Raw genomic sequence first — 56,433 nt, 5'->3', positions numbered from 1 at the left:
TCGAGCCGTCGCGGGTGAACGCCAGGCTCGCCAGTTCCGGCTGCGGATTGATCCCGGGGCCGTGCTTGACGAACTTGTCCCACGACGCGAACGAGGTGTCCCATGGATTCCAGTGGTCCATGTCCTCGTCCTGGAAGCCCGCGATGACATTGCCCCGGAGATAGTCGAGACGGTGCTCGAGCACCGGTGTGAACTTCCCGCCGTCGTAGGTGTAGACCACGGCTTTCAGATCCTCGCGCCGCTTCGTGCTTTCCGCCGAGCAGACGCCGCCGACGTACAGTTTCGCGTCGTGCGCGGCGACCGCGAACGGCCGCCAGTCGTCGGGCACGGCACAGTCCGGATCCGGGATCGGGACGGTCTTGCCCGGTTCCGCGGTGGCTCCGGTAGCGTCGAAACTGAGCAGGTTCCGGGTCGCCAGGCTTACCGCGTACAGCGTTTTGCCGTCCTCGGCGAGGGCGATCCCGCCGAGGCTTTCCTTTCCGGGGACGTCCACGAAATGCTCGTCCTTGCGCATGTCCACCGCGCCGTGTGCGGTGACCGCCGCGTCCGGGACTTTCGCGAACAGCTTGGGCGCGCCGCCGCCGAGCGGCGTGGCGTAAATCGCGCCGCCGCCTTCGGGGCCGTAGGTGGTGAAGCGTTTCGCGAAGGCCGACTGGAAAATGCGGTCGCGGTATTTGTCGTACGCCAATCCCCACGTGGTGCCGACCTGCGCCTGGGTGTTCAGCACCGTCGGGCAGGCCGAGTCGGCCGGGCAGGTGCCGCGGAGAGCGCGGTCGAAAGCGACCAGCGCGCGGCTGTTCGGATCGGGGGCGCTGCCGTCGCTGTTCACCGCCGGGTTTTGCACCGGAACGTAATAGCGCGCGTCGGGCGGGGTGTGGTCGGCCGGGTTCCACACGCCGGTGACGACCGCAACGTCTTTGCCCTCCCGCAGATCCACGAACGTCGTGAAACTGTCGAAGTGGTTTTTCTCCGTCGACGCGGGCGCGGCGCGCAAGTACGCGCGATACGGATCCGGAACGGAGACGTCGACGCGGTAGCGGCCGCCGGCGAGCGGGGCGGCCGGGTTCGCCACGACCTTGCCCGCCGCGTCGGTGCGGCCGCGCACCTGATGTCCGGCGGGGTCGGTGACCAGCACGGACATGCCCGGCTGCGGGGTGTCCATGGCGGCGTTGACGATGCCGGTGCCGAAGAAATCGCGGAGCACCTGGACGGTCAGCGTGCCGTCCCCGGCGGCAGCGGCGGCGCCAGTGGTCACCGTCATCGAACTGCCGCCCAGCACTAAGGCAGCGGCGGCTGTTCGAGCCAGCCGGAATCTGCCACTCGTTCTTCTGCCACCTCGGTTCATGACTGCGGGATCTCCGTTCTCTGCGCGGAATACTCGCGCGGCGTGCCGCAAAGCTGTAACAGTGAACCAGAAAACGGTCTATCCGGGTACGGCACCGGGATAAACGGACCGGGTGAATCGAAAACCCTGCTACGGTCACTCGCTGTGCTGGGAAAACGGATAGCGCGCCGATGGATCGTCGTCGCCGCGGCAGTGACAGTCGCGCTCGGCGCAGGAATATTCTGGTATGCCGCCGCGGGTTCGAAGAATTCCGGACCGCGCGCGGTCACCGCGGACGAGGCGAGCAGGCTCGCGATCGCGCGATTCCGCAATTACCGGAAACAGGCTCGCGCGGTGACGATCAGTGTCCCCGGCGCGGCGGGCGAACTCGTGATCACCGGTTCGGCCGATTATCGTGCCAAGGCCGGTTACGGAGTGCTGAAAGGCAACGGCCGCAACGACTCCGGCAATGGTCTGATCCGGTGGACGGCCACCCGGATCGAACTCCGGCCGCTGCCCGTCGTCCCGGATGCGCCTCCGGAGAAACCGCCTTCGGACGGCTGGTTCGCCCGCCCGCTCAATCCGTCCGCGGGCGCGCTGGACCGCGCATTGGCCATTCTTCTCGGCCTCGGCAGCGACCGTCCGGACAACGCGCAATTGCTTCCGCAGAACGGCGCCGAATGGGTAGCGGCCGATCAGGTGAACGGACACCCGGTCGACGTCTTCACCGGCCCGGATTCCCGGGACCGCCCCGGCAGCGCGGGAAAAGTCCGGTACTGGCTCGACGCGGACGGCCTCATGTACCGGGTGCAGGCGGCGATCCCGGGGGAGACGAATCCGGTCGTTATTTCTTTCGACGCACACGAAATCATTGCGGTGCCGTCTGCGCGGTGAGTTTTCCTTGGGGGTCACGAGAACGAGGCTTCTCGCCGGCGCGGAGCACGGGCTGACAAGGCTGGTCGCGGGGGTCGGCTCCGCATCGCGCGTCGGGCCGGCTGGCAAGGGGCGAAACCCCTGCGGGCGCAGTGGCGGGCGGTGCGCGAAGCTGTTCCCGCTCGATGGGTGCGGGCCCGTGGGCAGGTGCGTGAGGGGAATCCTCGGGGAAGCAGATTCCTCAGGGTTCCCCTGGCGTACGTCAGCGGGAGCCGGGGAGGCCACGCAGCCCGGCTGGCGCCGCGCATCGCCGTAGCGAGGCCGCGCACAATAGCTGCCGAGAAGCCCCATGCGGTGCACGCCTGGGTTCGCCCCGCCGCGACCTGCGAGGTCGCAGTCCTATTCGGCGGTCACCGAGGCGCGGTCCGCCAGCAACGACGCCGCCGGCGCCTGGATCTGCGCGACGTCCGGAAACTCCGGCATGGCCGGGACGACCGTAGGTCCGGCCGTGCGCGCGTCCGGAAACTGCGGCTGTGACGGCGGTGCCGCGACCTCGGTGAACGGAATTCCCGCAGGCGGTTTCGCCCTGGTCCACATTCCCGAGGGCGAGGCGGCAGTCGCGGGACAAGCCGCGTTCGTCGGCAGTCCTTCCGGAATCGTGTGCAGTGCTCCGGAATCAAGGCAGTTTCCGCTGCCCTTGGTCGCGCCGGGGAAGGTCCAGCCGACGTCGATGCCGTTCGCCGCGAAGACGTCGCCGGCGATCCGGTTGTCCTTCGGCGGCACGTCCTGGGTCGCGGTGAGGACGAGCCCGGCGTTCGGGTTCCCGGCGATCCGGTTGCGCAGCACCTGGTTGCCGCTGCCGCCGTCGATGCCGATCCCGATGCCCCAGCCGCCGTCGGCCTGCTCCGGTGTGGCCGCCTGCCCGTTGGCCGCGACCAGATTTCCGGCGAGCACGGAGTTCTGCTGCGGCAACAGCTTCTCCTGGTGATCGGAGTTGGCGGTCGCCCCGACCCGGTTGCCGCTGAACCGGTTCCCGACGACGTACATCTCGCCGCTGGCGTTCGTGCCCTCGAACCCGACCGCGTTGAGCTCCGCGACGTTGCCCCGCACCACCGTCCGGCAGGGTTGGCATTGGCCGACATAGATTCCGGAATCAGCGCCGCCAGAGGTGTAAGACTGCTCGATCACTCCGTTCTGTGCGGAAAACGCATAGATTCCGTAGAGACCGTTGCGGGTGGCGGTGACGTGCGAGACCAGGAACGCACTGAGGAACCGGATCGGCTCGTCGCCGGTGTCGTACCCGCCGCCGTGCCCCGGCAGCCCGTCGGCCGCTTTGACCGAACCGGTGACGAGCACGCCGTTCTGCGTGTGATTCCGGACTGTCAGGTTCTCGACGGCAACGCCCGGCGCGGACACGACGACGCCGTTGTCGCGCTTCAACTGACCGTCGACGACAACTTTCTCCCGCACTTCGCCGCGCAGCGTGACCCGCGGCGTCGTGATCTTCACCGTTTCGTGGTACTCGCCTGGCGCGACGAGCACGAGATCTCCCGCCCGCGCCAGGGAAACAGCGGCGGAAATGGTCGGCGCGTCGGCGGGAACGCGGATCGTCACGCCCGTCCCGTCCGGACGGTGGCCCTCGGCGGAGGAAGAACCACACCCGCCGGCCAATGCGGCGGACAGCCCCAGGATCGCCACCATGGCGGGAAAACGCATGCGCCCAGTCTGGCATGAGCGCCGGATTCCGTTGGGGTGATTGTCCGTGGGGTTCGCGGTCGTGCGCTTGGTTGGGCGGGGCTGGGTGCTGGATGCGAACTCGGCGGGAGTTTTCTGCTGGGCGTGCGGGGGAGAGGGTTGGCGATGGGATGGGCGGTCGCGTGGCTGGCCGCCAGGCCGGGCTTGCCGGGGGTGTCTCGTCGGGTGCGTGGGCGAGGCAATTGGGATGGAGTAGGCGCTCGGGTGCCCGACCTGGCCGGGCTGTCGGTCGACCACCCGTTTCGCCGCGCCGAATTCGCCTGCGGCACGGGAATCTGTCACGCTGCCCGTCGTGAATTCCGCTGAGCGCCGCCCTTCCCGGCGCGCTTTTCTCGGGGCGGCCGTGACCGCCGGACTCGCCGCCGGTTGCCATGCGGCGCCTGTGCCCGACGCCGGAAACCGGCCCGGCCCGATTCCGCACACTGGTGCGCATCAAGCCGGGATTGTTGCGCCGCAGCAACCGCAATCGCATCTGTTGGTCGTCACAGCTGATGTTTCCGTTGCGCCGGGACCGCTTCTCGCCGAATTGGGGCGTCGCGTTCTGGCGGTGACCGCGGGAAAGGACGAGCGCCTGCTGGGCTTGCCCGCGGGCGACTTGACCGTGACGGTCGGCGTCGGGCCGAGGCTGGTTCAGGCCGTCGATCCGCACCTGCCCGGGGCGAAGGACCTCCCTCCGGCGGCCCGCGAAGCGATCGCTCCGGCAGACCGCGGCGGGGATCTGCTGCTTCAGCTCTGCGCCGGCGACCCGCTGGTCCCGCCGATCGCCGCGGCCGCGCTCCTGGCGACGCCGGGCGTGCGCGAGCGCTGGCGGCAATCCGGCGCGCGCGGACCGCACATCCCGGTCTCGGACGGGCAGACTGCGCCGCGGAACGTCCTGGGGTTTGTCGACGGGATCGTCGGTCCGCGCACGCCGGCCGAGCAGCAGCGGGATCTGTGGCTGGCCGGCCCGGCCCCGGTGGCGGGCGGCACGATCGCGGTCGTCCGGCGGATGGTGCTCGACGTGGCGCGGTTCGCGGCGTTGCCGGTGGCGGAGCAGGAGGCCGTGTTCGGCCGACGGAGGGACACCGGGGTTCCGCTGTCGGGCGGGAGCATCGCCGACGGGCCGGAGCTGGGCGCGAAGACTCCGGACGGCCGCTACCTCGTCCCCGCGGGCGCCCATGTCCGCCGGGCGCACGCGAACGTCGTGGGCGCGGGGCTCATGCTGCGCCGCAGCTACAGCATGGACGCGCCGGCGCCCGGCCTGCTCTTCGTGAGCTTCCAGAACGATCTGCACACGTTCACCGCCACACTGGCGAGCATGGAAGCCGCGGACGCGCTGCTGCCGTTCACGACCACCACCGCGAGCGGGACCTTCCTGGTCCTTCCCGGGTTCGACGAGCGGCGGCCGCTGGGTTCGATCCTGTTCCCGTCGTGAGCGGGGGATACGAAAAAAAAGCCCTGCTTCTCCGAGGAGAAGCAGGGCGAAGGTGGTGCGCGATACTGGGATTGAACCAGTGACCTCTTCCGTGTCAGGGAAGCGCTCTCCCGCTGAGCTAATCGCGCGAGGTGGAGACGGGATTCGAACCCGTGTACACGGCTTTGCAGGCCGTTGCCTCGCCTCTCGGCCACTCCACCGCATGGGGCTTGAGCCCTCCGAGCGGACGACGGGATTCGAACCCGCGACCCTCACCTTGGCAAGGTGATGCGCTACCAGCTGCGCTACGTCCGCACTACCGTGGCTTCGAGGCGGTGCCGGGAATCTCGTGATTCCGGCTCGCACCCCGTCGCCGTGGTGTGAAGAAACCATATCCGACCCCGGCAACCGTCGCGGCACCGGGGGGTTGTTGGCCCGTTCCCGGGCCGGTGATCAGGCCAGATCGTTCGGGATCAGGTGGGTGAGCGCGTCGTCGACGTCGACCCACAGGTGCTCGTTGCCCGGCAGCACGACGTCGTACGTGCGGTCCAGGAAATCGGCCAGCTCCTGCGCGGACGCCTCGAACATGGCGTGCCCGGACGGCGAGTTCAGCTCGATCAGGACCGACTCCGGGTCCTCCACCGAGGGCCGGATGCGGACGTCCCCGTCGCCCGCGTCGGCGAGGAGGCCGTCGGCGAGCAGGTCGCGCGCGTAGACCCATTCGACCCAGCCCGCCCGGCCGGTGCGGAAAGCGGCGACGACGGCATAGGGGTCGCGGGTGTCGTAGCGCAGCTCCACCTTCACCGGAACCGCCGGGGTCCGCGGCGCCAGCAGGTCGAAGACCGCCGTCGAGCGGAGCGTCACGTGATCGTTGCGCATCGTCCTACCCTTCGTCTCCCTTCCCGGCCCGGACGACCGAGGACAACGGTGAGACGCACCAGGAGCCCGGATCCGTCGCGAGTGCGCTCGAGATCACCCGTTCGAGACCGTCTGCCCCGAGGTCCGTCCGGTCCGTCGCCGTCCGTGCCGCGCAGCCTTCAGCGGGCGCCCGGTGGGGAGCCACCAGTACATCTTGCGCGGTTCGGCCGCTGTGCGATAGCACCGTCGCACGGATGTCGCGGACGGCCGCACGCGCCCCCGCCGGTGCAAGGCCTTGGTTAGCTCGGGGTTGTTCGGACGGTATTCGCTGGCAGACGCGCTGTAGTCGGATCAAACCACCCGTTTGCAGGCCCCCGAAAGTCGTGGGGTAGGCTGAGCACGCACCGCGAGCGGGCGATTAGCTCAGCGGGAGAGCGCTTCGTTCACACCGAAGAGGTCACTGGTTCGATCCCAGTATCGCCCACAGCACCCTGCGACGGCCTGCCAGCGAACTTCGCGGCAGGCCGTTTCTCGTATCGGCGGCGGTGCGGAAATGCGACGGCAAGCGGCCCGTGGTCGACGCGGCAACGCGGGTGCCTGGCCGAACCCAACGCCGGACGGCCGGGCGAGGTCCTTTGCGAAAGCGAATTCGACGCGCGCGCGGAAGGTTCACGCGAGGACGACGCCTGGGCCGGGGCATCCGCGACACGGCGAGGATGCCCCCAGCCCAGGCGCCAGCCAGGCTGCTGGCCCGTGCGTGGGCGGCTCAAGGGCCGAGCGCCCCGCGAGTCCGGCCAGGGCACCGGAAATCCGCGCTGCGCGACGGCAGGCTTCCCGTCGCGCCAGCCGTGCTGCAACGGCGGCGAACCGGATCGTCCCGCCCCTCTCCGCGGCAGCCCACGCCGTCCCGCGCCACGCGACGGGAGGCGCGGCGGGCCGGATCCCCGGTCAGCCCGCGCCGTCGGCCTGCACCGCGACCGGCACGGTCACCGGGTCGCCGCAGCGCACGGAGCCGGGGCGGAGCACCGCGGCGTACGTCCCGAACATGGCTCCGGTCTCGCGGATGATCGAGCGCAGCACCTCCCGGTCCTTGGGGAGGCCGCGCTGCGGCTGCGAGACCATGACGCACCGCTGGCAGAGGCTGGTCACTTCGAGGACGGCCTGGCCGATCCGCAGCTCGTCGCCCACCTCGCCCTCTCCGGACCGGGCGGCAGGGCTCGCGGAAGGGACAGGATCAGCGGCAGGGCCCGGCGCGAGCACGATGTTCGGCCGGAACCGGCGCAGGTCCCAGTCTCCGCCGGGGTGCCAGCCCTTCGCCGTCCGCAGCGAGTCCCGGCTCAGCAGGTGCACCGGGGAATCGTCGACGAAGCCCCAGGCGGGCAGGTCGAAGGTGGCCAGCTCGGCCGACCCGTCCGGATCGCCCTGGTACTCCTCGACCGCGACCGCGCGCCCGACCGGGCGTTCCAGCCGCACCGGCTGGCCCAGCCACCGGCCGAGGACGGCCTCCGCGTCCGGCTCGTCGGTGCGCACGACCGGCCCGCCCGGCACCGCGATCTCCGCCTCCCCGCCGAGCCAGCGCGCCGTGGCGTCGAGCAGTTGCGGGACGCGCTTGGCCGTCAGCACCCGGCCGGTGGCGACGGCGACGACGGCGAACGCGCGATCGCCGACCACCACGCGGTCGAGCACCAGCTCGGCGACCTGCTCCCCGCCCATCGACTTCACCGGGTAGCGCCACAATTCCGCTACCGCCGGCGCGTTCACAGGTCCAGCACCAGGTTCGCGGCGGGCCGCGAGATGCACAGCAGGACGCTGCCCTCGCCGGGGTCCACCTCCGGCCGCACGTGATAGCTCACGGTGCCGCGCTTCAGCACGCTGCTGCAGGTGCCGCACACGCCGCCCCGGCACAGCGAAGCGGTGTCGATGTCGTTCTTCTCGGCGAAGGCCAGCAGCGAATCGCATCCGTCGTCCCACACCGCCTCCAGGCCGGAGAGCTCGAACCGCACCCGCAGCTCGGTGATGAGCGGCAGCGCGTCGATGCTGTCCGAGGCCCGCACGGTCGGCCGCACCATGGGAATCGACTTCCGCTCGGGATCCAGCATCGCCAGCCGCTCGGCGGGCAGCGGCGCGGGGTCCGTCTGCGCGAATCCGTGCCGGGCGAACCAGCTCTTGGTCGTCTTGGTGAACACGACCGCGGTGGGAAACCCTTCCGATTCCAGCACGATCAGCATGCTGGCCAGCAGGAACCCGCCGATGCCGAGGCTCTGCCAGCGGCCGTCGACCACGACGTTGAAGATCTCGGCCAGGTCGGCGAAGCGGCGGATCCCGGCGCACGCCACCACTTTCCGGTCGACCTCGACGACGTAGAACTCCCCGGCGTCGGTGTCGAACAGCTCCAGATCGCGCGCGATCAGGCCGCCCGTCGCCACGAACGGCTTCGACAGCTCGTACATCGCGAAGGCGTCGTCGCGCTCGGCCTCGCGGAACGTGGCGTCGATGATCTCGTCCCCGCCCTGGCTCACGATGACCTCGAACCGCGCTCGTTTCCTTTCGTCTGACACGGTGTCCCCTCAGAGGTAGGACGTGAGTTCGCCCGCACGGCGCACGTCGGCGCTGCAGCAGTGGAATCCGCCGCCGAAGGTGCGGCCGTGGCGGTACGGCACCGGGATCGCGGTGAAGCCCGCGGACTCCAGCAGTTTCGCGAGCCCCTTCTGCGCCTGCGGCACGATGACCGTGTCCTGGTCGACGGACAGGATGTTCATGCCGATCCAGGTGGAGGCGCGCGGCCATCCGAAGCCGAAACCGTCGTCCTGCGGATCGTCGAACCACAGGGTCTTCCAGCCGCGGAACGGCTCCGGAACGCGGTCCTCGTCCAGCCGCCCGGCGTTCGCCAGCAGCACGCCGGGCTTGAGCACGTGCAGGGTCGTGCCGACGTGGTCGGAGCTGATCGCGATCTCGTGCACGCGGTAGTCCGGTCCCAGCGCCCGGGCCAGCCAGGCCGCGCCGAGGCGGTTGCCGGTGTTGCTCACGTTGAAGAACAGGTCGCTGCCGCACCGGATGATGTTGGCCGCGTCGAACAGCGGCTCGAGCTCGCCGAGCACCGGGGTGCCCGACTCGTCGTACTGGTAGGTCTCGTCGAGCAGCTGCGGCCTTGGCGCCGCGAGCCAGCCCGCACCGGTTTCGAAGTACTCGCGCAGCAGCTTGCGGTAGGGGAAGGTCTCGGCGTACCGGGCGCGCATGGCCATCGGCGCCTCGATCACAGTCTCGCCGACGACCAGCAGGCAGTCCCGCGGCATCAAGGCGTGGTTGGCGGTGCTCTTCCACTCCAGGACGCCGATCGGCCTGCTGTGGTCGGCCCGTTCCGGCCGGCGCACCCGCACTCCGAGGTCTTCCAGGGTGCTGACCAGCGCCTGCAAGTCCTCTTCGGTTTCCTCGACGACCCTGGCCAGGGTGGCGGGGGAGACCGCTTCGGATTCGGCGCCGAGCGGCGGTTCGAAGAAGTGCTTCAGGGAGTTGTCGACCGGCGGGAAGCTGAATCCCTCGGCGCTGCCGACGACGATCTCCTCGAGCTTGTCGAAGTCGTTGAACGAACGGACTGCGCTCATTGCGAGTTCCTCTCTTGGGTGGCGCGGCTGAGGGCCAGCCCGAAGGGCTGATCGACCGACATCAGTTCGACGTAGTTCACGTTCACGTGCGCCGGCGTCTCGCACGCCCAGAGGACGGTGTCCGCGACGTCGTCGGGAGTCAGCGGGCTGATGCCCTCGTACAGGGCGTCCGCTTTGGCCTGGTCGCCGCCGAAGCGCACGAGGGCGAATTCCGAGCGCACCATCCCCGGCGCCACGCAGGTCACCCGGATGCCCGAACCCTGGACGTCCGCCCGGAGGTTCGCCGACAGGTGGTGGACGAAGGCCTTGGAAGCCGCGTAGACGTTGCCGCCGTAGAACGCGTACTCGGCGGCCAGCGACCCGATGTTGACGATGTGTCCCGCCCCGGCTTCGCGCATGCCGGGCAGCGCGGCGCGCGTGCAGGCGAGCAGGCCCGCGATGTTCGTGTCGAGCATCGTCTGCCAGGCGTCGGGATCCCCGTCGTCGAGCGGCCCGAGGCCGAGGGACAGCCCGGCGTTGTTGACCAGCACGTCGATCCCGTCCAAAGCGGCGAAGGCCTGTTCGACCGCGGGCCGGTCCCGCACGTCGACGGCCAGCGCGCGCACCCGGTCGGAGCCGAAATCGGTTGCCAGGTCGGCGAAACGGCCGGCCCGGCGGGCGAGCAGCGCCACCCGGCGGCCCTTTTTCAGGAACCGTTCGGCGACGGCGCGGCCGATGCCCGCCGAGGCTCCCGTGATCACGATCCAGCCGTCGGTCATCGCGCGTCCTTTCGTTCGGGGCCGCCGGTGCGCGGCCGGAAGGGGCAGGTCCAGTCCGCCGGGACCGCGCGGCCGGAGTACTGCCCGGCTTCGGACCGCTCGCCGAAGTCCGAGAGATTGGGGTTGATCGATCCCTGGAGCGCCATTTCCCGCGTCCGCACCTCGTTCCGGATGCGTCCGTAGATCCCGCGCTCGCGCAGCCGCTCGAACTGCACGTGCGAGTTGAAGACGAGGGCGGGATGGCTGAACTGGCGGGTGATGCGCGAGGAATTCGCGTGCAGCCCGACCACGAAGAAGGCCTGTCCGGCGATGCTGAAGGCGAAGCGGTCGGACGCCGGGTCCGGATCGGCGAAGTCCGACCAGGCGAAGCGGTCGGCGTCCCGGTCGTGCAACCCCTGCAGCTGCTCCCACACGAGCGTTTCGAATCCGGTCTCGTCGAGGCCGAACGGCCCGTCGAAGGTGGCGATGAACGTCGCGAGCAATTCGTGGATTTCGTCGCGGTGCAAGGAGAAATCGGTGACTGCCGCGGACAGTTCGCCGGTGGTCTCGGGCGTGCCCATCGGCCCGAAATGGCGGTGCACCACGCTTTCGCGCAGCCACGCCGTTTTCGCTGCCACGCAAGAGAACGTGTCGCCAAGGAGCTTCACTCCGAGCGCGGCGCCGATCTCCTCGGGCTCTCTTCCCCCGGTTGTCATGGTGTTGTCACTCCCCGGTCCGTCTGATGCGGTCGCGCCTGGCACTGGCCGACGGATGTCCAGTGCTCGCGCTGATTCCGGCTTCGGAAGCCGATGTTCGGAGCCGCCCGCGGTCAGCCGCCGTACACGAGATCGGCGACCGGAAACTTCGCGAGCGCGGCGCGGTCGACCTTTCCCGGGCGGTTGAGCGGCAATTCGTCCAGCCACACGAAAAAGCGAGGGACCATGTGGCCCGGCAGCCGTTCGCGCAGCTGCCGCACCAGGTCCTCGTCGGCGGACGGCGTGCCGGCGAGGAAGGCGACGACGGCCGTCCCGCCCGGAGCGTCCTCGCGCACCAGCATCACGGCGTCGGCGACGCCGGGGCACTGGAGCAGGGCGTGCTCCACCTCGCCGGTCTCCACCCGGAAACCGTTGATCTTCACCTGGTCGTCGATCCGGCCGTGGAAGACGAGGTCCCCGTCCGGCTGCAGGACGACCCGGTCTCCGGTCGCGTACATCCGCTCGCCGGGGGCGGGGGAGTACGGGTCGGGCAGGAACGCCCGCGCCGTCCGGGCGGGCAGGCCGAGGTATCCCCGGGCGAGTGCCGGGCCGGCGAGGAACAACTGCCCGATCTCGCCGGCCGGGACCTGGCGCAGTTCCTCGTCGAGCACGTAGGTGCGCACGTTCCGGATCGCCTTGCCGATCGGGGCCCGTTGCGGCGTCGAGGAAAGGCACCGGTACCAGGTGACGGCGACCGAGGCTTCGGTCGGGCCGTAACAGTTCTGGACGACCATCGAGCCGGCGGCGTCCGCGAGGCCGCGGCCGTCCAGCTGCGAACTCCCGGCCGCGACGAGCCGCACCCCGGCTTTGGCCAGGCGCGGCAGGAGGGATTCGCCGTACGGTCCGACCATCGCCGCCGGGATGTCCAGCACCGTGGCGCCGAGCGTGCGGGCCTCGTGCACGATCCGGGTCGCCGGCAGTTCGCCCTGCTGCGGGACGGCGACGGCGGCTCCGCAGCACAGGGCCATCAGGCAGTCCTGCATCGTGATGTCGACGGTCGCCGGGGACGTCCACAGGACGGCGTCGTCCGGGCGGATCAGGTCCAGGTCGTCGCGGCTGGCCAGGATCAGGTTGACGATGCCCTCGTGCGGGACGCCGACCACTTTCGGGCGGCCGGTCGAGCCGGACGTCGTGATCGCGTACGCCAGGTCCTGCGCCGCCGGCACGGGCAGGCCGTCTCCCGTTCCGGGTTCGTCCCGGAGCGTGGGGTCGTCGAGGAGCTGGACGCCCGGCAGCCGGTCGTCGGGGGAGAGGGCGAGGGTCAGCTCGCAGCCGACGTCCTGGAGGATCTCCCGGTTGCGGGCGGGCGGGTCGTCGGGGTCGAGCGGAAGGCATGCCGCGCCGGACCGCATCGTCGCCACGATGCCGATCAAGGCGGCGGCGCCGCGCGGGATCGGCATCCCGACGATCTTGTCCGGGCCCGCGCCGAGGCGGCTGAGCCGATGCGCCAGCCGGGCCGTTTCGCGGCCGAACTCGGCGTAGGTCCACGAGCGTTCGGCGGTCCGCACGGCCGTGGCGTCCGGGCGGGTCCGGACCTGGTGCTCGAACAGCTCGCAGACTGTCCGGGGACCGGGCCGGTCCGCTCCGGTCTGACGGGAATCGTCCATGGCTCGCTAACTCCTCGATGCGGTTTCCGCGGCCAGGCGAAGGCTCAGCGGCCGCAGGTCGGTCCAGATTTCGTCGATGTGCGCGAGACAGTCCTCTTCGGACCCGGTCCGGCCTTCGTCCCGCCAGCCGGCCGGAAGATCGCGCCCGGACGGCCAGATCGAGTACTGCTCCTCGTCGTTGACCACGACGCGGAACTCGCGCTGCGTGTCGTCGAACATGCGGTGCCTGCTCTCCTTGTCCGTCAGTCCTGGGGTCCGTCAGTCCTTGCCGAGCACCCATGCGACGGCTTCGGGAAGCGCTGCTTCCCAAGCGGCATAGGTGTGGCCTCCGTCGCCGTATTCGTCGCGGACGGCGTGGCCCTGTCCGCTCAGCTCCGCGGCGACCTTCTTGGTCGCCTCCAGCAGGCTGAGCCCGTCGTCGAGTTCGATGTCCGCTTCCTCCTGGCCCGCGGCGAGGAAGAGCCGGGCCGGACGGGGCGCGCCGGCGTCCGGAGCGAGTTCGTAGTCGGTGAAGGGGCCGGAAATGCCGACGGCGCCGTCGAAACGGTCCGGGCGGCGCAAGGCGGCGCGGACGGCGGCGATGGCGCCGAGGCTCGCGCCGAGCGCGGTGACCCGTTCGCCCTGCCACCGGTCGCCGAGCCAATCGCGAAGGTGCGGCACCAGCTCGTCGGCGAGCACGTCGACGTACGCGTCGTCGAGCAGTTCCGCCCGGCGGGCCGACCAGTCGGCGGGGCTCAGGAAAATCGCCGCGGTCGGCGGGACGCGCCCGGCGAGGGCGAGCCGGTCGAGAATCGCCGGGAACCGCATGACGTCCACGAATTCCGAACCGTCGAGCACCACCAGGGCCCGGGCGACCGGCTCGTCCGGCTCTGCGGCGGACACGAACAGATCCACCCGGCGGCTCCCGCCGAGGGCCTGGCTGTGCCAGCTCTGCCGCTCCAGGCGGTGTTCCCGGGACGCGGCACCGAGATCCGGCGAGCTCTCGCCCGACAACGCCTGCGCGTACGACGCGGGCGTCCGATGGTCGAGCATGAGCCGGAGCGAGACCTCGCGTCCGAGGAGCTGCCGGATCGCCGCGGTCGCCCGGGGCACCAGCAAGGAATGGCCGCCGTGCTCGAAGAAGTCGCCCGCCGCGGGGATCGGGCGGCCGAGCACTGCCGACCAAGCCTCCGCGACCCGGGCCTCGAGGCCGGTCTCCGGGGGCGGTGCTTCGGCGGTGCCGGACGGTCCCAGCGGGATCGCGGCGAGCGCGGCCCGGTCGGCTTTGTTGTTGGCGGTCAACGGGATTCGCGGAACTTCGACGATGTGGTCGGGAACCAGGTAGGCGGGCAAGGACTCGCGAAGCTCCCGGCGCACCGCGTCCAGGCCGACCTCGCCGGAGGTCACGACGTAAGCCGCCAGGCACGGTCCGGTCTCCAGTTCCGCGCGCAGCACGATCGCGGAGGAGACACCGGGGCTGCGCAGCAGCGCGTGCTCGATTTCGCTCGTCTCGATCCGGAAGCCGCGGATCTTCACCTGGCGGTCGGTCCGCCCGAGGAAGTCGATCTCCCCGTCGGCCAGGTACCGGCCCGCGTCCCCGGTGCGGTACATGCGCGATCCCGGCGGCCCGTGCGGATCGGGGACGAACTTGTCCGCGGTCAGCCCGGGACGTCCGAGGTAGCCGCGGGCGAGGCCGTCGCCTGCCAGGCAGATCTCGCCCGGCATCCCGACCGGGCAGTGGGCGAGGTTCCGGTCGAGGACGTAGACGCGGGTGTGCGGGACGGCGTGGCCGATGGGGACCCGGCCGGCCCCGGGGCGGCCCTCGAACACGGTGGCCAGTACGGTGCTTTCGGTCGGCCCGTACGAGGCGGTCACCCGGCAGCCGGGCAGCAGGTCAAGCGCCGCGGCGAAGCTCTTCGGATTGACGACGTCCCCGCCGACGACGAGCTGGCGCAGCCCGGCCAGCGCCTGGATTCCGCGCTCTACCAGGAGATCGAGCTGCGGGGAGACCAGTTTCAGGGTCGTGACGCCGTGGTCGCGCACGAGCGTTTCGAGGTCCTCCTGCAGCGTTCCGGTGTCCGCCACCACGACGCATCCGCCGTTCGCCAGCGCGGTCCACTCGAGCACGGCGACGTCGAAGGTCAGCGGCCCGGCCTGGAGGAACGTCGTGCCGGGACCGGTCTCGAGGTAGCGCGGGGCTCCCGCGACCAGCCTGCTCAGCCCTCGGTGGGGGATCGCGACCGACTTGGGGGCGCCGGTGGAACCCGACGTGGAAATCAGGTACGCCAGGTTGCCCGGCCGCGCGGACAGGGGGAGATCCCCGGTCTCGGCGCCGGTCAGATCGGGGGCGCCGCGGCCGAATTCGAGTACCGGCCCGATGTTCGCCGGAAGTGTGGTGCGCAACGACGGGCTGACCACCGTGAGGACCGCGCTGGAGTCGCTCAACAGGAAGCGCAGCCGGTCGGCGGGGAAACCGGGGTCCAGCGGCAGATAAGCGCCGCCGCATTTGGCGATGGCGAGCAGAACCACGTAGCGCTCGACGCTGTGCTCTAGGCACACGCCGACGATCCGCTCCGGTCCGACGCCGAGGGTGCTCAGGTGCCGGGCCAGCTGGTTCGCTCGTTCGTTCAGCTCCCGGTAGGACAGCGTTCCGTCGGCTCCGGCGACTGCGGGGGCCTCGCCCCGGGAAGCAGCCTGTGCCTGGAAAAGCTCGACGACGGTGGCTTCCGGGGCGGGGCTCGGGTCGTTGCGCGCGTGCAGGAGTTCGAGCTCCCGCGCCGAAACCAGGGCGAATTCGCGCAGCGGGCGTTCGGGTTCGGCCACTGCCTGCTCGACCAGCCGGACGTACCTGGCGGTCATCGCCTCGATCGGAGCCCGGTCGAACAGGTCCTGGCGGTAGAGGAAGGTGACCTCGATGCCGCCGTCGGCGGGCAGCGTGGTGACGGAGAGGTCGAACCGCGCGGTGGTCGGTATTTCGGGACGCCACAGGGAAAGCGCGCCGTCCGACTCCATCAGGTCCACCCGGTCGCCCGCGTGGTTCAGCACCGCGTCGAACACCGGATTGCGCTGCGACCGCGCCCCGTCGCCCGCCGCGCCCGCGATCTGCTCGAAGGGCGCGTCCTGGTGTGCGTCCGCGGCCATCCACGCGTCGCGGGCGCGGACGATGAGGTCGCGGAAGGTCAGGTCCGGTCCGTCCAGCCGGATCCGGACCGGAACCGTGTTGATGAAGAACCCGACGAGATCTTGCAGGTCGGGATGCGGGCGGTCGGAGACGATCGCGCCGAGGACGACGTCGTCCGAACCGGTGTAGGCGCTCATCGTCGCCGCCAGCGCGGCCAGCACCACGATGAACGGGGTGGCGCGGGCTCGCCAGGCCAGGTCCGTCAGCGCGGAGGCGGTCTCCTCGGACAGGCGGGCGACGACGGTGTCGCCCGCCCCGTCCGCGGCGGCCGGACGCGGCCGGTCCAGCGGAAGCTCCGGCCGTTCGTGGCCGGCCAAGGCGTCCCGCCACCAGCCGAGCAGCTGCGCGAGCCGCTCTTCGGTGCGGAATTTCCGTTGCCACGCGGCGTAATCGCCGTACTGGACCGGGAGTTCCGGCAACTGCGCGGGCCGGTTTTCCACGGCCGCCGCGTACAACTCGGCGAGGTCGCGCGAGAGCACGTCCATCGACGCGCGGTCGGTGACGATGTGGTGCATGACCACGCACAGCCGCGGGCCGTCGTCGAATTCGGCGGCGATCACCCGGAACAGCGGCGGCCGCGCGAGGTCGAACGGCCGGGCGGCGGCGGTGTCGAGAGCCGCGCGCCAGTCCCGGCCCGCCCAGTCGACCGGGACGGCGACCTCGTCGAGGACCTCCAGGGCGACCGTCCCGTCCGGACGCGGGGCGAACCTCGTCCGCAGCAGTTCGTGCCTGCGGACGAGCCCGGCCAGCGCCGCGCCGAGCGCCGCGGGGTCCAGGCCCCGGGGGAACTTCCAGCCCTCCAGGATGTGGTACTGCCCGTTCGCGGGATCCAGCTGGTGGACCCACCAGAGCCGCTCCTGTCCCGCGGCGGGCGGGCGGCCGCCCGCCGCGGGCTCGCGGACCAGCGGGAACGGATTCGCCGGCCGCCGCTCTCGTCGAGGCATGATGACGCTGGGCTCCTCTCGAGGGTGCGATGAGTGCGCCGCGAACCGGTGCGGGCAGCGGCGGTGCGAAGCGGCGGTCAGGTCCGCGCGGGCGTCTCTTCCCCGTGGACCCCCTGCCGGACCGACTCGACCGCGGCGACGATGCCGTTCACCGAAGCGAAGGTCTCGGCGTTGAGCCGGTCGGCGGGCAGTTCGACGTCCAGCGCGTCCTCGATCTCCAGCATCAGGCCCATGCAGGTGAGCGAGGTCATGCCCAGGTTCCAGAGGTCTTCGTCGGGGCGCAGTTCGCGTTGGCCGAGGTTGAGGTGCTTCGCGGTGAGCGTCGCGACGAGATCCCGGGCGGACTCCTGCGGCGCGCTCATCGCGCCGCTCCGGCCGCGCCGGCGACCGAGGCCAATGCGGAAGCGTTGCCGCGCAGGCGGTTCAGGTAGCGGGCGATCCGCCGTCCGCCGACGAGGCTGCCCTCGGCGTACCAGAGCACGTCGGGGCCGAACGCGTAGTCGGTGCCGAAGTGCTCGAAGGCCTCCCGGCCCCGGGTGCGGTAGTAGGCCGCCAGCTGCGTGGTCGTCATCTGCGGCGCGGCCTCCGCGCCGGTCTCGAACCAGGCGGCGAGGCTGTGCACCACGTACTCCTCGATGGACTCCTCGACCGTCCTGACCTGGATCGGGCGGCGCACCGGGTTGAACATCGAGTCGATGAGCCCCGGCTGGCCCTGCAGCTCGTTCGCGACGTGGCTCGCCAGCAGCGGCGCGCAGTGGAAACCGTCGCGGTAGGTGCCGGTCATCAGGTAGAGGCCGTCCAGCGGCAGCCAGCCGATCATCGGGAAGCCGTCGAAGGTCACCGGGCGGTTCCCGCTGAGCCAGCTCACGACCTCGTGCCGCGCGATCTGCTCGTCCAGCTGCTGCATCGCGTACTGGGCGAGGTAGCGCGCGTCGCCGACCCAGGTGACGCTGGAAATGTCGTCGACGAGGCGGTTGGTCGCGCCGAGGTACTCGCGGCCGTTCCCGGCGGGCACCACGTGCAGGCCGCACGCGAAGCCGCGGTTCGGGGTCCGCACCACGCTGCGGAACGGCTCGCCGCCGGTGCGCTTGGCGAGCATCGCGAAGCCGAGGCCCGCGATCATGGGGATGAGTTCGAGGTCCTCGGCCGCGGTGCGCACCAGGTTCTCGCTGCTCGCCCCGGTCGCGACGACCACGGTCCCGGCCTCGATGACGTGGCCGTCGGCGAGCTCGACCCCGGTCACCGCTTCGCCGTCCTTGATCAGCCGGCGCACGATCGCGTCGACGCGGGTCGCGCCGATCTCGTCGAGCCGTGCCTCGAGCGCGGCGAGCACGCCGCGGGCGTCCACGGCTCCCTCGCCCGGCACGTGAATGGAGCGCAGCGACCGGGCGTCGGTCCTCGGCTTGAAGCCCGGGATCTCCTTCGGGTCGATCTCCGACCACGGCTTGCCGTACTCGTCGAGCGCCTTGATCATCGCCTCGAAGTTGATCGTGTCCAGCTCCGCGCCGATGGCGTTGAGGACCACGTGCGATTCGGCGGCGGTCTGCAGCGGGGAGCCGGTCTTGGAGTACGGCTCGAGCCTGCTGAGCACGTCCGGCCAGCGCTCGTGCGCTCGCAGGCCGATTTCGAACCTCGTCCGCGAGGCGTGGGTCTTCAGCGAGTCCGCGGTCACCTCGCCGAAGCAGCCGAGCATGGCGCCGGCGGCCTTGCTCGCCCCGGCGTCGCGGTCGTCCGGGCCGACCACGACGATCGAGCCCGCCTTGCGCTCGATCAGCTCCTCGGCGAGGAACAGTCCGAGCGCGCCGTTGCCGACGATGACGACGTCGGCCTGCTTCGGCTTTTCCGGGTTGGCAGAGTTCGGGCGTTGCATCGTTCCTCCGTGTGTTCCAGTGGGATTCAGCTGGCGCCAGGAGCGGTTCGGCCCCCATGCCTGGAGCGGTCGCGGGCCGGCGTCACTGCCCGGCGACCGCCGATGGATCCGGGGTCTGGCGGACCTCGCGCAGTGCCGCCGCGATGCCCGCGACGGTCGGGGTTTCGAAGAGCACCGCGATCGGCAGTTCGGGCGAGTGCTTGCGCAGGATGTTCAGCAGCCGCAACGCTTGCAGCGAATTGCCGCCGAGTTCGAAGAAGTCGTCGCCCGCCGCGGCCCCGGGCACGCCGAGGATCTCGGCGAAGGTGCCCGCGACGAGTTCCTCCTCCGGGTCGCGCGGAACCTCCCCGGCGGGCCGGGCGGTCTGCTCGGGCAAGGCCAGCGCGGCCTTGTCCACCTTGCCGGTCGGCCCGAGCGGAAGCCGGTCCTGCGCGACGACGTGCGCGGGGATCATGTACTCGGGCAGCACTTCGGCCAGGCGCGCCCGGACTTGCCGGCCGTCGACCGAACCGGGCGTCAGGAAGGCCGCGAGCGCGAGATCGTCCCCGTCGCCCACCGTGGTCAGCACGGCTCGCTCGACCTCGGGGAGCGCTTCGACCGCCCGCTCGATTTCGCCGAGTTCGATGCGGAACCCGCGTACCTTGACCTGGTCGTCGGCCCGGCCGACGAACTCCAGCGCGCCGTCGCCGCGGCGGCGGACCACGTCGCCCGTCCGGTACATGCGGCCGCCGTCGAACGGGTTGCCGACGAAGCGCTCCCGGGTCAGCTCCGGCCGGTTGAGGTAACCGATCGCGAGTCCCGGCCCGGCGATGTGGAGTTCGCCCGCCTCGCCGTCGGCCACCGGGCGTCCCCGCGGGTCGAGGATGTAGAGCCGGGAGTTGGTCCGAGGGAAGCCGATCGGGACCGAGGCGGCCGGGTCGTCCGGCAGGCAGTCCCAATAGGTCGTGTCGATCGAGTACTCGGTGGGGCCGTATTGGTTGTGCAGCCCGGCTTTCACGGTCGCGAAGAACCTGCGGGCCAGTGCCGGGGAAAGCACCTCGCCCCCGGAGAACACCTCGCGCAGCGACGGGCAGCCGCCCAGTCCGGGCTCCTCGTCCAGCAGCGCCTGGAGCAGCGCCGGGACGACCGCGAGGCAGGTGACCTTCTCCGCACGGACGAGATCGGTCAGGTACCGGGGGTCCTGCCCGTACAGCGGGTCGGCGACGACGAGCCGCCCGCCCGTGGTCAGCGGGATGAAGATCTCCCACAACGAGACGTCGAAGCTCAGCGCGTGGTGCAGGATCACGGCGTCCTCGGGCCCGGAAGGGTAGGCGGTGCGCTCCCACAGGACCCGGTCGACGATGCCGCGGTGCGGGATCTCGACGCCCTTCGGCTTGCCGGTCGATCCGGAGGTGTAGATGACGTAGGCCGTCTGCTCCGGCGAGATCTCCGTCGCCTCTTCCCGCGCGCCGGGGGAGCCGAGGACGTCGTCGAACTCCGCCATCGCGGTGCCGGGCACCGACGGCAGGCCGGCCCCGGCGTGCAGGACGACCAGGGGAAGGCAGTCCTCGATCATGAAGCGCAGCCGGCTCTCCGGGAACTCCGGATCGAGCGGCACGTAGCCCGCGCCCGTCTTGAGGATGCCGAGGATGGCGGCGACGGCGGCGGCGGAACGCTCGATCGCCATCCCGATCAGCCTGCCGCGGCCGGCCCCGCGCTCGCGCAGCCCCGCCGCGATCCGGGCCGCCTGCCCGTCCAGTTCGGCGTAGGTCCAGGTCGCGTCGGGCGCGGTCACGGCGATCGCCTCGGGCGTCGCCGCGGCCTGCTGCTCGACCAGGTGGTGCAGGCCGATGGGGGGACCGCCCGGGCGGCCGGTGCTGGTCATCGGGAACCTTCCCTTCGGGTTGAGCCCGCCCGTCGCAGCCGGGCGGCTGTTCCGTGGCGGACGGAGAATGCGCAGGCTTTGCGGTAGAAGCGCTGGGCGTGCTGATCGGACCGGAGCCCGAACGCCCCGTGCAGGTGCAAGGCGGCGGCGGTCGCCTCGACCGCCAGTTCCGCGCTCGCCGCGAGCAGCCGGGAGGCTTCCCGCACCGGATCGGTTTCCGCCTGGCCGGACTCGATCCGGGCGGAGAGGTGCTCGCCGAGCGCGTGCACGGCGGTCAGCCGGGCGGTGAGCGCGGCCAGCTGGAAGGCGACCGTCTGGTTGCTCCCGATCGGACGGTCGAATTGCACCCGGTCCTGCACTCGCCGGACGGCTGCGTCGACAGCGCCCTGTGCGAGGCCGCAGAGATAACCGGCGGTCCGGCTGCGAAGCCGCGCCAACGTCAGCGTGCAGGCTGGGCAGTCAGCCTCCTCGCAGACGACAAGCCCGGTCGCGGTGCCATTGTCGACGGCGTACAGCTCTTCGTCGTCCAGCAGCGAGCGCAGGGGGCGGCGAGTGACATCGTCCTTGTTGTAAAGAACCAACTGCGGACCCACTGCAAGCAGCCACTCGGCCGGGCCCACGGCGACGGTCTGGCCGGGCGCCCCGGGGATCAGCACCGCGACGGGAGACTCTGGCCGTGCCCGCATCGCTTCGTCGATGTCATGGCTCGCAAGGGATTCAGCGGCGACAGCGTGCTCGATGGGCGCGTACGGGGCGCCGGCGATTCCGCTCTCGTAGGCGGACGAGTAGCTGGACACCACTTGCCGGGTCTCAACGTCGGTCTCGGCGCTCATGACGCCACCTCGAGACCGAGGCTGGACGCGATGATCCCCAGCATGATTTCCGAGCCACCGGCGGAAAGAGTGAGCCCGGGAGCCTCGCGGAGCATCGCCACCGAGGCGTCGTCCGCCGGACCGCCGGCATCCAATGCCAGCTGCGCCACCTTGACGCACAATTCGCTGTTGAACCACTTGGCCATCGCCGCCTCCTCGGCGTTCAGGTCGCCTTGCTGCTGGCGCTCGACCATCCGCCACGCCAGCACGCGCCCGGCGGCGGCTTGGGTCCGCAGACTCGCCAGGCGATCGGAGAGAACGGGGTCGTCGAGGGCTTCGACCTGCCTGGCCGCGATCTCCAGCCAGCTGGTGGCCTTGGCGATGTAGTCGACGCCGGTCCGCTCGATCGCGAGAGCGGCGGCCAGCACGAACCAGCCGCCGTCGACCGGTCCCAGCACGTCGGAGGCGGGGACGTGCACCCCGTCCAGCAGCACCTCGTAGAACGGGTCGGGGTAAAGCGATTCGACCAGGCTCACCGTGACGCCGGGATCGTCGAGGGCGACGAGGAACAGGGTGATGCCCGCCTCGGCCCGGCCTCGCTCGGAAGTCCTCGCGGCCACGACGGCATAGCCCGCGCGGCGAACCTGTACCGCGTACCACTTGGCCCCGTACAGCCGCCAGCCGTCCTCGACCCGCTCGGCCCGGGTCCGCAGCGACGCGAGATCCGATCCCGCCTCGGCCTCGGTGTAGAGAACCACCATCGTGGCGAGGCCCGCGGCGAGCGAAGGCAGGAAGCGAGCCTTCTGCTCGGCGTCGGCCACGAAGAGCACCAGCGCGCCGGCGTTCGTGATCGTGTTGATGAAGGGCATGTCCGGGATTCCGTGCGCGGACAGCTCTTCTTGCACGATCGCGGCGTGGGCCGAGGTCGCGTCCCGCCCGCCGTAGCGCCGCGGCCAGGCCGGGGCGAGCATCCGGTGCTCGCCGAGCAGCCGGTAGGTCTCGGCGGGGAAGCGGTCCTCGGCGGGCGTGCCGGCGAGGGCGGCCAGTTCGGCCCCGACCTCCGGCCGGGCCAGCAGGCCGCGCAGCTCTTCCCGGAAGCGGTCCAGTTCGGGGTTCGGCGTCGGGTTCATCGGAGGTTCTTCCCCGCGGCGATCAGCGTCGGCTTCGCGAATCGGGTCAAGGCGCCCACGTGCGGTGTCCTCATCAGCTCGTAGTGGTCGGCGGGCAACCGGCGCAGGCGCAGGCGTCCCGTCGTGTGGTCCTGCCAGCGCGGCGCGTCCTCGTTGTCCTTGCGGGCGACGACGACCAGGTCGTTGGCGATCCGCTCCGGCGGCCGGTAGGCGACCTGCGCCCGGCAGTGCGTGCGGAACACCTCGAACCTGCTCGCGCGTTCCTCTGCGGTGCTGCCGCCGGCTCCGGTCGTCTTGGCCAGCTCGGTCTCGAATTCGGCGGCGAGCGCGGCGTCGTCGACCGCCCCGACCCCCGGGAGCGGGGTGTCGATCAGCAGCAACGGACCGGTCGCGCGCCCTTCGGCCGCAAGCCTTCTCGCCATTTCGAAGGCGACCAGCCCGCCGAACGACCAACCGCCCAGCAGCACCGGGCCCGGCGGCACTTCCGCCAGGTAGCGGGCGGCCATGGTCTCGACGTCCTCGTCCAGCACGCCCCCGTCCAGCGCCGCCGGCAGGAAGGCCGCCGTCGCCAGCTCGGGCGACAGATCCCCGGCCAGCCCGCGATAGCAGGCCACCGACCCGCCCGCCGGATGGACCAGGTGCAGCACCGGAGTCCCCGCCGCCGCCCTCGTCAAGCCGACCCGGCAGCGGTCGCGGGGCGGGCTCTCCGCCGGTGCGCTGTCCACTTCGGACATCAGAAACCCCTTATGAGTGCAGGAAAAGGACCGGCGGCGGCGTCGGGAGCCGCGCCGAAGGAGCCGAGCATCGGGCCCGGGCCCGGGCAGGCCGGACCCGCCGGACGCCAGGAAGACGACCGGGCGGGACCGCGGACGCGGTGCGCGTCCCGGCGGGAGCGGAAGTTCAGGCGGTGGCGTTCGCCGGCGTTTCGCCGGACGGGGCGTTCGTCGTGATGTCGTTCCCCCTCTTCTCACCGGCGGGCCGGGCCCGCCTCCCGGATCAGCCGGCCAGCCGGTCGGCCGCGCCGAGGTGGTCGTCGAGGCCGAGGAGTTCCCAGCGGAGCAAGGCCGCCGGGACGTTGCCCTCGAGCCAAAGGCGTTCGTGGAACGAGCGCAGATCGAAGCGGTCGGACCGGTGCGCGCACGCGGCGAGCAGGCTCAGGATCTGCGCCTTGCCCGCCAGGTAGCTGAGGCCCTGGCCCGGAGTGCCCGCGAAGAAGGCAGCCTCCTGCCAGGCGGTGGGCCGGTCCATCGGCACAATGTCGGCGAGCTGGTCCGCGGCCTCGTCGATGGTGAGCGTGCCTTCGGCGAGCCGGATGTCCACCTCGACCCGCAGCGCGCGCAGCCGCATCGAGTTCGCGATGAACACGGCGCTGTCGGGCATGTCGTCGAGGAGGCCCGCTTGCAGCAGCAATTCCTCGTTGTAGAACGCGATGCCCTCGTTCGGGATGGAGTCATGGAAATGGCGGCGCACCGGATTGGGATGCCGCCACGACAGCGCCGACTGGAAGGCGTGGACGGCCTCGTGGGTGAGGCCGATGCGCGGATCGCGGGACTTGGCTTGGGCGAAGTAGGACATGCCGTCGCGGGGCGGGTTCATGTAGCAGACCGCGTCCTGGGCGGGACGTTCCAGCGAGCCGATGTCGTGCGTGACGCCGAGCCAGCTCAACGGAGCGAGGTAGGACGGCATGGCGGCGAAGGTGTAGCGGCGCAGGTCGTCCGGCAGCCTGAGCAGGTCGCGGTCGGCGTAGAAAGCGCGCACGGCGGACTCGTCGGCCCGCAGCTGCTCGACGATCTCGTCGAGGGTCCGCGGCGGGAGGCGTTCGCCGTGCGGCACGCGTTTCCGGAGGATCGCCTCGGCCGCGACAGCGCGGTTGAACTCCTCGCGAGCCAGGTCGCGAAGCTGGCCGGCGGAGTAGGGCAGCAGGGCGACGTTGTGCAGGAAGTACCGCATTCCCTCCGGCCCGACCACGGCGTCGCCGTCGAACGACTGCGAGCCGAGCCAGTCCCGGTACGCGTCGAGAGCGCGGGCGGCCTCCCCTGCCGCGGCGGGCAATTCGGCCGTCTCCGGCAAGGAATCGCCTGCCGCGGCGAGGAAAGCGGCCAGTTCGGCCATGGCGAGTTCGACGTCCGCGGCGGCCGTGGCCAGCCCGCGCAGCGTCTGCTCGGCGAACGGGGCGGCGGCGTGCCCCGGCAGGTTTTCCCGCCCCTGGCCGAGGACGACGGGAACGTGCCGGAGGTTCCGCACGAGGTCGGCGACCCGCTGCCGGTCGAACGGCGGCGGCATCAGCAGCAGGTTGAAGATCTGCAGCAGCGCCTGTTCGACGTAGAACCCGGGGTTGCGCTGCCAGCCGCGCAGCAGGTCCAGTTCCCAGTGGACGCGGGCCAGCGCGGAGCCCAGCAGCCGCCCGTCGACCTGGACGGAAACCGGTTCGCCCGACACGTCGACGGCCTGGTGCCGTTCGGTGTAGTCGGCCAGTGCCAGGCGGCGTTTGGCGACCGCGCTCGCCGACCAGTCGGCGAGCCAGCCCGCCGGCCGGTCCACGCGCGGGACGTCGTCGCCGGAGTCGGGCTGGGTCTGGGTGCGCCACCCCCGGAATTCCGCGGCCAGTTCCGCGAGCGCGTGGGCTGCCTCGGTCATCCGATGCCTCCTTTCCGGGCGGGGGCGGACGGTTTTCGTGCCGGGCCGACGGCGCCGGTCACCGGAGATCAGTTCCCGGAACGGGTTCGAAGCCCACCTTGATCGCGTCGGCCGCGTCCTTCGCGGCGGCTGCGGCGGACGGTCCGTCCGGAGCGACTGCGATCGTGTAGCCGAGGCGGTCGTAGCCCGCGGCCTCTTCCGGAAGGACCGCGCCGGGCTCGACGAACTTGTCCGCTTCCGTCACGTAGGGCATCGACCGGGCGTCCTCGACCCCGTCGAGGGAAAGAATCCGGCCGCCGGGGCTCGCCACGAACACGATGGCCGCGCCGCGCTCCGGGGCGGGCGGTTCGCCGGGGTCGGCTCCGAGGTGGATGTCGAGCAGCGCCGCGTGCATGTCGTACCCCGTCGCCATCTTGACCAGCCGGGTGATCTGGTCGCCCGCGAGCCGGCAGTTCACCTCGACCAGCCGCGGCCCGTCGTCGGTGATCATCAGTTCCACGTGCGCCGCGCCGAAGTCGTAGCCGATCGCCTCGAGCGCCTGCACCGCGACCTCGCGGCAGGCGGCCTCCGCCTGCGGGTCGAGAGACGCCGGGACGGTGTGCCCGATCTCGTAGAAGACGGGCGGGTCGAGCAGCACCTTGTCGGTCATCGCGACGACCCGGGCCCGCGAGTCGGCGACGATCACCTCGACGCTGATCTCCCGCCCGTGCATGTACTCCTCGACCAGGACCGACGGGAGCTTGGGCTGCCCGACCTCGTTGTGCGTCCAGGCGAGCAGTGCCTTGGCGTGGTCGGCGACCTCCTGCGCGTTCGCGCACAGCTTGACGCCGTAGCTGCCCGAATCGTCCAAAGGCTTGACCACGCAAGGGAATCCGACGTCGGCCGCGGCCGCCTCCTCCGGCGTGGCGGCCAGCACGAACCGGGGGATCGGCACCCCGGCGGCCGCGCTCAGCTGGCGTCCGCGCGACTTGTCCCGGCACGCCCGGACCGCCTCGGGATCCTGTCCCCGCACCTTCAGCAGCCGCCCCGTCCGCGCGGTGGCGAACATGTGGAACTCGCTCGCCGAGAGCAGCGCGTCCGGCCGGTGCTCGAGCCCGGACAGGGTCGCCGCCACCGCCTCCGGGTCGTCGGTGTCGCAGTTGACGACCTGGTCGAAGACGTCCATGGGGATCTGCTGCTGGCCGGGCTGCCGGTAGAAGTCGAGGTCTTTGGCGACGAGGGTGACCTGGTAGCCGCGCTCCTTGGCGACGCGCATCACCTCGTAGCCGCTGCCCGTCCGGTTGGTCTCGAGGAAGGCGACGTGGACGCTGGTCATCGGGGGTCCTCTCGTTCGGTGGCCTGGCGAGCGTGGCGGGGATACGGCGGAATCGGGGTCAACGTCTGGTCCGGAAGAGCCGAGCCGGGCCCGCCGCCGACCGGATGGCGCCTGCGAGACGCTGCTCCCAGGTGGAGCTCGCGTCGGACGCGGGAACGGTGATCCGGCAGGCCCGGACCAGTCCGTCCCGGTCGGCCGGGTCCAGCACGACGACCCCGATCCGCCGGTGCGTCCACATCAGGCTCAGGTATCCGGCCAGCAAGTCCGGTTCGGGCACCAGCAGTACGTCGACATCGGCGAGATCGGCTCCTTCGCACACGATCGTCATGTCCGGCCACTCTCCTGCAAGTCGCTCGACAATGTCGCGGTCAAGGGTCGCCATGCCGGCGACAAGGACTCGAATCGGGCTCATCGGCGTGCACCGCCTCAGCTATGGCCAGTCTGGTGGTGTTCCGGACCGACGGCATGAATCCCCGGGGTCAACATTGGGCCCAGACGGGATCTGGATCCCCGCCTGGGCCCCGGACCGGGGAGCGAACAGGTCATGGTGTTGCGTGGGTCCGCGGCGGCCGGGAGGAAACCGGACCGCGCGGATTCGGCGCTGGGGAACCGGATCCCGGCTCGCGGCAGGACGGAGCCCGGGCATCCGGATCGCGGAGTGCGCCCGCCCGTGCGGAAACCGGCGGGGCTCGGGGAGCGTTCACCCGAGCCCCGCCGGCGGATGCGCGAGCGTCCGCGGCGCGGATGTGCGCGCGCCGCAACGGATCCGGGATCGGCGGAGTGCAGCGGAAAGGACTTTCTCGTTCCTGCTGGCACATTCCCAGTGGCAGAGACGGTGCGGACCGGCCTGGCGCGCGATCGTCGGCGGCGCCAGCCCGGTACGCGGTCGCTCTAGCGGGGCGAGCGACTCAAGGCGGACCGGCGGGGGAGGGCAGATCCGCGCGGCAGCACCAGCCCGCGGCCGATGTTCGGGACCCAATCCCGTTGCAGGACATCATGATCGGCCGTACCTCCCGGCCGCTGCCGCCTGCGAACCGTCTCGTGCCGCGGAATGCGCCGACCGGAGAGATCGCCCGCTTCGGGCTGTCGGCGGCGAAAAGTCCGACTCTGTCCATTGTGGACTTATTCGCCCGCGCACGGCTCGCCGGGGCGCCAGCGCTGCCGCGCGTGCCTGTCCTGGGGTGCCTTGTGCGACGTGTGCGAACACCACGGCCTCCGCCTCAACCGGTCTCGGTCACAGCGATTCTGCTGACACCCGCTCCGGCGGGCATGAACCCTCCCGATCTGAAATGGATCTCTTCGAGGATCCGGATCCCGTCTCGGCCAGCCGGTGCTTGCGGACCATGGCCGCCGCTTCGGCCCGTCCCCGGACGCCGAGCTTCTCCAGGATCTTGTGCACGTGGTTCTTCACCGTGGTGAGCTGGACGTGCAGCATGCCCGCGATCTGCTTGTTGGACAGGCCGGATTCCAGCAGCACCGCGATCTCCTGCTCGCGCGCGGTGAGCTGCGGCAGGGAAACGGCCCGGCGTTCCCTGGCCAGCGCCGCCAGCCGCTCCACGAGCCCGGCGGCGACGTTCCCCTTGCACGCGAACTCGCCGCGGGTCGCCGAGCGCAGGGTGTCCAGCAGATCGGTGAAGGAGTTCTCCGTGGTGACGTAGCCCGCTATTCCCGCTTCGGCGAACGACACCACGTCGGCCGTCCGCTCCGGGATCCCCATCACCACACAGGGAACGTCGCTGAGCCCGGCCAGCCGGTGCAGCGTCTCCAGCCCTCGGCTGCCCGCCATGTCGCCGGTCATGTCGAGCAGCAGGACGTCGACCCTGGACTGTCCTGGCAGCGTCACCGCGGTGTCCGCCTCGGACGTCGCGGCGACCAGTTCGAACCCGTCCTCGACGTCGAGCAGGTGAGCCAGCCCCTGGCGGTAGATCCGTACCTGGGACACCACAACGACTCTGATCGCCTGTTCCGTGCCCGGACCCGCCGTGCCGCTCATCCGCCCCTCCCGTGTCCGACGTAGCCGTTGTACCGCAAACGTTTTCGAACATGAACCCCACTTCGCGCCGCCCCGGTTCCCGGTGCGGGCCCGGCCGTGCGATGCTCCGGGATATCGCGGGGCGTGCCGAGCGCTGCCCGTGCGGGCGCGCCTCTGTGCGCGACGCGGCCGTCCTGGCCCGCGCCGACTTGGTCGCCATGGTGCGAATCAACTGTCGAGGGGCTGCCGGTTCCGCTCCGCCGCGCCGGGCATCGACACGGTGGAGCCGAAAACGGCGACGACGGTCAGCACTCCGCACAGCCACCAGACCCCGGCGGGCCACACGGCCCACAAGGCGACGCCCAGCGCCGGGCCGGCCGCGTAGCCGACCTGGGTCGCGAACTCGGACAGCGCGATGTAGCGCCCGCGCAGCCGCGGCGGCGCGATCCGGCCCGGGTACGCCGTGATGGTAGGGGTTCCGACCATCTCGCCCGCGGTCCACACGAGCGTCGCGATCACGAGCACCGCCGCCGACGGACCGGCCAGGTAGAGCATCATCCCGGCGCCCACCAGGATGTTGCCGACCGCGACGGTCGCCCGGTCGGTCATCCGCTGGACGAACCTCGTGATCGGCAGTTCCAGGCAGGTGATCACGAACGCGTTGATCGAGAGCAGCGCGGCGTAGAAACCGGGGGAGTGCCCGGACGCCGTCACGTGCAGCGCCAGCGTCGAAATGCTCTGGATGTACACCATCCCGCCGAGGATCATCGCGATGTTGAACACGATGAAGCGGGTGTCGGACAGCACGGCCAGATAGGACGGCGGCCGCCCGGGCCGGTCCGGCGATTGCTCCGCGGCCGCTTCGGGGTCTCCGGACGGCGCCGCGTGCGCGACGTCCGAGTGTTTCGGCAGGCTGAACGCGAGCAGCCCGAACGCCACGAGAGCGATCGCGTTGCAGTAGAACATCGCTTCGTAGGAATAGGTGATCAGCAGCGCGCCGAGCAGCGGACCGGCCACGGTGCCCACGTTGTAGGCGAGCCGGTAGGCGGCGAACACCATGATGTGCCGCTCAGGCGGGGTCAGGTCGATCAGCAAAGCCGACGCGGCCGGGCGGTAGGCCTGCGAGGTGAGGCCGACGGCCCCGACGACGCCGACCACCGCCGCGATGTTCGTCAGGTGCGGCAGCGCGACCGTGAGCACGCCGGCGACGAGCATGGAGCCGACGATCGTGTGGCGGTAGCCGAGCCGGTCGCTCACCGAGCCGCCGATGATGACGCCGACCACGGTGCCGACGCCGAACGCTCCCAGCGCGAATCCGGTGCTCGCCGTCGAGAACCCGCGGTCGGTCAGGTACAGCACCAGGTAGACCTGGAGGAAGCTGCCCAGCCGGTTGATCAGGGTGCCGATCAGGAGCAGCCAGACGGGCCTCGACATTCCCCGGAGCGTCTGAATGACGGAAGGGTGCTCCTCAACGGCCATCGTGGCTCGCGACCTCGCAGGTCACCGGGATCGGTGATCGCCGAATGCGAACCGGCGCCGTTGTCGCCATGGCACGGAGCGCACTTCGCGGGCTCGCGGAATCATTCGGGTCAAGTGATTGATGCTGACGCATGGTCCCCCAATGGTTGCCTTGCAAGATATTGCCATGCAAGCTGACTACGGGTCAATGCTCGGGATTTTCCGCAACGCAAGAGGCTTTCGGGACCTGATTTCGCTGATTGATGTTGCTGGCGCTCATGGTTTCGTGGTTTTCCGAAGCAGGCGGCGGGTGCGGGCGCAGCGGCGGGCCGCCCGTGCGGCAAGGGGCGAATCGGTCCTTGCTCCGGCGCGGGCGCGCCCTTTCCGATCCGAGTGTGCGGGCGGATTCAGTGCGGTGCAACGATTTGTGTCCGGACAGGAAGATCTCGTGCCCGGAATCATCGGCCGGAATCGCCAGGCGCGCCGTCTCGGGCGGAGAGAAGATCAAGCGTCGCGGGAACTGCCCGGCGCTCGCCCCATTCCGCTGCGCCGCCGCACATCCGGTCCTCGAATGGCGCCGACGCGGCGGAAGGGCGCGAGGGGAGCAGGCCGCTGCGCCGAACGGCCCCGAATACGCGTTGCCGCTCGTGCATTCGCCGATCGCGAAGTCTTTCCGCGCCGGCCAGTACGCCAGGCGGAATACGCTGCGCGCCGAATGGCCCCACGCACTGCGCCGCGTGCCGATGACCTTGTCCGACGCGTCGCGTTCATTTCCTGTTCGGCGGCCGTTGGCCCGGACCGCCCGGGGGCTGTTTGCCGGGCTTCCGCCTTGTGCTAACTTAGCCCCGCGCCCCGTATGGGCCTACGCATGGAGGTAGCGGCTAACCAGCCAGCACGGAGATCGGGTTTTCCGTCTCTCGCAGTTCCGCGGATCCGTCGACCGGATCGCTGCGCCATGCCTTGTGCCTGCGGGATCTTTTTCGTGCCCGTTTTCCGTGCTCGACTCCTCCTTTCCGGAAAAACCGAAAGGAATTGTGTGAGCAACGATTTTCACTCCCGCCTGATCGCCGAGTTCCGGGCGAACCGCGGCGCGCTCGGCGGCAGGTTCGAAGGCTGGCCGCTGGCGGTGCTGACGACGACCGGCGCGCGGACCGGCCTGCGCCGCGAGGTGCTCCTCGGCTACCTGGAGATCGACGGAAACGGGGTGGTCGTCGCCTCGGCGAACGGGGCGGACCGCCATCCCGCCTGGTACCGCAACATCCGGCGGAACCCGATGGTGACCGTCGAGGTCGGCGGCGACACCTACCAGGCGATGGCCGCCATTCCGCAGGGGCCAGCGTACGAGAAGCTTTTCGCCAAGGCGGTCGCGGAAGCTCCGGGTTACGGCGATTACCAGGCGAAGACGACCCGGGCGATTCCGGTGGTCGTGCTGCATCGCATCGACTCGCGCGTGAAAGGCATGGGCGACTGGCTTGTCGAAGTGCACCGATGGTTTCGCGCCGAGTTGCGGGCGCTGCGGGAACAGGCGGACGCATTGGCCGAGGGCCGCACGGCCGCGATCGTGCGGCCGGAACCGGATTTGGCTCAGGAGATGCGGACCCGCTGCCTCGGCTTCTGCACCGCGCTGCGCAGGCATCACGTCGGCGAGGACTCGGCGGTGTTCCCGTCGCTGGCCGAGCAGTTCCCCGCGCTCGCGCCGGTGATCGCGCGACTCGCCGGGCAGCACCAGGTGGCGGCCGGGCTGCAGGACTCGATCCGCGAACTGGTCGACGGCTTCGTCCCGGGGGAATCCGACCCTGCGCGGCTGCGCGCCGAGCTGGAGCGGCTTGCCGGGGAGCTGGAGGCGCACTTCGAGTTCGAAGAGGAAGCGGTGGTGACTGCGCTTAATGCGACGGCCCCCGCACCGCCGACCGCCTGAACCGGAACATCGACGGCGGTGTGCCGGACTGGCGGCGCATCCTGATCTCGAAGGGCAAGCCCGTGCTCGGCGCGGTACCGGGGGCCGGCGGTTGCGTGCTGAGCTGGGGGCGCACTTCGATTCTGAGGGCAAGTCGCGTTCAACGTGACGGCCTGCTGAAGCGGGGCATCGGCGCCGTTCCGGGAATCGGCGGCTGCGCGGCGAGCTGGCGCCGCGTTCCGATGCCGAGGGCAAGCCGCGCGGCACGCGCCCGGCGCCATCGGGGTGTCCAGTGTGGACTTGATCGCGGCGAGAACACGGCGTCAGTCCGGAAAAAACGCGCGACCGGGGCCCGGGCCCGGCGGCGGAGGGCGCCCACGAATGGTTCAGACCACCCGAACGGTCGCAAACCGGGAGGTCCTGCGCATTCCGGCGCGGAGTGCGCTGCGGGCAAGGGAAATCGGCGAGTCGGCGGAGAGCTTCTGCCCGAACGGCGGTTGGGGCGGGCGCGGGCACGCGCGCTGACCCGTGCGGGGGAGCTGATTCGGCTGCGGGCCCGCTGGGCCGTTCGGTGTAGGTAGTGGGAAACTTGACTACTGCGGGTAATTTCTGTTGCCAGGTCAGCGTGACCCATCGTGACATTCCCGTTATCTTCCCGGTGCTTCCTGACGGGAAAGACGTGCAGGCCGTGGCTGGAAAATCTCTGTAACACCGCTCGCTGACCACCCGATACCTTGGCGAGTGTCACACCTTCGGCGATGTGGAGCCGGACCGCCCCGTGATCACTGATCGTGATCGTCGGTTCTGACTCAGCGTGCCGGTGGCGAATCAGGTCCGGGGAGCTTGCGTAGCGCGGGAGGACTGATGGAAGAACCGGTGCGGCCATGGCCCGCGGACGGCGTCGCGCTGCCGAGGGTCGACCTGAGAGCGGTCCCCGCACCGCCGGTCGACGTGGCGGCGGCGCCCGCCCGCGCCGCCGGCGACCGGCTCGACCCCGCCACGGTCTGCCCGGCGGAGGGCGATCCGCCGAAAACGCACGCCGCGGAGTGGGAGAAGCGCTACCGCAGGACGGTGATCGCGTCGGATCTCGTCGCCGCCTGCGCGGTGATCGCGATCAGCGCGTTCGTCATCGACCGGCTCGCGCCGCACGACATGCACGCGTTCGGCACCGCGTTCGCGATCCTCTGCGCCCTTCCGGTCAGCCGGGCCTGGAGCGCGCGGGTGCTGGGCGAGGGCCCCGAGGAGTACCGCACGCTCGGCCGGGCGCTGATCACCGCGGCGGTCCTGGTCGCGTTCGGCGGGCTCTTGTTCGGCGCGCTCGAAGTGCAGCCCTGGGTGTTCTTCGTCGTGCCGGCTGTCGCATTAGTGCTGTTCCCCCAGCGATACGTGCTCCGGCAGATTCTGCACCGGAGACGGCGGCGCGGGCTGTGCCTGCTGCCGGTGATGGCGGCGGGCAGTGCGGAAACGGTCGCGGACCTGATCAAGCGGACGAGGACCGAAGCGCACGTCGGATGGCGCGTCGAGGCGGTGTGCACGTCCACCGGGACCGGGGAGATCGAAGGGGTGCCGGTCGTCGGGCGGCTCGAGGAGCTTTCCCGGCACGTGCGCCGCGGCGGGTACCGCGTCGTGGCCATCACGGCCGACCAGTACTGGAATCCCGAGCGGCTGCAACGGCTCGCCTGGGATCTCGAAGGCACCTCGTCGGAAATGGTCGTCGCGCCGATGCTGATGGAGGTCGCCGGGCCGAGGCTCAACGTCAGCGGGGTCCTGGGCATGCCGCTGCTGCGGGTGACCGCACCCGCCTTCACCGGCGGACGCCGGTTCGTCAAAGAGGTCGTCGACCGCTGCGGCGCGGCCTTGCTGCTGGCGCTGTTCTCCCCGGTGCTGCTGGCGATCGCGGTGGCGGTGAAAGCGGGCGACCGCGGTCCGGTGATCTACCGGCAGCGGCGCATCGGCAAGGACGGCGAAGCGTTCACCATGCTCAAATTCCGCACCATGGTCGTGAACGCGCATTTGATCCGGCACGACCTGGAGAAGGCCAACGAAGGCGCGGGGCCGCTTTTCAAGATGAAGAAGGACCCCCGGGTCACGAAGGTCGGCGGATTGCTGCGCCGGTATTCGCTCGACGAACTGCCGCAGTTGTTCAACGTCGTCGCCGGGCGGATGTCGCTGGTCGGGCCCCGGCCGCCGCTTCCCGAGGAAACGGCGACGTACGCTCCGGCCGCGCGCCGCAGGCTGCTGGTCAAACCCGGGCTGACCGGGCTGTGGCAGGTGAGCGGGCGCAGCGATCTGTCCTGGGACGAGAGCATCCGGCTCGACCTGCGCTACGTCGAGGACTGGTCGCTGGCGCTGGACCTGGTGATCCTGTGGAAGACCTTCCGCGCCGTCCTCGCCGGGCAGGGCGCCTACTGACCTGCGAAGATCCTTCCGGCGGCGGCCGCCGGTCCGAAAACGGCCGGCGGCCGCTCCCGTGCGCTGGGTCACATCGGCGGGATCGGCGAAATAGTCAAGCGTTCAACCATGTTGGTGCCGTGCGTAGGCGACAGCACGGGAAGGAACGCCGAAACCGATGACTACTTTCGCAGAGTCCCAGCAGCTGCAGGTGCCCGCCGAGGTGCAGGACCTGCTGTTCCGCGAGGCGCGCACGGCCAACAGCTTCAGCTCCGAGCCGGTGACCGACGAGCAGGTCCGCGCGATCTACGACCTCGTCAAGTGGGCCCCGACCTCGATGAACACCCAGCCGCTGCGTGCGCTGGTGATCCGCAGCGACGAGGCGAAGCAGCGCCTCCTGCCGCACCTGGCCGAGGGCAACCGCGCCAAGACCGAGGCGGCGCCGCTGACCGTCATCCTCGCCGCGGACGTCGACTTCCACGAGAACATCCCGCAGACCTTCCCGCACAACCCCGGCGTGAAGGACAACTTCGCCGACGAGGCCGGCCGCGTCGAGTTCTCCAAGCTGAACTCGCTGCTGCAGGTCGGCTACTTCATCATCGGCGTGCGCGCCGCCGGACTGGCCGCGGGCCCGATGACCGGTTTCGACGCCGCGGGCGTGGACAAGGAGTTCTTCTCCGGCAACAACTGGCGTTCGCTCGTCGCGGTGAACGTCGGCAAGCCGGGCGAGAACCCGTGGTTCGACCGCCTGCCGCGGCTCGACTTCGAGCAGGTCGTCGAGACGCTCTGACCCTTCCCGCATCGCCGAGAGGCCGCCCCGCACGCCCGGGGCGGCCTCTCGGCGTCCGCGGGTGACGGCGGTCGAATCGGCGAACCCGCCGACGGCTAGCATCAGCGGAAGCCGTTTCAGTCACATCTGCAAAGGAGTCCGATCGTGTCCCAACCGTCGTCAGCTGCCGCCGTACCCGCCCCGCGCGTGGTGGTGCCGGCGGGCACTACGGCGGGCGCCGCGGTGCGCGAAGCCGGGCTGCCCACCAAGGGCCCGGACACGATCGTCGTCGTCCGCGACGCCGACGGGAAACTGCGCGACCTCGCGTGGGCCCCGGAAGCCGAGGCGCAGGTGGAAGCGGTCGCCGCGAACACCGAGGACGGCCGCAGCGTGATCCGGCACTCCGCCGCGCACGTGCTCGCCCAGGCCGTGCAGCAGGAATTCCCGGACGCCAAACTCGGCATCGGCCCGCCGGTGCGCGACGGCTTCTACTACGACTTCGCGGTCGAAAAGCCGTTCACGCCCGAGGATCTGCAGAAGCTCGAGAAGCGGATGAAGCAGATCGTCAAGGGCGCGCAGCAGTTCTCGCGCCGCGTCTTCGCTTCGACGGACGAGGCCAAGGAAGAGCTGAAGGACGAGCCGTTCAAGCTTGAGCTGGTCGACATCAAGTCCGATGTGGACACCACTGAGGTGATGGAGGTGGGCGGCGGAGAGCTGACCATCTACGACAACCTCGACCCGCGCACCAAGGAACGCGTGTGGAGCGACCTCTGCCGCGGCCCGCACGTGCCCACCACCAAGTTCATCCCGGCCTTCAAGCTCACCCGGGTGGCCGCCGCGTACTGGCGCGGCAACGAGAAAAACCCGCAGCTGCAACGGATCTACGGCACCGCGTGGGAATCGGCCGAGGCGCAGGACGCCCACCTCGAGCGCCTCGCCGAGGCCGAGCGGCGCGACCACCGCAAGCTCGGCGCGGAGCTGGACCTGTTCTCCTTCCCCGAGGAGATCGGCTCCGGGCTGCCGGTGTTCCACCCGAAGGGCGGCATCATCCGCCGCGAGCTGGAGAACTACTCGCGCCGCAGGCACGAGGAAGCCGGCTACGAGTTCGTGAACACGCCGCACATCTCCAAGGGCGACCTGTTCCACACCTCCGGGCACCTGCCGTACTACGCGGACACCATGTTCCCGCCGGTGCAGTTCGAGGAAGAGGACTACTACCTCAAGGCCATGAACTGCCCGATGCACAACCTGATCTTCCGCTCGCGCGGGCGGTCCTACCGCGAACTGCCGCTGCGGCTGTTCGAGTTCGGCACCGTCTACCGCTACGAGAAGTCCGGCGTCGTGCACGGCCTCACCCGCGTGCGCGGCCTGACGATGGACGATTCGCACATCTACTGCACCAAGGAGCAGATGCCGTCCGAGCTGCGGTCGCTGCTCAAGTTCGTGCTGGACCTGCTGGCCGACTACGGCCTGTCCGACTTCTACCTCGAACTGTCCACGCGAGGGGACTCGGACAAGTTCATCGGCGAGGACTGGGAGTGGGAGGAGGCCACCGAGACGCTGCGCCAGGCCGCCGTCGACTCCGGCCTCGAACTGGTCCCGGACCCGGGCGGCGCGGCCTTCTACGGCCCGAAGATCTCGGTGCAGGCGAAGGACGCCATCGGCCGCACCTGGCAGATGTCGACCATCCAGCTGGACTTCAACCAGAACAAGCGCTTCGGCCTCGAGTACACCGCCTCCGACGGCAGCCGTCAGCGGCCGATCATGATCCACCGCGCGCTGTTCGGCTCGATCGAGCGGTTCTTCGGCGTGCTGACCGAGCACTACGCGGGCGCGTTCCCGGCGTGGCTGTCGCCGGTGCAGACGGTCGCCATCCCGATCACCGCCGACCAGGTCGAGTACCTGCGCGACGTGGAGAAGGCGTTGCGCGCCAAGGGGATCCGCGTCGAGGTCGACGCGAGCGACGACCGGATGCAGAAGAAGATCCGCACGCACACCACGCAGAAGGTGCCGTTCCTGCTGCTGGCCGGCGCGAAGGACGCGGAGGCGGGCGCGGTGTCGTTCCGGTTCCGCGACGGCGGCCAGATCAACGGCGTCCCGGTGGACCAGGCGGTCGAGGCGATCGCCGAGTGGGTCGCCCGCCGGGAGAACGCGTCGCCGTCGGCCGAGGCCGTGGAGAAGATCCTGAAGTGACCGAGCCGGAACTCGTCGAACAGGACGGGGTCGGGGTCCCGGACGCGCTGCAGCGGCTGTGGACCCCGCACCGGATGGCCTACATCCGGGGCCAGGACAAGCCCGAGGGCGAGGAGTCCGACGGCTGCCCGTTCTGCCGCCTGCCCGGTCTCGGCGACGACAAGCGCGCGCTGATCGTCGCCCGCGGCGAGACCGTGTTCGCGGTGCTGAACCTGTACCCGTACAACCCGGGTCACCTGATGGTGGTCCCGTACCGGCACGTCGCGGACTACCCGGACCTCACGCCCGAGGAGACGCGCGAGCTGGCCGAGTTCACCCAGCACGCGATGGGCGTGATCCGGGCGGTCTCGGCGGCGCACGGGTTCAACATCGGGATGAACCAGGGCGTGATCGCCGGGGCGGGCATCGCCGCGCACCTGCACCAGCACCTGGTGCCGCGCTGGGGCGGCGACGCGAACTTCATGCCGGTGATCGGGCACACGAAGGTGCTGCCGCAGCTGCTCGGCGAGACCCGCGACCTGCTCGCGGGCGCGTGGTGAGGCCCGTCGCGCAGCGGTAATTGAGTGCTCAACCAGCGTATGATGACGATATGTCCGAACCACGCTGGCTGACCGACGACGAGCAGCGGGTCTGGCGCGCCTACGCCCAGGCCAGCTCGCTGCTGCAGGCCCACCTCGAAGGACAGCTGCAGCACGAGTCGGGCATGCCGCACACGTACTACGAGGTGCTCGTCGCGCTGTCCGAGGCGGACGGGCGGCGGCTGCGGATGAGCGAGCTCGCGTCGGTGCGCGGTTCGTCGCGCAGCCGGCTGTCGCACGCGGTCGCGCGGCTGGAGGCCAAGGGCTGGGTCCAGCGCGAGTCGTGCCCCACGGACAAGCGCGGGTCGTGGGCGGTGCTCACCGAGGCCGGGTTCGCCGCTTTGAAGGAGGCCGCGCCCGGGCACGTGGAGGCGGTCCGGGAGACGCTGTTCGACCAGCTGAGCGCCGAGCAGGTGCGCCAGCTCGGCGAGATTTCCGAGGCGATCCTGGCCGGGCTGCGGCCCAAATGCCAGGCCGTCCGGGAGGCCGAGGAGGCGGCGGAATTCGCCGCGCCGGTCGTCGAACTGCCGAAATCCGGCTGACGTTCCGGCGGGTCGTGGGCGGGCGGGTCCGGTTCGGACAGCGGGGTCGATAGGCTTTCGTCGCCCACCCGCCCCCGAATCAGGTGCACAGACGAGGAAGATGCTCAACATTTTCGCCCGTGCCTCGGTCTCCCGCGTGACGGACCCGATCGGCGCCGCCCTGGTCCGCGCCGGACTGACCCCGAACGCGATGACCGTGCTCGGCACCGCGGGCGCCGTCGCGTGCGCGCTGGCGTTCTTCCCGCAGGGGATGCTGCTGTGGGGCACGTTCACCGTGTGGGGCTTCGCCATGCTCGACCTGCTCGACGGCGCGATGGCCCGCGCCCGCGGGTACGGCACGCCCTTCGGCGCGGTGCTCGACGCGACCTGCGACCGGCTGGTCGACGGCGCGCTGTTCGCCGCGATCGCGTGGTGGTGCTTCGTGCAGGACCACAACAACCGGGCCGCGGCCGCCGCGCTGATCTGCCTCGTGCTCGCCCAGGTCATCTCCTACGTGAAGGCGCGCGCCGAAGCGTCCGGCCTCGAAGCCGACGGCGGGCTGGTGGAACGCGCGGAGCGGCTCATCATCGCCCTCGTCGGCACCGGGCTGCACGGGCTGGGCGTGCCCTACACCGTCGAGATCACGCTGTGGCTGCTCGCCGTGCTGTCGGTGGTCACGCTGCTGCAGCGGGCGGCGGCGGTGGCGAGCGCGGCGCGGGCGGCCGCGGCGAAACAGGCCGGCTCGTCGGCGGGCGGGGCGCAACCGTGAGCACACTGTCCCAGCGGCTCAGCGAGTTCGGCTACGCGACGGGCTGGCGGCTCACGCGGCGGCTGCCGAAGTCGTTCGGGTCGGCGACGTTCGCCTTCGGCGCCGACATGGCCGCGCGGCGCGGCGGCGGGGGAGTGCGGCAGCTGCGCGCCAACCTCGCCCGCGTCGTCCCGCAGGCGGGCGAAGCGGAGCTGGACGAGCTGGTCCGGCGCGCGATGCGGTCGTACGCGCGGTACTGGTTCGAGACCTTCCGGCTCCCGGCGATGGACCACGCGGCGGTCGCCAAGCAGGTGACGGTGACCGGCGCGGAGAACATCGACGCCGCGCTCGCCGAGGGCAACGGTGCGGTGATGACGCTGCCGCACAGCGGGAACTGGGACATCGCGGGAGTCTGGCTCGCCAGCTACGCGGGCACTTTCACCACGGTCGCGGAGCGGCTCAAGCCCGAATCGCTGTACCGCCGGTTCGTGTCGTTCCGGGAGTCGCTCGGCTTCGAGATCGTGCCGCTGACCGGCGACAGCGCGGCGATGCGGCTGCTGCTGCGGCGGCTGCGCGAAAACAAGGTGGTGGTCCTGCTGGGGGACCGGGACCTGACGTCGTCCGGGATCCCGGTGCGGTTTTTCGGCGAGCAGACGCACCTGCCGCCCGGCCCGGCGCGGCTGGCCGCCACCACCGGCGCGGCGCTGCTGCCGACCGGCTGCTGGTTCACCGAGGACGGCTGGGAGATCCGGATCCACCCGCGGATCCGCGTCACGCAGCGCGCCGAGGTGCCCGCCGCGACCCAGGCGCTGGCCGATGTGTTCGCCGGCGACATCGCCGCGCATCCGGCCGACTGGCACATGCTGCAGCCGTTCTGGCCCGCCGATTCCGCGGCGACGGCGCTGGAAGAAGCGAGCTGACCCGGGTGGCGCGCGGGTTGAAGATCGGGATCGTGTGCCCGTACTCGTTCGACGTCCCCGGCGGGGTCCAGGGGCACGTGATCGACCTGGCGAAGGCGCTGCTCGAACGCGGGCACCGGGTGTCGGTGCTGGCTCCGGCGGACGAGGACGCCCAGCTGCCGGATTTCGTGCACCCGGCGGGCAAGGCGCTGGGGATCCCGTACAACGGCTCGGTCGCGCGGCTGCAGTTCGGGCCGGTGTCCTACGCCCGGGTGCGGCGGTGGATCCGGGACAACGGCTTCGACGTGCTGCACCTGCACGAGCCCGCCGCGCCGAGCCTGTCGCTGCTGGCGCTGAAGGTCGCGGACGGGCCGATCGTGGCCACCTTCCACACCGCGACGACGCGCTCGCGGACGCTGGCGGCGTTCCAGCCGGTGCTGCGTCCGCTGCTGGAGAAGATCACCGCGCGGATCGCGGTGTCGGCGCTGGCCCGGCGGGTGCAGGTGGAGCACGCGGGCGGCGACGCGGTCGAGATCCCGAACGGCGTCGACGTCGAGTTCTTCTCCCGTGCGCTGCCGCTGGAGGGCTACCCGCGCGCGGGCGGGACGATCGGGTTCGTCGGGCGGTTCACCGAACCGCGCAAGGGCATGGACGTGCTGCTGGAGGCCGCGCGGCGGCTGTTGCCGGAGTTCGAGGACCTGCGGCTGCTCGTGGTCGGCCGCGGCGAGCCGGACCAGCTGCGGAAGATGGCGGGGCCGCAGCTGTGGCCGCACATCGAGCTGCTGGGCCAGGTCGACGACGAGACGAAGGCGCGGGCGCTGCGCAGTGTCGACGTCTACTGCGCGCCCAACACCGGCGGCGAAAGCTTCGGGATGATCCTCACCGAGGCGATGGCCGCGGGCACTCCGGTGCTGGCGAGCGGCCTCGACTCGTTCCGCCGCGTCCTCGACGACGGCCGCGCCGGAATGCTCACCACGACCGGCGACCCGGCTTCCCTGGCTGACGGCTTGCGCGAGTTGCTGGGCGACCCGGCACACCGGGCGTCGCTCGCGGCCGCGGCAGGCGAGCGCGTGACCGCGTACGACTGGGGGGTCGTGGTCACACAGGTGCTGCGGGTGTACGAGACAGCCATCGCGGCGGATCCCCGGCTGGTCGCGGCGGGGGAGCGGGAGCTCGCGTGACGGTGCTGGTGTGGCTGCTCGTGGCGGCGGCCGCGATCGTGGTGCTCGGCGGCCTGTTCCTGGTCGCCACCGCGAACCGCCTCGACCGCCTGCACGTGCGGACCGATGCCGGCTGGGCCGCACTGGAAGCCGCTCTCGCGCGCCGAGCCGTGGTCGCCCGAGCCGTCGCCGCGGTCCTGCACGACGGTGCCGGCCTGCACGCCGCAGCCGCCCGCGCCGAGGCTGCCGCGCGACCGGACCGCGAGGCCGCGGAAAACGAACTGACGCTCGTCCTGGCCCCGATCGACCGGTCTCGCCTGCCAGCCGTGCTCGCCGAGGAACTGACCGACGCCGAACACCGGGTCGTCATCGCCCGCCGCGTGCACAACGACGCCGTGCGCGACACCTTGGCGCTGCGGCGGCGCCGGAAGGTGCGGTACTTCAAGCTCGCCGGGACCGCTCCGCTGCCGGAGTACTTCGAATTCGCCGAGCCGGACCTCTGAGGCAGACTGAGCCGCATGACGACCGAACCCGATGCCTGCGCCGTCGCACACGGCGAGGTCGAAGAGCCGCCCGCCGAACGGACCCTGGTGGCCGTGTTCGCCTCGCCAGTGGCCCGGTACCTCCTGCGCTACGCCGCCGATCTGGGCTACCGCGCCGTTCTGTTCGAACCGGACGAGGCACGGGCCACCGATGCCCCTGAAGGCGTCGAAGTCCGCACCACCGCACCCGCCCCGGGCCCGGACGCGGACGTCGTCGTGACCGACCACCACCGCCCGGAACTCGGAACGGTCCTGCAAGCCGCACTGGCGACGCCGACGCGATGGGTGGGCGTGCTGGGCAACCCGCGGCATCCGGGCCCGCACGTCGAGGCTCTGCGCGCACTGGGCGTGGCGGAACCGGACATCGCGAGGGTGCACCGGCCGGTCGGGCTGAACATCGGCTCGCGCACCCCGGCGGAGATCGCGATCGCGACACTGGCGGGGCTGGTGGCGGACCGCAACGGGCGACCGGGCGGGTTCGAGTTCTGACTCGTGAGCGCCTATGCCGGTTAGAACCGGTATAGGCGCTCACAAGGCTGTGGCGGTGGGTTGCCTGCGCGGGCAGGTCGTGAGTGGCGGCACCGGTGCTAACCGGTGCCAGCACTCACGAGGTGACGACCGCCCCTTCCGGCATCGGCTCGAACCGGGCATGCCGCCGCGTGAACGTAGCCGTCCCAGAGGTCAGCGATCGCAGATCAACCGCGTACCGCAGCAGTTCCGCCGCGGGCACCTCGGCGTGCACCACGGTGTGCCCGCCTTCGCTGGATTCCGTGCCCAGCACCCGGCCGCGGCGGGAGGACAGGTCGCCCAGCACCGTGCCCAGGTGTTCGTCCGGCAGGCTCACCTCGACCGTGTCCAGGGGTTCCAGCAGCGAGATCCGGCTGGCCGCCGCCGCTTCCCGCAGGGCCAGCGCGCCCGCGGTCTGGAACGCGGCGTCCGACGAGTCGACGCTGTGCGCCTTTCCGTCGGTCAGCGTCACGCGCACGTCCACCACCGGATGCCCGTCCTGGACGCCGCGTTCCAGCTGCGCGCGCACGCCCTTCTCGACGCTCGGGATGAACTGGTGCGGCACCGCGCCGCCGACCACCTTGTCCACGAACTCGAACCCGCCGCCGCGCGGGAGCGGTTCGACCTCGATGTCGCACACCGCGAACTGCCCGTGCCCGCCGGACTGCTTCACGTGCCGTCCGTGGCCTCGCGCGGGTTTCGCGAAAGTGGAGCGCAGGCTGATCCGCACCGGCTCGGTGCCGACGTCCGCGCCGCCCGCGCGCAGCCGCGACAGGACGACCTCCGAATGCGCCTCGCCCATGCACCACAGCACGAGCTGCCCGGTTTCGGCGTTGCGTTCCAAGCGCAGGGTCGGATCGCCCGCGACGAGCCGGGACAGATTGCGGGACAACGTGTCCTCGTCACTGCGGGACTTCGCGACGACAGCGACCGGCAGCAGCGGTTCGGGCATCCGCCACGGTTTGATCAGCAGCGGATCGTCCGGCGACGACACGGTGTCGCCGGTTTCGGCGGAACCTACTTTGGTGAGCGCGCACAGGTCGCCCGCGACGCAGAACGGCACCTCGCGCAGGTTCGCGCCGAGCGGCGAGTAGAGGTGGGCGACGCGTTCGTCGGCGTCGTGGTCTTCGTGGCCGCGCTCGGCGAGGCCGTGGCCGGAGACGTGCACGGCGTTCTCCGGGCGCAGCGTCCCGGAAAACACCCGGACGAGCGAAACTCGTCCCACGTACGAGTCGACCGCGGTGCGCACGACCTCGGCGGCGAGCGGACCGGCCGGGTCGGCGGACAGCGCGGCGTGCTCGGCGCCGTCGGGGCTGGTCACGCCGGGCGGGGTGTGCTCAAGCGGAGAGGGGAAGGCCCGCACGATGCCGTCGAGCACCTCGGCGAGCCCGACCCCGCTGGTCGCGCACACCGGGATCACCGGATGGAACGAACCGCGCGCGACGGCTGTCTCGAGGTCGGCGATCAGCACGTCCTCGGCGATCTCCTCGCCGCCGAGGTAGCGGTCCATGAGAGTCTCGTCCTCGCTCTCGGCGATGATGCCCTCGATCAGTTCGTTGCGGGCGTCGGCGAACTCGTCGGCGACGTCCGGGTCCGGTTCGCCCACGCGCGGCGGGTAGCCGGCGGAGTAGTCGTAGCGGCGCTGGGTGACGAGCCCGACCAGGCCCTCCGGCACCGGGAGGTACAGCGGCAGCACGCCCGCGCCGAAGGCGGCTTGGCAGGCGGCGATCTCGGCGAGTGCGTCGGCACGGTGGTGGTCGAGCCGGGACACGACGACGGCGCGCGGCATGCCCACCGACGCGCATTCCTCCCACACGGCGACGGTGGCGGCGTCCACGCCCTCGGCGGCGCAGACGACGAACAGCGCGGCGTCCGCGGCCCTCAGCCCGGCCCGCAGCTCGCCCACGAAATCGGCGTACCCCGGGGTGTCGATGAGGTTGATTTTGTGCCCGGCGTGCAGCACCGGGGCGACGGAAAGCCCGACCGAACGCTGCTGGCGCACCGCGGCGGGGTCGTGGTCGCACACCGTGGTGCCCTCCACGACCGAACCGGCGCGCGGCACCGTGCCGGACGCGGCGAGCAGTGCCTCGGTGAGCGTGGTCTTCCCGGACCCGGAAGGCCCGACGAGGACGACGTTGCGCACCTTGGCGGGGTCGTCCACAGCGACGGCGGCCCCGGGGTCGGTACTCCTGTTCTGCTTGTCGGCCATGACGGCCTCCTCAGCGACGGCGGTTGGCGGAACTGTGTCCCCGATCACACACCCGCGACCCGCCGGGAAGCAAGGCGGACGGCCCGGGACCAGCCGTTCGCTCATCCGGGGCTCCTCGCGCCCCGAAGCGTCCGATTCCACTGTGGACAGACTTGGTTTCACTGTCTGCAAAGGATTAGCGGGCGCTTTGCCGCCGGATTCATCCGGAACGCCGGGCTGCTGCCGAGGTGGGCGAGTGGCGATTCTTGGGCGGAAAGAGGAATTTCCGGAAATCGCGCACCGGAAATCGGCACTGATGCGCCGAAGTTGACAACTTAACGACCTTCGTCGGTTGTCCGGAGTTGGGAAAAACCCGACTCTTGGCGGGGTTCGATCCCATTCCACTTCCGAATCCGGCCCCCACCCCCGGGCCTGATCCGGCCTGTCCGGAGGAGAACACCGCCGATGAAATCGCGCCGACCGCTCGTGCTGCTCGCAGCCGGGGTGCTGGCCGGGGCCGTCACCACGGCCACCGCAGCCCACGCGCAACCGCTCGAACCGCAGAGTCCGCAGGCCGCCGAAGCCACGGCGGCCACCGCCGCGCAGGCGCTGGTCGCCTCCCGGCCCGCCGCGCTGCACGCCAGCAAGGACGACGTTTTCCAGCAGCACAAGGTGATCTCGTCGACCAACGGCCTGAAGTACGTGCCCTACGACCGCACCTACAAAGGCATTCCGGTGATCGGCGGCGACTTCGTCGTGGCCACGAATTCCGCCGGGCAGGTGCTCGCCACCTCGGTCGCGCAGACCGCCGCGATCGACCTGCCCAGCATGTCGCCGAAGCTGACCGCCAAGCAGGCCGAAGCGATCGCCCGCACCCAGGTGCCCACTGTGGACACCGTGCAGCCCGCGACGCTCGCCACTTATGCCCTCGGCAGCCCGAAACTCGCCTGGACGACGCGGGTGACCGGGCGGAACGCGGAAGGGCCGAGCAAGCTGGACGTCGTCGTCGACGCGATGACCGGGAAGGTCCTGCACACCCAGGAGCACGTGGCCTACGGCGACGCGCAGGGCGTGTGGAACGGCCCGGAGCCGCTGCATCTGGACACGTCCTCGGACGGCGCGGGCGGCTACTCGATGACCGATCCGACCATCGCGAACCTCAGCTGCCAGGACGCGGACACCCAGCAGACCTTCACCAAGTCGACCGACAGCTGGGGCAACGGCGACGAGACCGACCGGGAAACCGGCTGCGCCGACGCCCTGTACGGCATCCAGCAAGAGAACAAGATGCTGACGCAATGGCTGGGCCGCAACAGCTTCGACGGCAACGGCGGCGCCTGGCCGATCCGCGTCGGCCTCAACGAGCAGAACGCCTACTACGACGGCACCCAGGTCCAGGTCGGGAACAACACCGCGGGCCAGTGGATCGGCTCGCTCGACGTGATCGGGCACGAGTTCGGCCACGGCATCGACGACCACACCCCGGGCAGCATGTCCGGGTCCGGCACCCAGGAATTCGTCGCGGACGTCTACGGAGCCTCGTCGGAATGGTTCGCCAACGAGCCCGCGCCGTACGCGGTCCCGGACTTCCTCGTCGGCAACCAGGTGAACCTCGTCGGCAGCGGGCCGATCCGCAACATGTACGACCCGTCCCAGCTCGGCCACAAGAACTGCTACGACGACGCGATTCCCGGCACCGAGGTGCACGCCGCGGCGGGCCCCGGCAACCACTGGTTCTACCTCCTCGCCGAGGGTTCGAACCCGACCAACGGCCAGCCGGCCAGCCCGACGTGCAACAACTCCACTGTGACCGGGCTCGGCGTGCAGACCGCCGTGAAGATCTTCTACAACGCGATGCTGCTCAAGACCAGCGGCAGCTCCTACCAGAGCTACCGGACCTGGACGCTGACCGCGGCGAAGAGCCTCTTCCCGAACGGCTGCACCGAATTCAACTCCGTGAAGGCGGCGTGGGACGCGGTGAGCGTGCCCGCCCAGCCGGACGAGCCGACGTGCGGCGCGGTCGGCCCGACCGGTTCGCGCGCGATTTCCGCTCGATGAACCGAAACTGATTTCCCCGCCGATCGGGAGGGGGAGGCGAGCACTCGTCTTCCCCTCCCGATCGGTATTTCCCGGGGGCGCCTTTTCGATCGAGGAGAATTTCGTCCGGAAAAGGCGCTGCGCAATTTCTGCGAGATCGGTTACGGCACCCCGGCGAGCCGCAGCAGCGCGGCCGTCGCGGCGGCCGCGATCACGACCGCCACGAACGGAGCCTTCCGCCACGCGAGCACGCCGCCCACCAGTACTCCGGCTGGCCGGGCGATCCCGGCGAATTCCTGTCCCTCGGTCAACGCGCTGGTCGCGACCAGCGCGGCGAGCAGCACTACTGCCGACAGCGTCATCAGCCGTTCGGCCCGCGGCGACAACCGCACTTTCGTGCGCAGCAGCGGTCCGGCGAGCCGGAACGCGAACGTCCCGGCCGCCAGCACGAGCGTCGCGAAGATCAGTTCCGCGCCGTCCATCAGTGCGCTCCTTCCAGGGACTTCGGCTCCTTCGCCGCGGCTCCCGCGACCACTCCGACCAGCGCCAGCAGCACCGGCAGGCCCGCCGGGAGCAGGGGAGTGGCCGCGAGCGCGACCACCACGCCGATCAGCACCGGCAGCCGCGACGCCCGGTCCTTCAGCGACGGCAGCACCAATGCCAGCAGCACCGCCGGGAAAGCGGCGTCCAGGCCGAACGCGTCGGTGTCGCTGATCGCGGACCCGGCGAACGCGCCCGCCACGACCCCGAGGTTCCAGCACACGAACAGGCCGACGCCGCACGCCCAGTACGCCGCCCGCCGCCGGGCCGCGTCGCGCTGGGCCAACGCGAACGCCACCGATTCGTCGATCATCAGATGGCTTCCGGCCAGCCGCCCGGGCAGCCCGCGTCCCAGCGCGTCGCCGACCGCGAACCCGAACGGCACGTGCCGCGCGTTCACCAGCAGCCCGGCGGCGACCGCGGCGAGCGGGTTGCCGCCCGAGGCGACGATGCCGACGAACATGAACTGCGACGCGCCGGCGAAGACCAGCAGGGACAGCAGCATCGGCGCCCACAGCGGGAAGCCGGAGCCCACCGCGATGGCGCCGTAGGACACGCCCACGAGGGCGTCGGCCAAGCACACGAGACCGATGTCGCGGGCGAGGCCGCGATCGAGTGTTCGCCAAATCGAACGCATAGTGTCCTATGCTGAACACGTCGAGGCCTGTTCGTCAAGGCGAACGAGAAGACTGATGGAGCGAACACACATGCCGAACGAGAGCACGGGCGCGCCGCTGGACATCATCGCGGCGTCCCTGCGCCGCGAGCGGGCCCGCGCCGGCCTCTCGCTGACCGAGGTCGCGCGCCGGGCGGGCCTGGCGAAATCCACGCTGTCCCAGCTGGAATCGGGATCGGGCAACCCGAGCGTGGAGACGCTGTGGGCACTGGGCGTCGCGCTGGACGTGCCGTTCTCCCGGCTGGTCGAACCGGAACGGCAGGAGGTGAAGGTGATCCGCGCGGGCAAGGGCCCGACGGTGTTCGCCGAACACGCCGACTACGCGTGCACGCTGCTGTCCGCGTGCCCGTCCGCGGCGCGCCGGGACATCTACCTGGTCAGCGCGGAGCCCGGCATCCCGCGGCGGTCGGACCCGCACATGAGCGGCGTGGTGGAGCACACCGTGCTGTGCGCGGGCCGCGCGCGGATCGGCATCATGGACGACCCGGTGGAGCTGCTGCCGGGCGACTACATCTGCTATCCGGGGGACGTGCCGCACATCTTCGAGGCGCTGGAACCGGGGACGTTCGGGGTGGAGATCTCCGAATACAACTGAGCGGAACGGAGCCTGCGCCGCCTCGGCCCTTCACGGACCGCTCGGGTCATTCCGAGGGCACGTCGACCAGGACCTTCCCCGGCACTCCTCGTTCGACCGCGCGATGAGCCTCCGCGACCTGGTCGAGTGCGTACCGGCGGACCGGCAGCCCGTGTTCGGCGCCGACCTCCAGCGCGCCGTCCGCGGCGGCGGCGTGCACATCGGAGAGGGCGTTCGCCTTGCTTTCCGGTTCGGTCGTGTAAGTGAAGGTGAAATCCAGCTGCACGTTCTTGACCAGCATTTCCCGCGACGGGATCGGGAGGCAGTCGGCATCGCCGCAGCTGTAGACGTTGATGTTGCCGCCGTGGGCGAGCACAGCCAGATCGACGGCGAGGTTGGCGCCGAGGTCGACGTCGACGATGTGGTGCACCCCGGCGGGCGCCAGTTGCGCGACGCGCGCGGCGACGTCCTCGGTCCGGTAGTCGATGACGTGGTCGGCGCCGGCTTTGCGGGCGAGTCCGGCTTTTTCCGGGCTGCTGACGGTCGCCAGGACGGTCGCGCCCGACCACGTCGCCAGCTGGATCGCGGCATGCCCGACCGCTCCGGCGCCGCCGTGGACCAGGACGGTTCGGCTCACCTTCGCGAACTGAGCGCCGGGAAAACGCGTCGGGCCGGCGGCTGTACACCAGCGACCGGATAGCGCAGAGTCCCTAGCTGAGAAGACCATCGGCCAGGAGGTGTGATGACCGGCGAGGAAATCGTGCTCGGTCCCCTGCCCAAGGGGATCACGCCCGCCCGCGAGGGCATGCGGAACAAGGTGTGGAACGTGCTCGGCCACACCTACTCGATGAAGGCGGCCAGCGAGTCGAGCTTCGCGTTCGAGACCCTCGACCCGCCCGGCACCGGGGTGCCGCCGCACGTGCATCCGACGCAGGACGAGCACATCTACATCCTGGAGGGCGTCTTCACCCTCTACCTCGACGGTCAATGGGAGACCGCCGGTCCCGGCGACACCGTGCGGATGCCGAAGGGGCTCCCGCACGCCTATTACAACCGCAGCGAGGGCATGACCCGCGGACTGTTCTGGGTGAGCCCGGCCGGGAAGCTGGCGACGCTGTTCGACAAGCTGCACAACCTGACCGACCCCGCCGAGGTGGTCCGGGTGTCGGCACTGCACGACGTCGATTTCCTGCCGCCCGGTGCGGTGGAGGGCGCCTGAACCGGCTCAGGCGCGGTTCACCTGCTGCTGGGACGCCCCGGAAACCTGCGCGTAGCCGCTGACGATCGCCTCGAGCGCCGCCGCGTCGATGACGTCCTCGAGGCGGTCGAAGCCGTCCGGCGCGCGCCGTTCGACCTCGTCGATGACGTTTTCCGGGCCGCCCCGGCGGTTGCGCAGCACGATCTCGCCGGTGGCCGCCAGCCGGTCGGCTTCGTACGCGCGCAGTGCCTCGGCGGGATCGGCGTGCTGCGTCAGCTGCGCGGCGAGGCTGGACGCGTCGAGAATCGCCTGGCCCGCGCCGTTGGAGCCCATCGGGTACATCGGATGGGCGGCGTCGCCGAGCAGCGTCACGCGTCCGTGCGACCAGGCGGGCAACGGGTCGCGGTCGCACATCGGGAACTCGAAGATCTCCTCGGTGGCCTCGGCCAGCGCGACGTGGTCGACCTGCGGGCACCGGAACCGCCCGACGTGCCGGGCCAGCTCAGCGCGGTCGCCGGGCCTGGCCCAGTCCTGCCGCTCCGGCGGAGGGTCGCCGGGCCGCCCGGTCCGGACGCAGACCGCCCAGTTGGTGAGCCGCGTGCCCGCGCTCCGGCCCGGTCCGATCGGGTAGATCACCAGCTTGGCCGCGGTGCCGCCGGAGACGATCATCGAAGCGCCGCCGCCGAACTCGGGCCAGTCGGCGGCTCCGCGCCACATCAAGACCCCGTTCCAGCGCGGCGGTCCCTCCTCGGGGAAGAGGAGGGACCGTGCAGCCGAGTGAATCCCGTCGGCCGCCACCAAAACGTCCCCGGCCACGGTCGCCGCTTCGCCGCTTTCCCGCTCAGCGAAATGCACCCGCACGCCTCGCCCGTCCTGATCGAACCCGGTCAGCCGATGCCCGGTCCGCACCGCTTCGGGGCCCAGCCGGGTCTGGACCGCCTGCAGCAGCATGTTCTGCAGCCTGCCGCGGTGGAGGCAGTACTGGGGGAGCGTGAACCCGGCGGCCAGCCCGCACGGCCTGCGCAGGATCACCTGCCCGAGCCGATGGGTGTAGAACAGCTCGCGGGTGCGGATCCCGATCTCGTCCAGCCGGTCGAGCAGCCCGAGCGCCGCGAGCTCCTTGACCGCGTGCGGCAAGGCGTTGATCCCGACGCCGAGCTCGCCGATCCGGGAGCTCTGCTCGTACACCGCGCATTCGATGCCTTCGCGGTGCAGCCGCAGGGCCGCGGTCAGTCCGCCGATGCCCGCTCCGGCGATGACGACCTTCACGTGCTGCCTCCCGTCCTCGACTGCCCAGGGTGGCGGAGAGCGGGGTGGCGCGCTACCGCCGACCGGAGGGGCCGGTCCGGGTTGGGCGGCGAGCTGGCTCCAGTCCGGTGTGGACAGCTTTCGCCGCGCGGGGTCGGCGCTGCGCCGACGCGAGAGGCCGGTCGACGATGGTTCAGGCGTTCGCGTTTCTGGTCGGTTCCGCAACGGCCGATGAGAGCGGCGGTGCGATCGGGCGGATTTCATTCGGTGAAGTCGCGTCGCGACGTTGATCGATCAGAAGCTCCTTGCTGCGGACGAGTTCGCCGGTGCTGCTGCGAGCGGAGACGTCGTCCGGGCCGCGGGTGGCGCGGGAATCCGCGAAGGCACTGGTACTTCCTCCCATGCCGCCGGGAGGGCTGTGGCCCCGCCCGCCGCGGGCGGGGCCGGCATCGAGCTGGTCAAGCGCGGATCTGCTTGGCTTCGCCGCTGCCGCCGATGGCGATCTTGCGCGGCTTGGCCTGTTCGGCGATCGGCACCCGCAGGGTGAGCACGCCCGCGTCGTAATCCGCTTTGATGCTGTCGGTGTCGAGGGTGTCGCCGAGGAACAGCTGCCGGGAGAACACCCCGCGCGGCCGTTCGGAGACCTGGACCTCCGCGTCCTCGCCGTAGTCGGGCCTGCGTTCGGCCTTGACGGTCAGCACGTTGCGCTCGACGTCCAGGTCGATCGACTCCGGTGCGACGCCCGGCAGGTCGAACTGCACCACGTAGTCGTTGCCGGACCGGTAGGCGTCCATCGGCATCACCGCCGGACGGGTCGCGGTGCCGTTGCCGCCGAAGAACTGCTGGGTCAGCCGATCGAGCTCCCGGAACGGGTCAGTTCGCATCAACATGACCATGCGCCTCCCTTTCTCCTTCCCACGTGCCCGCCGCCTGGGCGGGCGTTCGATTGTCGGGGCTGTCGCGGAGATCCGGCCCCGCCGGACGCAAGCGGCGGGGCCGGAACCAGTTCGGGTGAAAAGCAACCGTGCTGAGCTGTGCGGCGGCGGGGCGGCCGCGGGACCACGTCACGAGACGCGATGCCGGGGCTGTGCGAGCCTCTCCGGCCGAGCGTCGTGGGCAGACCTCCCCCCGTCCGGTCGCGCCGCAGTATCACCTCCCCAGCGATGTCACGGCTGTCGGGTGTGCCTGCTGCGCGCCGGAGGGGAACGCTCCCGGTGTTCTGGCGGCCAAGCCCGCCACAAGGTCGCCGGAACCCGCTTCGCGGCCGGGTTTCCGGTGTCGCGCGGGCGAAAGTCGCCGGCGTGCGAAGGCGGGAGCACGGGGGCGCCGTCGGCGGCCACGATCGCGTCGAACTCTGCGCGCAACCAGACCGGATCGGCGCAGATCAGCTCGATGAATTCGCGGTCAGTCGCACCCTGGCGGCTGATGGTGTCCGGCATCGTCGATCACTCCCCGGCTACGTGGTTTCGGCACCCAGGTCAGCTATCGCGTCTCCCTAATTTCTATAGCGCGCAGTGCAGATTGTGTCAAGCGGCGAGTCGAGATAATCTTGATCCGGACCCACGGAAAAGAAGGTGCGCGTGCCCGGACTCGACAGCCTCGACGACCAGGACTACCCGGCTTACACGACCGGGCAGGCTGCCGAAATGCTGGGCGTGCAGCAGGCTTTCCTGCGCAGCCTGGACACCGCGGCCGTCGTGCGGCCCGAGCGCTCGGGCGGCGGGCATCGCCGGTACTCCCGCCGCCAGCTGACCCTGGTGGTGCGGCTGCGCGAACAGCTGGACGAGGGCCACTCCCTCGCGTCGGCCGCCCGGATCATCGGCTTGCAGGACGAACTCGCCGACGCCCACGACATCATCACCGGCCTCCGCGCGCGGCTCGGCGAATACGACCGCTGACCGCGCATCCCTTGCCGCACACCCGCCTCGGTACTGTCTCTTCCCATGACCACCGCCGAGGTCACCGCTGACCTGGTCCGCGCCCTGCTCCGGGACCAGCACCCGGACCTGGCCGGGCTGCCGGTCCGCGAGGTGGCGGGCGGCTGGGGCAACCAGATGTGGCGCCTCGGGGACGAACTGGCCGTCCGCGTGCAGCGCATGGACCCCACTCCGGAGCCGCAGTTCAAGGAGCGCCGGTGGCTGCCGGTCCTGGCCCCGCGCCTGCCGCTCCCGGTGCCGGCGCCGGTGCGGTTCGGCGAACCGTCCGAGCGTTTCCCCAAGCACTGGACCGTGATGACGTGGGTCCCCGGCGAACCGCTCGACCACGCCGCGATCAGCCGCGGCGTCCACGCGGCCGGCACACTGGCGGACTTCCTTCGGGCGCTCCACGCGGAAGCCCCCGCCGACGCGCCGATCGCCGCGGATCGCGGTGCCCATCCCCGAGATTGCACGGGCGGCTTCGAGGAATTCCTCGAAGCAGTCGCGCTCGACGACCTCGCGGAGGACGTCCGGGCGGTCTGGGACGACGCCGTCGCGGCCCGCGCGTGGGAGGGGCCGCCGGTGTGGGTGCACGGCGACCTGCATCCGGCGAATGTCGTTGTCTCGGAAGGAACCCTCTCGGGCATCGTGGATTTCGGCGACCTGTTCGCCGGCGATCCGGCGTGGGATCTCGCCGCCGCCTGGGTGGTGCTTCCCGCGGGCACGGCCGCGCGGTTCTTCGAGAGCTACGCGCGGGCCGACGAGTCCGCGATCCGGCGCGCCCGCGGGCTGGCCGCGCTGAAAAGCCTCTTCCTGATCCTCATGGGACAGAACGGGGAGCAGGGCCTGCCCGGCGGAAAACCGCACTGGGGACCCGCGGGCCGGGCGGCGCTGGAGCGGGTCTTGCAGGGGCGTTGACGGGTCAGTCCCACCAGAGCGCGACGGCGAGCTTCCGGCGCGCGGCTTCCGCGTAGAAATCGCGCAGAACGGTGTGCTGCTCGCCCAGCATTTCAGCCAGGTCACCGTCCACGTCCAGTGCGAGCGAGCCCAGCTCGGCCTCGATCTGCTCCGGGTCCGACGGCACGACGGAGCGGACCGCGTCCGGGGTGATCCCGCACAACGCTTCGGCCACCGCCGCGACTCGCCGAGGCTCCAGGGCGGTCACCGGATGTCCGTCGATCGAGTGGAGAACATCTCGGTAGGCCGGATTGACCTCTTCGTCGCCGTCGAAGCCGCGCCGCAACAGCGCGAGAGTCCGGTCGTCGGCTCCGGTCAGCTTCCACGCCGGTTTCAGGATGCCCGGCCACCAATCCAGATCGCAGTAGTCCCTTTCCGGGACCGCCGTGAAAGAGCACAGCTCGTCCAGCGCTTCCACCGCTCGCCGGCAGACGGCGAGGTGCGCGGCGGAGATCCGGGCGAGCTGCTGGGTCACGGCCATGCGGTGATTATGGTCTGGCGCGGATCAGCCGCCGACGCCGGACGCCGCGAGGCGGCCCGGTCCGGACGATCGCCCGGACCGGGCCGCCCCGGGCGGCGACTCAAAGCTTCGCCGCGAGCTCCGTCCAGCCGGGCGCGCCGATCCGGACGAACATCGGCGTCGTGTCCAACGGGGCCGCGTAGCCGCGCAGGGTCCGGCCGCCGATTTCGACCCGTCTGGTGTGCGGGTCGAACCACAGTCCCGAAGGCAGCGCGATGTCGCGGGAGGCGCCCGCCGTGATCATCGGAGCCGCCAGCAGGGCGGGACCGAGCAGCCATTCGTCGTCGACGGTGTCGAAGCGGTGGTCGGCGGGGAAGTCGAAGTACACCGGCCGCATGATCGGCGTTCCGTCCGCGACCGCCTGCTGCACCTGGGTTTTCAGGTAGCCCGCCAGTTTCGCGTGGGTGCGGACCGCGTCGGCGTACAGCTTCGCGGTGTCGGCCGGGTAGGCGACCGGCTTGCCGGTCGTGGTGTCGACCGTCGTCACCGGGGACGTCGACGCGTACATCAGCGGCATCAGCGACGCGGCCTGTGCCCAGCGCACGAGCACCTCGCGCGACGGCGGCGGCATGCTGTTCGAGCCGCCGATCATGTCCGTCTCGACGAACGGGTAGCCGTTGGCCGAGATCGCCGACGCCCGGCGCAGCGAGGTGCGCAGGCCGTCCCACGTGGTGTCCGCGTCGACCGCCCGGATCACGAAGCCGTAGCGCTGGTTGCCCCAGTGCGTGCGGATGCCCGCCCCCTGCTGGTCGAACGCGTCGGTCATGTCCGCGCCGAGCTTCTGGTAGTCCTGCGGGGTCAGGTTCCCGGTGGCGGCGCAGCGGTCGTCGAAGAAGCGGGTGTCGAATTTGAAGCCGTCGACGCCGTAGTCGGCCATCAGCTTCCGCAGGTTGCCGGTGTACCAATCGCGGGCCTGCGGATTGCCGAGGTCGATGATGCCCGCGGTGCCGTTCCACCAGGTCACCGTGCACGGCTGGGCCGGGTTTCCCTTGGCGCGCACCAGATAGCCGTGGTCGCGGGCGTAGGCGTAGTTCGCCGAGTCCAGGTTGATCCAGAACGTGGTCCACAGGCCGAATTTCTGGCCCATGGCGTGGATTCCCGAGGCCAGCTTCTTCGGGTCCGGGAACGTCTTCGGGTCGAAGGTCAGGTTGCCGTAGTTGGATTCCCATTTGTCGTCGAGCTGCACGGTGTGCCCGGCGACGCCCGCCGCTTTCAGGTCCCGCGCCCACGAAAGCACCTTGTCCTGGTCGATGTCGCGGTAGTACTGCGCCCAGGAATTCCACAGCGGACTCGCGTACTCGGCGTCGGTCGCGTCGCTCTTGGCCGGCTTGCCGACTTCGCCGACGTAGTCGTCGTACACCGCGCGGCGGTTCGACTCCACGAACACCGTGCTCGAGTATTCCGCGGAGTTCGTCACGGTCAGGTCGGCGCGCCCGCCCGCCATCGCGACCTGCATCGGTTGCGCGGTGCGGACGAAGAGCCCGACCGATTTCGAGGTGAAGAAGTAGGGTTCCTGCATCATGTAGCTGGCGGGGGAGAACTCCGGCTCGTCCACCGTTCCGGCGGAAAGCGGGTACGGCTGGGCTTTTCCTTCGCTGGTTTCGCCGCCGCCGTACCAGTGACCGGAAGTCGTCAGGTCGAAGTGGGTCGCGCGCTGTCCGGCGGCGAGCCCGCCGACTGTCCACTTCAGATCGAACCGGTCCGGGTGCGGGGTGATCCGCAGGGTCACCGGGCGGCCCGCGGTGCTGTCGGCGGTGGCGACGACGGTCGCGCCGTCTCGCGAGACCGACCGCACGCGCGTCGCCACGCCGCCGTCGAAGGTGAAAGCGTCGGATGCGGTGCGCAGCAATTGTTCGCCGCCGCGCGTAAGACTCAGGCCCAGGCGGGCGGTGTCGATGCGCAGCTGGTAGCCGGGAGAATCGGGGCCGCGCGGCACTGAGATCGACGAGAGCGGTTGCGCCGCGGCAGGAGTCGCGACGGAGCCGGTGAGGATGAGCCCGGCCGCCGCGTACGCGAGTCGTCGAGGCACTGGAGCCTCCTATTCTGCGTGAATATGCTCAAGGTGACGCTCGAACTTGCAGTAGTAAGCACATCGCGCGGCGGCTTTGTCAAGGCCCCGTCGTGGCCGGACGGGGGAGCGAGTGCGGCGCGTGGGCATGCTTCGCGAAGCCAGGGCGTCCCGGCCGGGCGGGCTCGGTGCGCGGTGCCGAGGTCCGTGCGGGAACCCTGGGGGAATCAGATTCCCTCAGAGGGTGTTGTGGAACCTGGGTGGTTAGTCGTTGTGGTCTTCTGCTAGGCGGCGTGCTGC

49 protein-coding genes and 4 tRNA genes (1 of these 53 only partly in view) are annotated in these 56,433 nt (G+C 70.8%); 19 read left to right on the top strand and 34 right to left on the bottom strand.

The features are described from left to right. Nucleotides 1–1,261: the 5' portion of an SdrD B-like domain-containing protein gene (locus H4281_RS39290; RefSeq protein ID WP_220508517.1), read on the bottom strand. 1,160 nt of this gene lie to the left of the window's left edge; 1,261 of the gene's 2,421 nt are visible here — the first part of the coding sequence; its start codon is at nucleotides 1,259–1,261; its stop codon lies off the left edge, out of view. A gap of 228 nt (nucleotides 1,262–1,489) precedes the next feature. On the opposite strand from H4281_RS39290, the gene H4281_RS39285 reads away from it, so the two are divergent. Beyond that, nucleotides 1,490–2,218, top strand: coding sequence for a hypothetical protein (locus tag H4281_RS39285; RefSeq protein WP_312872264.1), 729 nt, complete (start codon nucleotides 1,490–1,492; stop codon nucleotides 2,216–2,218). 378 nt (nucleotides 2,219–2,596) lie between these two features. On the opposite strand, the gene H4281_RS39280 is transcribed toward H4281_RS39285, so the two are convergent. Beyond that, nucleotides 2,597–3,913: a right-handed parallel beta-helix repeat-containing protein gene (locus H4281_RS39280; protein WP_182895916.1), complete on the bottom strand. Its 1,317-nt coding sequence runs from the start codon at nucleotides 3,911–3,913 to the stop codon at nucleotides 2,597–2,599. 331 nt (nucleotides 3,914–4,244) lie between these two features. Between H4281_RS39280 and H4281_RS39275 the strand changes: the two genes are divergently transcribed. Then, nucleotides 4,245–5,366: a Dyp-type peroxidase gene (locus H4281_RS39275; protein WP_182895915.1), complete on the top strand. Its 1,122-nt coding sequence runs from the start codon at nucleotides 4,245–4,247 to the stop codon at nucleotides 5,364–5,366. Nucleotides 5,367–5,419: 53 nt separating this feature from the next. Here the strand turns inward: H4281_RS39275 and H4281_RS39270 are convergent. From H4281_RS39270 to H4281_RS39255, 4 genes are all read right to left on the bottom strand, one after another. Further along, nucleotides 5,420–5,494, bottom strand: a tRNA-Val gene (locus H4281_RS39270). 1 nt (nucleotide 5,495) lies between these two features. Continuing rightward, nucleotides 5,496–5,566: transfer RNA gene (locus H4281_RS39265), tRNA-Cys, on the bottom strand. A 21-nt stretch (nucleotides 5,567–5,587) separates the two neighbouring features. Continuing rightward, nucleotides 5,588–5,660: transfer RNA gene (locus H4281_RS39260), tRNA-Gly, on the bottom strand. 138 nt (nucleotides 5,661–5,798) lie between these two features. After that, a complete protein-coding gene (locus tag H4281_RS39255) occupies nucleotides 5,799–6,224 on the bottom strand; it encodes an SsgA family sporulation/cell division regulator (protein ID WP_005159130.1) in 426 nt (141 codons plus the stop codon). Nucleotides 6,225–6,615: 391 nt separating this feature from the next. Between H4281_RS39255 and H4281_RS39250 the strand changes: the two genes are divergently transcribed. Then, nucleotides 6,616–6,687 (top strand) — tRNA-Val (locus H4281_RS39250). A gap of 464 nt (nucleotides 6,688–7,151) precedes the next feature. On the opposite strand, the gene H4281_RS39245 is transcribed toward H4281_RS39250, so the two are convergent. The 19 genes from H4281_RS39245 to H4281_RS39155 all read right to left on the bottom strand — a co-directional run bounded on the left by H4281_RS39245 (nucleotide 7,152) and on the right by H4281_RS39155 (nucleotide 30,042). Then, nucleotides 7,152–7,964 carry an MOSC domain-containing protein gene (locus tag H4281_RS39245; protein WP_182895914.1) on the bottom strand — a complete coding sequence of 271 codons (813 nt, stop codon included), beginning with the start codon at nucleotides 7,962–7,964 and terminating at the stop codon, nucleotides 7,152–7,154. Continuing rightward, the gene (locus tag H4281_RS39240) at nucleotides 7,961–8,761 is read right to left on the bottom strand and encodes a GNAT family N-acetyltransferase (RefSeq protein ID WP_182895913.1); all 801 of its coding nucleotides are present in this window, start codon (nucleotides 8,759–8,761) and stop codon (nucleotides 7,961–7,963) included. Before H4281_RS39240 ends, H4281_RS39245 begins: the two co-directional genes overlap by 4 nt. Nucleotides 8,762–8,770: 9 nt before the next feature. Then, complete coding sequence (locus tag H4281_RS39235) at nucleotides 8,771–9,805, bottom strand: inosamine-phosphate amidinotransferase 1 (protein WP_182895912.1); 1,035 nt, start codon at nucleotides 9,803–9,805, stop codon at nucleotides 8,771–8,773. Beyond that, nucleotides 9,802–10,563 carry an SDR family NAD(P)-dependent oxidoreductase gene (locus H4281_RS39230; protein WP_182895911.1) on the bottom strand — a complete coding sequence of 254 codons (762 nt, stop codon included), beginning with the start codon at nucleotides 10,561–10,563 and terminating at the stop codon, nucleotides 9,802–9,804. Before H4281_RS39230 ends, H4281_RS39235 begins: the two co-directional genes overlap by 4 nt. Then, nucleotides 10,560–11,258 (bottom strand): guanitoxin biosynthesis heme-dependent pre-guanitoxin N-hydroxylase GntA, encoded by a 699-nt coding sequence (gene gntA / locus H4281_RS39225; RefSeq protein ID WP_182895910.1) that lies wholly within the window; start codon nucleotides 11,256–11,258, stop codon nucleotides 10,560–10,562. Before gntA ends, H4281_RS39230 begins: the two co-directional genes overlap by 4 nt. Before the next feature lie 113 nt (nucleotides 11,259–11,371). Then, complete coding sequence (locus H4281_RS39220; protein ID WP_182895909.1) at nucleotides 11,372–12,904, bottom strand: amino acid adenylation domain-containing protein; 1,533 nt, start codon at nucleotides 12,902–12,904, stop codon at nucleotides 11,372–11,374. Between the two features lie 6 nt (nucleotides 12,905–12,910). Next, nucleotides 12,911–13,123, bottom strand: coding sequence for an MbtH family protein (locus H4281_RS39215; protein WP_182895908.1), 213 nt, complete (start codon nucleotides 13,121–13,123; stop codon nucleotides 12,911–12,913). Between the two features lie 39 nt (nucleotides 13,124–13,162). After that, entirely contained in the window at nucleotides 13,163–17,008 is a 3,846-nt protein-coding gene (locus H4281_RS39210) for a non-ribosomal peptide synthetase (RefSeq protein ID WP_182895907.1), read from the bottom strand. A 77-nt stretch (nucleotides 17,009–17,085) separates the two neighbouring features. Continuing rightward, nucleotides 17,086–17,370, bottom strand: a complete 285-nt coding sequence (locus tag H4281_RS39205; RefSeq protein WP_182895906.1) for a phosphopantetheine-binding protein — start codon at nucleotides 17,368–17,370, stop codon at nucleotides 17,086–17,088. Further along, nucleotides 17,367–18,878, bottom strand: coding sequence for an NAD(P)/FAD-dependent oxidoreductase (locus H4281_RS39200; protein ID WP_182895905.1), 1,512 nt, complete (start codon nucleotides 18,876–18,878; stop codon nucleotides 17,367–17,369). The genes H4281_RS39205 and H4281_RS39200 overlap by 4 nt, the downstream gene beginning before the upstream one ends. Before the next feature lie 82 nt (nucleotides 18,879–18,960). Then, nucleotides 18,961–20,742 (bottom strand): non-ribosomal peptide synthetase, encoded by a 1,782-nt coding sequence (locus H4281_RS39195; RefSeq protein WP_182895904.1) that lies wholly within the window; start codon nucleotides 20,740–20,742, stop codon nucleotides 18,961–18,963. Then, nucleotides 20,739–21,575: an acyl-CoA dehydrogenase family protein gene (locus H4281_RS39190; RefSeq protein WP_182895903.1), complete on the bottom strand. Its 837-nt coding sequence runs from the start codon at nucleotides 21,573–21,575 to the stop codon at nucleotides 20,739–20,741. Before H4281_RS39190 ends, H4281_RS39195 begins: the two co-directional genes overlap by 4 nt. Beyond that, nucleotides 21,572–22,684, bottom strand: a complete 1,113-nt coding sequence (locus H4281_RS39185; protein ID WP_182895902.1) for an acyl-CoA dehydrogenase family protein — start codon at nucleotides 22,682–22,684, stop codon at nucleotides 21,572–21,574. Before H4281_RS39185 ends, H4281_RS39190 begins: the two co-directional genes overlap by 4 nt. Beyond that, nucleotides 22,681–23,418 carry a thioesterase domain-containing protein gene (locus H4281_RS39180; RefSeq protein ID WP_182895901.1) on the bottom strand — a complete coding sequence of 246 codons (738 nt, stop codon included), beginning with the start codon at nucleotides 23,416–23,418 and terminating at the stop codon, nucleotides 22,681–22,683. The genes H4281_RS39185 and H4281_RS39180 overlap by 4 nt, the downstream gene beginning before the upstream one ends. A gap of 262 nt (nucleotides 23,419–23,680) precedes the next feature. Then, entirely contained in the window at nucleotides 23,681–25,321 is a 1,641-nt protein-coding gene (locus tag H4281_RS39175; RefSeq protein WP_182895900.1) for a DUF885 family protein, read from the bottom strand. 58 nt (nucleotides 25,322–25,379) lie between these two features. Beyond that, nucleotides 25,380–26,636, bottom strand: coding sequence for an ATP-grasp domain-containing protein (locus H4281_RS39170; protein ID WP_182895899.1), 1,257 nt, complete (start codon nucleotides 26,634–26,636; stop codon nucleotides 25,380–25,382). Between the two features lie 58 nt (nucleotides 26,637–26,694). Then, nucleotides 26,695–26,964 (bottom strand): hypothetical protein, encoded by a 270-nt coding sequence (locus tag H4281_RS39165; protein ID WP_182895898.1) that lies wholly within the window; start codon nucleotides 26,962–26,964, stop codon nucleotides 26,695–26,697. A 906-nt stretch (nucleotides 26,965–27,870) separates the two neighbouring features. Then, complete coding sequence (locus tag H4281_RS39160; RefSeq protein ID WP_182895897.1) at nucleotides 27,871–28,629, bottom strand: LuxR C-terminal-related transcriptional regulator; 759 nt, start codon at nucleotides 28,627–28,629, stop codon at nucleotides 27,871–27,873. 207 nt (nucleotides 28,630–28,836) lie between these two features. After that, nucleotides 28,837–30,042 (bottom strand): MFS transporter, encoded by a 1,206-nt coding sequence (locus H4281_RS39155; protein ID WP_182895896.1) that lies wholly within the window; start codon nucleotides 30,040–30,042, stop codon nucleotides 28,837–28,839. 1,060 nt (nucleotides 30,043–31,102) lie between these two features. Between H4281_RS39155 and H4281_RS39150 the strand changes: the two genes are divergently transcribed. The 11 genes from H4281_RS39150 (at nucleotide 31,103) to H4281_RS39100 (ending at nucleotide 42,253) form a co-directional block, all read left to right on the top strand. Continuing rightward, complete coding sequence (locus tag H4281_RS39150) at nucleotides 31,103–31,984, top strand: nitroreductase/quinone reductase family protein (protein WP_312872262.1); 882 nt, start codon at nucleotides 31,103–31,105, stop codon at nucleotides 31,982–31,984. 843 nt (nucleotides 31,985–32,827) lie between these two features. Then, a complete protein-coding gene (locus tag H4281_RS39145) occupies nucleotides 32,828–34,375 on the top strand; it encodes a sugar transferase (protein WP_182895894.1) in 1,548 nt (515 codons plus the stop codon). A 157-nt stretch (nucleotides 34,376–34,532) separates the two neighbouring features. Next, on the top strand, nucleotides 34,533–35,144 hold the full coding sequence (locus H4281_RS39140) for a malonic semialdehyde reductase (RefSeq protein ID WP_182895893.1): 612 nt from the start codon (nucleotides 34,533–34,535) through the stop codon (nucleotides 35,142–35,144). Nucleotides 35,145–35,288: 144 nt separating this feature from the next. Next, on the top strand, nucleotides 35,289–37,316 hold the full coding sequence (gene thrS, locus H4281_RS39135; RefSeq protein WP_182895892.1) for a threonine--tRNA ligase: 2,028 nt from the start codon (nucleotides 35,289–35,291) through the stop codon (nucleotides 37,314–37,316). Next, nucleotides 37,313–37,855, top strand: a complete 543-nt coding sequence (locus H4281_RS39130) for an HIT family protein (RefSeq protein ID WP_037815627.1) — start codon at nucleotides 37,313–37,315, stop codon at nucleotides 37,853–37,855. The genes thrS and H4281_RS39130 overlap by 4 nt, the downstream gene beginning before the upstream one ends. 50 nt (nucleotides 37,856–37,905) lie before the next feature. After that, nucleotides 37,906–38,436 carry a MarR family winged helix-turn-helix transcriptional regulator gene (locus H4281_RS39125; protein WP_182895891.1) on the top strand — a complete coding sequence of 177 codons (531 nt, stop codon included), beginning with the start codon at nucleotides 37,906–37,908 and terminating at the stop codon, nucleotides 38,434–38,436. A gap of 100 nt (nucleotides 38,437–38,536) precedes the next feature. Further along, nucleotides 38,537–39,184, top strand: a complete 648-nt coding sequence (gene pgsA / locus H4281_RS39120) for a phosphatidylinositol phosphate synthase (protein WP_182895890.1) — start codon at nucleotides 38,537–38,539, stop codon at nucleotides 39,182–39,184. Further along, nucleotides 39,181–40,083: a phosphatidylinositol mannoside acyltransferase gene (locus H4281_RS39115; protein ID WP_182895889.1), complete on the top strand. Its 903-nt coding sequence runs from the start codon at nucleotides 39,181–39,183 to the stop codon at nucleotides 40,081–40,083. The genes pgsA and H4281_RS39115 overlap by 4 nt, the downstream gene beginning before the upstream one ends. A gap of 17 nt (nucleotides 40,084–40,100) precedes the next feature. Then, complete coding sequence (locus H4281_RS39110) at nucleotides 40,101–41,243, top strand: glycosyltransferase family 4 protein (RefSeq protein ID WP_182896003.1); 1,143 nt, start codon at nucleotides 40,101–40,103, stop codon at nucleotides 41,241–41,243. Then, the gene (locus tag H4281_RS39105; RefSeq protein WP_182895888.1) at nucleotides 41,240–41,725 is read left to right on the top strand and encodes a LemA family protein; all 486 of its coding nucleotides are present in this window, start codon (nucleotides 41,240–41,242) and stop codon (nucleotides 41,723–41,725) included. The genes H4281_RS39110 and H4281_RS39105 overlap by 4 nt, the downstream gene beginning before the upstream one ends. 15 nt (nucleotides 41,726–41,740) lie before the next feature. Beyond that, nucleotides 41,741–42,253 carry an XdhC family protein gene (locus H4281_RS39100; protein WP_182895887.1) on the top strand — a complete coding sequence of 171 codons (513 nt, stop codon included), beginning with the start codon at nucleotides 41,741–41,743 and terminating at the stop codon, nucleotides 42,251–42,253. Between the two features lie 115 nt (nucleotides 42,254–42,368). Here the strand turns inward: H4281_RS39100 and H4281_RS39095 are convergent, their stop codons facing one another. Continuing rightward, the gene (locus H4281_RS39095) at nucleotides 42,369–44,480 is read right to left on the bottom strand and encodes an elongation factor G-like protein EF-G2 (protein WP_182895886.1); all 2,112 of its coding nucleotides are present in this window, start codon (nucleotides 44,478–44,480) and stop codon (nucleotides 42,369–42,371) included. Nucleotides 44,481–44,924: 444 nt separating this feature from the next. Here H4281_RS39095 and H4281_RS39090 point away from each other — a divergent pair, with 444 nt between their 5' ends. Next, entirely contained in the window at nucleotides 44,925–46,517 is a 1,593-nt protein-coding gene (locus H4281_RS39090) for a M4 family metallopeptidase (protein ID WP_182895885.1), read from the top strand. A 140-nt stretch (nucleotides 46,518–46,657) separates the two neighbouring features. On the opposite strand, the gene H4281_RS39085 is transcribed toward H4281_RS39090, so the two are convergent. Further along, entirely contained in the window at nucleotides 46,658–46,978 is a 321-nt protein-coding gene (locus H4281_RS39085; protein WP_182895884.1) for an AzlD domain-containing protein, read from the bottom strand. Further along, complete coding sequence (locus tag H4281_RS39080) at nucleotides 46,978–47,673, bottom strand: AzlC family ABC transporter permease (protein ID WP_182895883.1); 696 nt, start codon at nucleotides 47,671–47,673, stop codon at nucleotides 46,978–46,980. Before H4281_RS39080 ends, H4281_RS39085 begins: the two co-directional genes overlap by 1 nt. A 70-nt stretch (nucleotides 47,674–47,743) precedes the next feature. On the opposite strand from H4281_RS39080, the gene H4281_RS39075 reads away from it, so the two are divergent. Continuing rightward, the gene (locus H4281_RS39075; RefSeq protein WP_067580008.1) at nucleotides 47,744–48,307 is read left to right on the top strand and encodes a helix-turn-helix domain-containing protein; all 564 of its coding nucleotides are present in this window, start codon (nucleotides 47,744–47,746) and stop codon (nucleotides 48,305–48,307) included. A 46-nt stretch (nucleotides 48,308–48,353) separates the two neighbouring features. Here the strand turns inward: H4281_RS39075 and H4281_RS39070 are convergent, their stop codons facing one another. After that, the gene (locus tag H4281_RS39070; RefSeq protein WP_312872261.1) at nucleotides 48,354–48,923 is read right to left on the bottom strand and encodes a zinc-binding dehydrogenase; all 570 of its coding nucleotides are present in this window, start codon (nucleotides 48,921–48,923) and stop codon (nucleotides 48,354–48,356) included. Nucleotides 48,924–49,028: 105 nt separating this feature from the next. On the opposite strand from H4281_RS39070, the gene H4281_RS39065 reads away from it, so the two are divergent. Further along, nucleotides 49,029–49,505 (top strand): cupin domain-containing protein, encoded by a 477-nt coding sequence (locus H4281_RS39065; RefSeq protein ID WP_182895881.1) that lies wholly within the window; start codon nucleotides 49,029–49,031, stop codon nucleotides 49,503–49,505. A gap of 6 nt (nucleotides 49,506–49,511) precedes the next feature. On the opposite strand, the gene H4281_RS39060 is transcribed toward H4281_RS39065, so the two are convergent. The 3 genes from H4281_RS39060 to H4281_RS39050 all read right to left on the bottom strand — a co-directional run bounded on the left by H4281_RS39060 (nucleotide 49,512) and on the right by H4281_RS39050 (nucleotide 52,171). Then, nucleotides 49,512–50,753: a flavin-dependent oxidoreductase gene (locus H4281_RS39060; protein WP_182895880.1), complete on the bottom strand. Its 1,242-nt coding sequence runs from the start codon at nucleotides 50,751–50,753 to the stop codon at nucleotides 49,512–49,514. A 437-nt stretch (nucleotides 50,754–51,190) separates the two neighbouring features. Further along, nucleotides 51,191–51,622, bottom strand: a complete 432-nt coding sequence (locus H4281_RS39055) for an Hsp20/alpha crystallin family protein (RefSeq protein WP_182895879.1) — start codon at nucleotides 51,620–51,622, stop codon at nucleotides 51,191–51,193. A gap of 276 nt (nucleotides 51,623–51,898) precedes the next feature. After that, nucleotides 51,899–52,171: a hypothetical protein gene (locus H4281_RS39050; RefSeq protein WP_182895878.1), complete on the bottom strand. Its 273-nt coding sequence runs from the start codon at nucleotides 52,169–52,171 to the stop codon at nucleotides 51,899–51,901. A gap of 141 nt (nucleotides 52,172–52,312) precedes the next feature. On the opposite strand from H4281_RS39050, the gene H4281_RS39045 reads away from it, so the two are divergent. Both H4281_RS39045 and H4281_RS39040 read left to right on the top strand, forming a co-directional pair. Continuing rightward, on the top strand, nucleotides 52,313–52,630 hold the full coding sequence (locus tag H4281_RS39045) for a helix-turn-helix domain-containing protein (protein WP_182895877.1): 318 nt from the start codon (nucleotides 52,313–52,315) through the stop codon (nucleotides 52,628–52,630). 45 nt (nucleotides 52,631–52,675) lie between these two features. Beyond that, nucleotides 52,676–53,566 carry an aminoglycoside phosphotransferase family protein gene (locus H4281_RS39040; protein WP_182895876.1) on the top strand — a complete coding sequence of 297 codons (891 nt, stop codon included), beginning with the start codon at nucleotides 52,676–52,678 and terminating at the stop codon, nucleotides 53,564–53,566. Between the two features lie 4 nt (nucleotides 53,567–53,570). Here H4281_RS39040 and H4281_RS39035 read toward each other — a convergent pair whose 3' ends face one another. Beyond that, nucleotides 53,571–54,086: a hypothetical protein gene (locus tag H4281_RS39035; protein WP_182895875.1), complete on the bottom strand. Its 516-nt coding sequence runs from the start codon at nucleotides 54,084–54,086 to the stop codon at nucleotides 53,571–53,573. 100 nt (nucleotides 54,087–54,186) lie between these two features. Beyond that, nucleotides 54,187–56,154, bottom strand: coding sequence for a glycoside hydrolase family 31 protein (locus H4281_RS39030; RefSeq protein WP_312872260.1), 1,968 nt, complete (start codon nucleotides 56,152–56,154; stop codon nucleotides 54,187–54,189). Nucleotides 56,155–56,433: the final 279 nt, after the last annotated feature.

This window comes from Amycolatopsis dendrobii (assembly GCF_014145675.1).
Taxonomy (GTDB): domain Bacteria; phylum Actinomycetota; class Actinomycetes; order Mycobacteriales; family Pseudonocardiaceae; genus Amycolatopsis; species Amycolatopsis dendrobii.
This window is presented reverse-complemented; position numbering and strand designations above follow the sequence as displayed.

What these genes read in the sequence shown, in the direction of transcription:
- H4281_RS39280 (WP_182895916.1), bottom strand. Translation starts at nt 3,913, where the DNA reads ATGCGTTTTCCCGCCATGGTGGCGATCCTGGGGCTGTCCGCCGCATTG.
- H4281_RS39255 (WP_005159130.1), bottom strand. Translation starts at nt 6,224, where the DNA reads ATGCGCAACGATCACGTGACGCTCCGCTCGACGGCGGTCTTCGACCTG.
- H4281_RS39235 (WP_182895912.1), bottom strand. Translation starts at nt 9,805, where the DNA reads ATGAGCGCAGTCCGTTCGTTCAACGACTTCGACAAGCTCGAGGAGATC.
- H4281_RS39230 (WP_182895911.1), bottom strand. Translation starts at nt 10,563, where the DNA reads ATGACCGACGGCTGGATCGTGATCACGGGAGCCTCGGCGGGCATCGGC.
- gntA (WP_182895910.1), bottom strand. Translation starts at nt 11,258, where the DNA reads ATGACAACCGGGGGAAGAGAGCCCGAGGAGATCGGCGCCGCGCTCGGA.
- H4281_RS39220 (WP_182895909.1), bottom strand. Translation starts at nt 12,904, where the DNA reads ATGGACGATTCCCGTCAGACCGGAGCGGACCGGCCCGGTCCCCGGACA.
- H4281_RS39215 (WP_182895908.1), bottom strand. Translation starts at nt 13,123, where the DNA reads ATGTTCGACGACACGCAGCGCGAGTTCCGCGTCGTGGTCAACGACGAG.
- H4281_RS39210 (WP_182895907.1), bottom strand. Translation starts at nt 17,008, where the DNA reads ATGCCTCGACGAGAGCGGCGGCCGGCGAATCCGTTCCCGCTGGTCCGC.
- H4281_RS39205 (WP_182895906.1), bottom strand. Translation starts at nt 17,370, where the DNA reads ATGAGCGCGCCGCAGGAGTCCGCCCGGGATCTCGTCGCGACGCTCACC.
- H4281_RS39200 (WP_182895905.1), bottom strand. Translation starts at nt 18,878, where the DNA reads ATGCAACGCCCGAACTCTGCCAACCCGGAAAAGCCGAAGCAGGCCGAC.
- H4281_RS39195 (WP_182895904.1), bottom strand. Translation starts at nt 20,742, where the DNA reads ATGACCAGCACCGGCCGCCCGGGCGGTCCCCCCATCGGCCTGCACCAC.
- H4281_RS39190 (WP_182895903.1), bottom strand. Translation starts at nt 21,575, where the DNA reads ATGAGCGCCGAGACCGACGTTGAGACCCGGCAAGTGGTGTCCAGCTAC.
- H4281_RS39185 (WP_182895902.1), bottom strand. Translation starts at nt 22,684, where the DNA reads ATGAACCCGACGCCGAACCCCGAACTGGACCGCTTCCGGGAAGAGCTG.
- H4281_RS39180 (WP_182895901.1), bottom strand. Translation starts at nt 23,418, where the DNA reads ATGTCCGAAGTGGACAGCGCACCGGCGGAGAGCCCGCCCCGCGACCGC.
- H4281_RS39175 (WP_182895900.1), bottom strand. Translation starts at nt 25,321, where the DNA reads ATGACCGAGGCAGCCCACGCGCTCGCGGAACTGGCCGCGGAATTCCGG.
- H4281_RS39170 (WP_182895899.1), bottom strand. Translation starts at nt 26,636, where the DNA reads ATGACCAGCGTCCACGTCGCCTTCCTCGAGACCAACCGGACGGGCAGC.
- H4281_RS39165 (WP_182895898.1), bottom strand. Translation starts at nt 26,964, where the DNA reads ATGACGATCGTGTGCGAAGGAGCCGATCTCGCCGATGTCGACGTACTG.
- H4281_RS39160 (WP_182895897.1), bottom strand. Translation starts at nt 28,629, where the DNA reads ATGAGCGGCACGGCGGGTCCGGGCACGGAACAGGCGATCAGAGTCGTT.
- H4281_RS39155 (WP_182895896.1), bottom strand. Translation starts at nt 30,042, where the DNA reads ATGTCGAGGCCCGTCTGGCTGCTCCTGATCGGCACCCTGATCAACCGG.
- H4281_RS39145 (WP_182895894.1), top strand. Translation starts at nt 32,828, where the DNA reads ATGGAAGAACCGGTGCGGCCATGGCCCGCGGACGGCGTCGCGCTGCCG.
- H4281_RS39140 (WP_182895893.1), top strand. Translation starts at nt 34,533, where the DNA reads ATGACTACTTTCGCAGAGTCCCAGCAGCTGCAGGTGCCCGCCGAGGTG.
- H4281_RS39125 (WP_182895891.1), top strand. Translation starts at nt 37,906, where the DNA reads ATGTCCGAACCACGCTGGCTGACCGACGACGAGCAGCGGGTCTGGCGC.
- pgsA (WP_182895890.1), top strand. Translation starts at nt 38,537, where the DNA reads ATGCTCAACATTTTCGCCCGTGCCTCGGTCTCCCGCGTGACGGACCCG.
- H4281_RS39100 (WP_182895887.1), top strand. Translation starts at nt 41,741, where the DNA reads ATGACGACCGAACCCGATGCCTGCGCCGTCGCACACGGCGAGGTCGAA.
- H4281_RS39095 (WP_182895886.1), bottom strand. Translation starts at nt 44,480, where the DNA reads ATGGCCGACAAGCAGAACAGGAGTACCGACCCCGGGGCCGCCGTCGCT.
- H4281_RS39090 (WP_182895885.1), top strand. Translation starts at nt 44,925, where the DNA reads ATGAAATCGCGCCGACCGCTCGTGCTGCTCGCAGCCGGGGTGCTGGCC.
- H4281_RS39085 (WP_182895884.1), bottom strand. Translation starts at nt 46,978, where the DNA reads ATGGACGGCGCGGAACTGATCTTCGCGACGCTCGTGCTGGCGGCCGGG.
- H4281_RS39080 (WP_182895883.1), bottom strand. Translation starts at nt 47,673, where the DNA reads ATGCGTTCGATTTGGCGAACACTCGATCGCGGCCTCGCCCGCGACATC.
- H4281_RS39075 (WP_067580008.1), top strand. Translation starts at nt 47,744, where the DNA reads ATGCCGAACGAGAGCACGGGCGCGCCGCTGGACATCATCGCGGCGTCC.
- H4281_RS39065 (WP_182895881.1), top strand. Translation starts at nt 49,029, where the DNA reads ATGACCGGCGAGGAAATCGTGCTCGGTCCCCTGCCCAAGGGGATCACG.
- H4281_RS39055 (WP_182895879.1), bottom strand. Translation starts at nt 51,622, where the DNA reads ATGTTGATGCGAACTGACCCGTTCCGGGAGCTCGATCGGCTGACCCAG.
- H4281_RS39050 (WP_182895878.1), bottom strand. Translation starts at nt 52,171, where the DNA reads ATGCCGGACACCATCAGCCGCCAGGGTGCGACTGACCGCGAATTCATC.
- H4281_RS39040 (WP_182895876.1), top strand. Translation starts at nt 52,676, where the DNA reads ATGACCACCGCCGAGGTCACCGCTGACCTGGTCCGCGCCCTGCTCCGG.
- H4281_RS39035 (WP_182895875.1), bottom strand. Translation starts at nt 54,086, where the DNA reads ATGGCCGTGACCCAGCAGCTCGCCCGGATCTCCGCCGCGCACCTCGCC.